At 65.4% G+C, this 50,534-nt stretch carries 47 protein-coding genes (1 of these 47 cut by a window edge); 18 read left to right on the top strand and 29 right to left on the bottom strand.

The genetic code is table 11. From position 1 onward, the window contains the following. The first annotated feature begins 586 nt into the window (after window positions 1–586). The 3 genes from AC1Q7F_RS12420 (at window position 587) to AC1Q7F_RS12410 (ending at window position 3,658) form a co-directional block, all read left to right on the top strand. Window positions 587–2,602 (top strand): FAD-dependent oxidoreductase, encoded by a 2,016-nt coding sequence (locus AC1Q7F_RS12420; RefSeq protein WP_492507185.1) that lies wholly within the window; start codon window positions 587–589, stop codon window positions 2,600–2,602. A gap of 14 nt (window positions 2,603–2,616) precedes the next feature. After that, a complete protein-coding gene (locus AC1Q7F_RS12415) occupies window positions 2,617–3,054 on the top strand; it encodes a nuclear transport factor 2 family protein (protein WP_492507183.1) in 438 nt (145 codons plus the stop codon). A gap of 70 nt (window positions 3,055–3,124) precedes the next feature. Continuing rightward, window positions 3,125–3,658 (top strand): PadR family transcriptional regulator, encoded by a 534-nt coding sequence (locus AC1Q7F_RS12410; RefSeq protein WP_492507182.1) that lies wholly within the window; start codon window positions 3,125–3,127, stop codon window positions 3,656–3,658. Window positions 3,659–3,697: 39 nt separating this feature from the next. On the opposite strand, the gene AC1Q7F_RS12405 is transcribed toward AC1Q7F_RS12410, so the two are convergent. The 8 genes from AC1Q7F_RS12405 to AC1Q7F_RS12370 form a co-directional block, all read right to left on the bottom strand. Next, the gene (locus AC1Q7F_RS12405; protein WP_492507180.1) at window positions 3,698–5,320 is read right to left on the bottom strand and encodes a fumarate hydratase; all 1,623 of its coding nucleotides are present in this window, start codon (window positions 5,318–5,320) and stop codon (window positions 3,698–3,700) included. Window positions 5,321–5,433: 113 nt separating this feature from the next. Then, window positions 5,434–5,781, bottom strand: coding sequence for a RidA family protein (locus AC1Q7F_RS12400; RefSeq protein WP_492507178.1), 348 nt, complete (start codon window positions 5,779–5,781; stop codon window positions 5,434–5,436). 216 nt (window positions 5,782–5,997) lie between these two features. Beyond that, window positions 5,998–9,087 (bottom strand): efflux RND transporter permease subunit, encoded by a 3,090-nt coding sequence (locus AC1Q7F_RS12395; RefSeq protein ID WP_492507176.1) that lies wholly within the window; start codon window positions 9,085–9,087, stop codon window positions 5,998–6,000. A gap of 26 nt (window positions 9,088–9,113) precedes the next feature. Continuing rightward, window positions 9,114–10,397 carry an efflux RND transporter periplasmic adaptor subunit gene (locus AC1Q7F_RS12390; RefSeq protein WP_492507174.1) on the bottom strand — a complete coding sequence of 428 codons (1,284 nt, stop codon included), beginning with the start codon at window positions 10,395–10,397 and terminating at the stop codon, window positions 9,114–9,116. A 223-nt stretch (window positions 10,398–10,620) separates the two neighbouring features. Continuing rightward, on the bottom strand, window positions 10,621–11,559 hold the full coding sequence (locus tag AC1Q7F_RS12385; RefSeq protein WP_492507172.1) for an AEC family transporter: 939 nt from the start codon (window positions 11,557–11,559) through the stop codon (window positions 10,621–10,623). A 3-nt stretch (window positions 11,560–11,562) separates the two neighbouring features. Further along, the gene (locus AC1Q7F_RS12380) at window positions 11,563–12,777 is read right to left on the bottom strand and encodes an MFS transporter (RefSeq protein WP_492507170.1); all 1,215 of its coding nucleotides are present in this window, start codon (window positions 12,775–12,777) and stop codon (window positions 11,563–11,565) included. Further along, window positions 12,774–13,946 (bottom strand): formate-dependent phosphoribosylglycinamide formyltransferase, encoded by a 1,173-nt coding sequence (gene purT, locus AC1Q7F_RS12375; protein ID WP_492507168.1) that lies wholly within the window; start codon window positions 13,944–13,946, stop codon window positions 12,774–12,776. Before purT ends, AC1Q7F_RS12380 begins: the two co-directional genes overlap by 4 nt. Before the next feature lie 120 nt (window positions 13,947–14,066). After that, on the bottom strand, window positions 14,067–14,894 hold the full coding sequence (locus AC1Q7F_RS12370) for a helix-turn-helix domain-containing protein (RefSeq protein WP_492507166.1): 828 nt from the start codon (window positions 14,892–14,894) through the stop codon (window positions 14,067–14,069). A gap of 139 nt (window positions 14,895–15,033) precedes the next feature. Between AC1Q7F_RS12370 and AC1Q7F_RS12365 the strand changes: the two genes are divergently transcribed. Continuing rightward, a complete protein-coding gene (locus tag AC1Q7F_RS12365; RefSeq protein ID WP_492507164.1) occupies window positions 15,034–15,981 on the top strand; it encodes an alpha/beta fold hydrolase in 948 nt (315 codons plus the stop codon). Window positions 15,982–16,025: 44 nt separating this feature from the next. Beyond that, window positions 16,026–16,655: a TIGR02466 family protein gene (locus tag AC1Q7F_RS12360; protein ID WP_492507162.1), complete on the top strand. Its 630-nt coding sequence runs from the start codon at window positions 16,026–16,028 to the stop codon at window positions 16,653–16,655. 39 nt (window positions 16,656–16,694) lie between these two features. On the opposite strand, the gene AC1Q7F_RS12355 is transcribed toward AC1Q7F_RS12360, so the two are convergent. The 4 genes from AC1Q7F_RS12355 to AC1Q7F_RS12340 all read right to left on the bottom strand — a co-directional run bounded on the left by AC1Q7F_RS12355 (window position 16,695) and on the right by AC1Q7F_RS12340 (window position 19,555). Beyond that, entirely contained in the window at window positions 16,695–17,060 is a 366-nt protein-coding gene (locus AC1Q7F_RS12355; protein ID WP_492507160.1) for a hypothetical protein, read from the bottom strand. A gap of 104 nt (window positions 17,061–17,164) precedes the next feature. Beyond that, complete coding sequence (locus AC1Q7F_RS12350; protein ID WP_492507159.1) at window positions 17,165–18,274, bottom strand: aromatic ring-hydroxylating oxygenase subunit alpha; 1,110 nt, start codon at window positions 18,272–18,274, stop codon at window positions 17,165–17,167. Between the two features lie 77 nt (window positions 18,275–18,351). Then, on the bottom strand, window positions 18,352–18,909 hold the full coding sequence (locus AC1Q7F_RS12345; protein WP_492507157.1) for a hypothetical protein: 558 nt from the start codon (window positions 18,907–18,909) through the stop codon (window positions 18,352–18,354). An 82-nt stretch (window positions 18,910–18,991) separates the two neighbouring features. Further along, window positions 18,992–19,555: a cysteine hydrolase family protein gene (locus tag AC1Q7F_RS12340; protein WP_492507155.1), complete on the bottom strand. Its 564-nt coding sequence runs from the start codon at window positions 19,553–19,555 to the stop codon at window positions 18,992–18,994. A 167-nt stretch (window positions 19,556–19,722) separates the two neighbouring features. Here AC1Q7F_RS12340 and AC1Q7F_RS12335 point away from each other — a divergent pair, with 167 nt between their 5' ends. Further along, window positions 19,723–21,690, top strand: coding sequence for a S9 family peptidase (locus AC1Q7F_RS12335; RefSeq protein WP_492507153.1), 1,968 nt, complete (start codon window positions 19,723–19,725; stop codon window positions 21,688–21,690). Between the two features lie 68 nt (window positions 21,691–21,758). Here the strand turns inward: AC1Q7F_RS12335 and AC1Q7F_RS12330 are convergent, their stop codons facing one another. Continuing rightward, complete coding sequence (locus AC1Q7F_RS12330) at window positions 21,759–22,166, bottom strand: septal ring lytic transglycosylase RlpA family protein (RefSeq protein ID WP_492507152.1); 408 nt, start codon at window positions 22,164–22,166, stop codon at window positions 21,759–21,761. Window positions 22,167–22,472: 306 nt separating this feature from the next. Here AC1Q7F_RS12330 and pseI point away from each other — a divergent pair, with 306 nt between their 5' ends. Genes pseI through AC1Q7F_RS12285 form a run of 9 tightly spaced genes read left to right on the top strand, consistent with a single transcriptional unit; the run spans window position 22,473 to window position 28,748 of the window. After that, a complete protein-coding gene (pseI, locus tag AC1Q7F_RS12325; RefSeq protein ID WP_492507150.1) occupies window positions 22,473–23,519 on the top strand; it encodes a pseudaminic acid synthase in 1,047 nt (348 codons plus the stop codon). After that, a complete protein-coding gene (locus AC1Q7F_RS12320) occupies window positions 23,516–24,262 on the top strand; it encodes a cytidylyltransferase domain-containing protein (RefSeq protein WP_492507148.1) in 747 nt (248 codons plus the stop codon). The genes pseI and AC1Q7F_RS12320 overlap by 4 nt, the downstream gene beginning before the upstream one ends. A 16-nt stretch (window positions 24,263–24,278) precedes the next feature. Further along, window positions 24,279–24,509: an acyl carrier protein gene (locus tag AC1Q7F_RS12315; protein ID WP_492507146.1), complete on the top strand. Its 231-nt coding sequence runs from the start codon at window positions 24,279–24,281 to the stop codon at window positions 24,507–24,509. A gap of 1 nt (window position 24,510) precedes the next feature. After that, window positions 24,511–25,341 (top strand): alpha/beta fold hydrolase, encoded by an 831-nt coding sequence (locus AC1Q7F_RS12310; RefSeq protein ID WP_492507144.1) that lies wholly within the window; start codon window positions 24,511–24,513, stop codon window positions 25,339–25,341. Further along, window positions 25,338–25,589 (top strand): acyl carrier protein, encoded by a 252-nt coding sequence (locus tag AC1Q7F_RS12305; RefSeq protein WP_492507143.1) that lies wholly within the window; start codon window positions 25,338–25,340, stop codon window positions 25,587–25,589. The genes AC1Q7F_RS12310 and AC1Q7F_RS12305 overlap by 4 nt, the downstream gene beginning before the upstream one ends. A 4-nt stretch (window positions 25,590–25,593) precedes the next feature. Further along, window positions 25,594–25,773, top strand: a complete 180-nt coding sequence (locus AC1Q7F_RS12300) for a hypothetical protein (protein ID WP_492507141.1) — start codon at window positions 25,594–25,596, stop codon at window positions 25,771–25,773. 41 nt (window positions 25,774–25,814) lie between these two features. Then, a complete protein-coding gene (locus AC1Q7F_RS12295) occupies window positions 25,815–26,969 on the top strand; it encodes an AMP-binding protein (RefSeq protein ID WP_492507139.1) in 1,155 nt (384 codons plus the stop codon). Then, complete coding sequence (locus AC1Q7F_RS12290; RefSeq protein ID WP_492507137.1) at window positions 26,966–27,694, top strand: SDR family NAD(P)-dependent oxidoreductase; 729 nt, start codon at window positions 26,966–26,968, stop codon at window positions 27,692–27,694. The genes AC1Q7F_RS12295 and AC1Q7F_RS12290 overlap by 4 nt, the downstream gene beginning before the upstream one ends. A gap of 16 nt (window positions 27,695–27,710) precedes the next feature. Beyond that, entirely contained in the window at window positions 27,711–28,748 is a 1,038-nt protein-coding gene (locus tag AC1Q7F_RS12285) for a 3-oxoacyl-ACP synthase III family protein (RefSeq protein ID WP_492507136.1), read from the top strand. On the opposite strand, the gene AC1Q7F_RS12280 is transcribed toward AC1Q7F_RS12285, so the two are convergent. The 9 genes from AC1Q7F_RS12280 to AC1Q7F_RS12240 form a co-directional block, all read right to left on the bottom strand. Continuing rightward, on the bottom strand, window positions 28,732–29,193 hold the full coding sequence (locus AC1Q7F_RS12280) for a flagellar biosynthesis repressor FlbT (protein WP_492507134.1): 462 nt from the start codon (window positions 29,191–29,193) through the stop codon (window positions 28,732–28,734). The two genes, AC1Q7F_RS12285 and AC1Q7F_RS12280, sit on opposite strands and share 17 nt — an antisense overlap. A 224-nt stretch (window positions 29,194–29,417) precedes the next feature. Further along, entirely contained in the window at window positions 29,418–31,313 is a 1,896-nt protein-coding gene (locus AC1Q7F_RS12275; protein ID WP_492507132.1) for a flagellin N-terminal helical domain-containing protein, read from the bottom strand. Between the two features lie 283 nt (window positions 31,314–31,596). Beyond that, window positions 31,597–31,917 carry a hypothetical protein gene (locus AC1Q7F_RS12270; protein WP_492507130.1) on the bottom strand — a complete coding sequence of 107 codons (321 nt, stop codon included), beginning with the start codon at window positions 31,915–31,917 and terminating at the stop codon, window positions 31,597–31,599. 343 nt (window positions 31,918–32,260) lie between these two features. Continuing rightward, window positions 32,261–34,198 carry a glycosyltransferase family 9 protein gene (locus tag AC1Q7F_RS12265; protein ID WP_492507128.1) on the bottom strand — a complete coding sequence of 646 codons (1,938 nt, stop codon included), beginning with the start codon at window positions 34,196–34,198 and terminating at the stop codon, window positions 32,261–32,263. Between the two features lies 1 nt (window position 34,199). Beyond that, a complete protein-coding gene (locus AC1Q7F_RS12260; RefSeq protein ID WP_492507126.1) occupies window positions 34,200–34,490 on the bottom strand; it encodes a hypothetical protein in 291 nt (96 codons plus the stop codon). 38 nt (window positions 34,491–34,528) lie between these two features. Further along, window positions 34,529–35,218 (bottom strand): Crp/Fnr family transcriptional regulator, encoded by a 690-nt coding sequence (locus tag AC1Q7F_RS12255; protein WP_492507124.1) that lies wholly within the window; start codon window positions 35,216–35,218, stop codon window positions 34,529–34,531. A gap of 83 nt (window positions 35,219–35,301) precedes the next feature. Beyond that, window positions 35,302–36,051: a TfuA-like protein gene (locus tag AC1Q7F_RS12250; protein WP_492507122.1), complete on the bottom strand. Its 750-nt coding sequence runs from the start codon at window positions 36,049–36,051 to the stop codon at window positions 35,302–35,304. 14 nt (window positions 36,052–36,065) lie between these two features. Then, the gene (locus AC1Q7F_RS12245) at window positions 36,066–37,304 is read right to left on the bottom strand and encodes a YcaO-like family protein (RefSeq protein ID WP_492507120.1); all 1,239 of its coding nucleotides are present in this window, start codon (window positions 37,302–37,304) and stop codon (window positions 36,066–36,068) included. 87 nt (window positions 37,305–37,391) lie between these two features. Then, window positions 37,392–37,571, bottom strand: a complete 180-nt coding sequence (locus AC1Q7F_RS12240; RefSeq protein WP_492507119.1) for a hypothetical protein — start codon at window positions 37,569–37,571, stop codon at window positions 37,392–37,394. A 225-nt stretch (window positions 37,572–37,796) separates the two neighbouring features. Between AC1Q7F_RS12240 and AC1Q7F_RS12235 the strand changes: the two genes are divergently transcribed. Further along, window positions 37,797–38,135 carry a ribbon-helix-helix domain-containing protein gene (locus AC1Q7F_RS12235; RefSeq protein ID WP_492507117.1) on the top strand — a complete coding sequence of 113 codons (339 nt, stop codon included), beginning with the start codon at window positions 37,797–37,799 and terminating at the stop codon, window positions 38,133–38,135. 27 nt (window positions 38,136–38,162) lie between these two features. On the opposite strand, the gene AC1Q7F_RS12230 is transcribed toward AC1Q7F_RS12235, so the two are convergent. Together AC1Q7F_RS12230 and AC1Q7F_RS12225 are read right to left on the bottom strand one after the other, a co-directional pair. Then, window positions 38,163–40,991, bottom strand: coding sequence for an ATP-binding protein (locus tag AC1Q7F_RS12230; RefSeq protein ID WP_492507115.1), 2,829 nt, complete (start codon window positions 40,989–40,991; stop codon window positions 38,163–38,165). Window positions 40,992–41,230: 239 nt separating this feature from the next. Further along, window positions 41,231–43,240 carry a tetratricopeptide repeat protein gene (locus tag AC1Q7F_RS12225; protein ID WP_492507113.1) on the bottom strand — a complete coding sequence of 670 codons (2,010 nt, stop codon included), beginning with the start codon at window positions 43,238–43,240 and terminating at the stop codon, window positions 41,231–41,233. Window positions 43,241–43,379: 139 nt separating this feature from the next. Between AC1Q7F_RS12225 and AC1Q7F_RS12220 the strand changes: the two genes are divergently transcribed. Continuing rightward, the gene (locus AC1Q7F_RS12220) at window positions 43,380–43,844 is read left to right on the top strand and encodes a flagellar biosynthesis regulator FlaF (protein WP_492507112.1); all 465 of its coding nucleotides are present in this window, start codon (window positions 43,380–43,382) and stop codon (window positions 43,842–43,844) included. Window positions 43,845–43,956: 112 nt separating this feature from the next. Here the strand turns inward: AC1Q7F_RS12220 and AC1Q7F_RS12215 are convergent, their stop codons facing one another. Beyond that, the gene (locus AC1Q7F_RS12215; protein WP_492507110.1) at window positions 43,957–44,184 is read right to left on the bottom strand and encodes a hypothetical protein; all 228 of its coding nucleotides are present in this window, start codon (window positions 44,182–44,184) and stop codon (window positions 43,957–43,959) included. Between AC1Q7F_RS12215 and AC1Q7F_RS12210 the strand changes: the two genes are divergently transcribed. Continuing rightward, window positions 44,174–44,848: a hypothetical protein gene (locus AC1Q7F_RS12210; RefSeq protein WP_492507108.1), complete on the top strand. Its 675-nt coding sequence runs from the start codon at window positions 44,174–44,176 to the stop codon at window positions 44,846–44,848. The two genes, AC1Q7F_RS12215 and AC1Q7F_RS12210, sit on opposite strands and share 11 nt — an antisense overlap. 106 nt (window positions 44,849–44,954) lie before the next feature. On the opposite strand, the gene AC1Q7F_RS12205 is transcribed toward AC1Q7F_RS12210, so the two are convergent. The 4 genes from AC1Q7F_RS12205 to AC1Q7F_RS12190 form a co-directional block, all read right to left on the bottom strand. Then, the gene (locus tag AC1Q7F_RS12205; RefSeq protein WP_492507106.1) at window positions 44,955–45,551 is read right to left on the bottom strand and encodes a putative metalloprotease CJM1_0395 family protein; all 597 of its coding nucleotides are present in this window, start codon (window positions 45,549–45,551) and stop codon (window positions 44,955–44,957) included. A gap of 151 nt (window positions 45,552–45,702) precedes the next feature. Next, window positions 45,703–49,020 carry a flagellar hook-basal body complex protein gene (locus tag AC1Q7F_RS12200; protein ID WP_492507104.1) on the bottom strand — a complete coding sequence of 1,106 codons (3,318 nt, stop codon included), beginning with the start codon at window positions 49,018–49,020 and terminating at the stop codon, window positions 45,703–45,705. A gap of 264 nt (window positions 49,021–49,284) precedes the next feature. Next, window positions 49,285–49,572: a hypothetical protein gene (locus AC1Q7F_RS12195; protein WP_492507102.1), complete on the bottom strand. Its 288-nt coding sequence runs from the start codon at window positions 49,570–49,572 to the stop codon at window positions 49,285–49,287. A gap of 37 nt (window positions 49,573–49,609) precedes the next feature. Then, a protein-coding gene (locus AC1Q7F_RS12190) for a hypothetical protein (protein WP_492507100.1) crosses the window boundary here: on the bottom strand, window positions 49,610–50,534 show its 3' end. The gene runs 1,142 nt beyond the window's last position; only the last 925 of its 2,067 coding nucleotides appear in the window; its start codon lies beyond the right edge, outside the window; it ends in the stop codon at window positions 49,610–49,612.

Here is a 50,534-nt window from a genome sequence, read left to right as displayed (position 1 = left end):
ACGAACCAGACCCGCCAGCTCATCAAGATCCGCCGCCTGCGCATCCCTTCTCAACAGATTCACTTGTCAAAGAACCCAACGATACACTGTCACCCGGCTCTGAACCCGGGTCCTCAATAACCAACGCCTCAGCGCCAGCCATTTCAGGGATCGTTTCACCATCGCCGCCAGAGCGTGTCCGGCGCGTCGGTGGGGCGCTTTCTAGTCGCTCCACCAAACCCTGTCAACCGGTTTTTTCACCGCCCCATCTTTTTTCCAGACCCGCCGCACAACCGGCAAGTCCCAAAAGACAAAAGCAAAACCGACCAACAAAAGCGAACCAAAGCCCGCCTCACGATGATGTCTTAGTCCAACAATGTCAGTGGCTTAACAACCACCAAGAACCACCGCATCGCCTCAACCACCAGGGCCGCCTCGCTGCGGGAGCCGGGGTATAGGACAACCAATATCTCCGAAGCAACAGGAATCTGCTCTGAGATGACACTTTTCTGAAATGGCCTATCTAAAGCCTTTTTGAAACCCGTTGCATAAAGCTGCGCTCAATGGCATTTTTTATGCAACCAATTGTATAAGGAGGAGCCCGATCATGAATGCCTATCCGGAACTCTTGCGCCCGCTCGACCTGGGCTTCACCACGCTGCGCAACCGCGTCCTGATGGGGTCGATGCATGTCGGGTTGGAGGAGGCGCCGGGCGGGTTCGAGCGCATGGCCGCCTTCTATGCCGAACGCGCACGCGGCGAGGTCGGGCTGATCGTAACCGGCGGCATCGCCCCCAATGAGCGGGCCCGGCCGGCCCCGTTCGGCGCCATGCTGACCAATGAGGAAGAGGCTGAGCATCACCGCATCGTCACCGAGGCGGTTCATAGGGAAGGCGGCAAGATCGCGATGCAGATCCTGCATTTCGGCCGCTATTCCTATCAGCCGGAGTTGGTGGCGCCGTCGGCGCTGCAGGCCCCCATCAATCCCTTCGTGCCCCATGCCCTGACCGGCGATGAGGTCGAGGAAACCATTGCCGATTTTGTGCGCTGCGCCGCCCTGGCCCAGTTCGCGGGCTATGACGGCGTGGAGGTCATGGGATCGGAAGGCTATCTGATCAACGAGTTCATCGCAGCCCGCACCAACCGGCGCGAGGATGAATGGGGTGGGCCTTATGAGAACCGCATCCGCCTGCCCGTGGAGATCGTGCGGCGCATCCGGGCAAAGGTGGGGCCCAACTTCATCATCATCTATCGCCTGTCCATGCTGGACCTGGTGGAAGGCGGGTCGACGCTGGAGGAGGTGATCCAGCTGGGTCAGGCCATTGAGGCGGCGGGTGCGACCCTCCTGAATACCGGCATCGGCTGGCATGAGGCGCGCATTCCCACCATTGCCACCTCCGTACCGCGCGCCGCCTTCGGTTGGGTCACGCAGTTGCTGAAGGGCAAGGTGTCGATCCCGCTGATCGCCACCAACCGTATCAATACGCCGGAGGTGGCAGAGAAGCTGCTGGCCGAGGGGGCGTGCGACATGGTGTCGATGGCGCGGCCCTTCCTGGCCGATGCCTTTTTTGTGAAGAAGGCCCGCGAGGGACGGGCCGACGAGATCAATAGCTGCATCGCCTGCAACCAGGCCTGCCTGGACCATACGTTCAGCGGCAAGATCACCTCCTGCCTGGTCAATCCCCGCGCCTGCCATGAAACCAAGCTGGTCATCGCCCCGACACCAGCGCCCAAGAATCTTGCCGTGATCGGCGCCGGTCCCGCCGGTCTGTCCTTCGCGGTGACCGCCGCCGAACGCGGGCATAAGGTCACCTTGTTCGAGGCGTCGCCCGACATCGGCGGCCAGTTCAACATCGCCAAGAAGATCCCCGGCAAGGAGGAGTTCGCCGAGACCCTGCGCTATTTCAAGCGGCAGCTGGAACTGACCGGCGTCGATGTCCGCCTGAACATGCGGGCCGACGCCGGTATGCTGGCCGATGGCGGTTTCGACGAGATCGTCCTGGCCACCGGGGTGGTGCCGCGCCAGCCGGAGATCGAGGGTATCGACCATCCCAAGGTGCTGTCCTACCTGGACGTGCTGCGCGACGAGGTGCCGGTGGGCGCCAAGGTGGCGGTGATCGGGGCTGGCGGCATCGGATATGACACGTGTGAATATCTGGTGGAGAGCCATGAACCGCCGAGCGCCGAGCGCTTCTTCAAGCATTGGGGCGTCGACCCGACCTATGCGCGCGCGGGCGGCCTGGCCGAGCCGACGGTGGAGCGCAATGGCCGCCAGGTGATCATGATGCAGCGCTCCGCCGGCAAGCTGGGCGAGAAGCTGGGGCGGACCACGGGCTGGATCCATCGTGCCGCCTTGAAGGCCCACGGGGTGGGTACGGTCGGTGACGTCACCTATCGGCGGATCGACGATGAGGGGCTGCATGTCACCATCGCCGGCAAGGACCAGATCTTGGCGGTCGACCATGTCGTGATCTGTGCGGGACAGGAGCCGTTGCGGGAGCTGCAGGCGGCCCTGGAGGCCAAGGGACGCACGGTCCACCTGATCGGCGGGGCGGACGTTGCCGCCGAACTGGACGCCAAGCGCGCCATCAATCAGGGCACCCGCCTGGCAGCAAGCATTTAAGGAGAACCCCCAAGATGACCAACCACCCCACCCTGCACCCCAATGTCGCCGCCTCTCTGGACACATGGCACACCATGGTGGTCAGCCGCGAGCTGTCTGCCCTGCGGTCCATCACCCACCCGGACGCGATCTTCCGTTCCCCGGTGGCCTTCACCGCCTATCGCGGGGCCGATGCGTTGATCCTGGCCATCAGCACGGTGATCCAGGTGTTCCAGGACTTCACCTATCACCGCACGGCCGTCAGCGAAGAGGGGCTGAATGTGGTGTTGGAGTTCAGTGCCAATGTCGAGGGCAAGGCGCTGAAGGGCATCGATTTCATCCGCTTCGACGATAGTGGCCGGATTCTGGAGTTCGAGGTGATGGTCCGACCGCTGAACGGCCTGCAGGCCCTGGCCGCCGAGATGGGGCGTCGCGTCGGCCAGGAGATTTCGGCTTTCAAGGCGGCGCCCTGAGGTATGGCGCTTTGCGGCCCATACAGCTAAGACCGGGCCGCAACTCCCTATGATATGAGCGAACGTCCGCATGTCCCTGCCGCACGCCCTGCTGACCGCCCTGATCGAACGACCCGGTTCCGGCCTTGAGCTGGCGGGGCGGTTCGACCGGTCGATCGGCTATTTCTGGCAAGCCACCCACCAGCAGATCTATCGCGAACTGGCCCGCCTGGAGGTTGCAGGCTGGATTGAGGGAGTGCCGGTGGAGGGGGCCAAGGGGCGCAAGCGGACCTACCACGTCCTGCCAGCGGGGCGGCAGGAACTGGCCCGCTGGACCATTGCCGGCCAGGAGCCGGTGCCCATCCGCGATGAAATGATGGTGCGGCTGCGGGCCGAGGCGGTGATCGGCCCCACCGCCCTGGCCGATGAACTGGCCAAGCTGGCCGCCCATCATCGCGAGCGGCTGGAGACCTATCGCACAATCGAGGCCAAAGGATTCACGCCACCGCCCGGCAACCGCGCGCAGAAGCTTCAGCATCTCGTGCTGAAGGCCGGCATCGAGTATGAGCGGCTGCGCGCCGCCTTCTGTGAAGAGGCCATCGCCCTGCTGCGGAATTCAGACTGAAAATGGCGCTCCACCGATGAGATGGAGCGCCATTTTCGGTCACTTGGCACCGTCGAAGAAGTCGTTGCCCTTGTCATCGGTGATGATGAAGGCGGGGAAATCCTCCACCTCGATGCGCCAGATCGCCTCCATCCCCAGTTCGGGATAGGCGATGCACTCAACCTTCTTGATGCAGTCCTGGGCCAGACGGGCTGCGGCACCACCGATGGAACCCAGATAGAAGCCGCCATGCTTCTGGCAGGCCTCTTTCACCACGGGCGAGCGATTGCCCTTCGCCAGCATCACGAAGGAGCCGCCCGCTGCCTGGAACTGATCCACGAAACTGTCCATGCGGCCGGCCGTGGTTGGGCCGAAGGAGCCCGACGCGTAACCTTCCGGCGTCTTGGCCGGCCCGGCATAATAGATCGGGTGGTTCTTGAAATAGTCGGGCAGCGGTTGGCCCGCCTCCAATGCGGCGCGCAGCTTGGCATGCGCACTGTCGCGCGCCACGATCAGCGGACCGGTCAGGGACACGCGGGTGCGGATCGGGTGCTGGCTCAGCAGCTTGCGGATCGCGTCCATGGGCTGGGTCAGGTCGATCTTCACCACGTCGCCAGACAGGGCCCCCTCCTCCACCTCCGGCAGGAAGCGGGCGGGATCGGTCTCCAGCTGCTCCAGATAGATGCCGTCCTTGGTGATCTTGGCCAGGGCCTGGCGGTCGGCGGAGCAGGAGACGCCGATGCCGATGGGCAGCGAGGCGCCGTGGCGCGGCAGGCGGATGACGCGGACATCATGGCAGAAATACTTGCCGCCGAACTGCGCACCGATACCCAGGCCTTGCGCTGCCTGGAACAGGGCCTGTTCCATCTCCAGGTCGCGATAGGCGTGACCGGATTCGGACCCCTGGGTGGGCAGGCTGTCATAATAGCGGGCCGAGGCCAGCTTCACCGTCTTCAGGTTCTGTTCCGCCGACAGGCCGCCGATGACCACCGACAGGTGATAGGGCGGGCAGGCGCTGGTGCCCAGCGACGCCATCTTCTCCTTGATGAAGGGGATCAGGCGGTCGGGTGCCAGCACCGACGGGGTGGCCTGGAACAGGAAGGTCTTGTTGGCCGACCCGCCGCCCTTGGCCATGAACAGGAACTTGTAGGCGTCTTCGCCTTCCGAATAGATCTCGATCTGGCCGGGCAGATTGGTGCGGGTGTTCTTTTCCTCATACATGGACAAGGGTGCGACCTGGCTGTAGCGCAGGTTGCGCTTCAGATAGGCATCGCGCACGCCATCGGACAGGGACGCCTCGTCGGCCCCCTTGGTCCAGACCTTGCGGCCCTTCTTGCCCATGATGATGGCGGTGCCGGTATCCTGGCACATGGGCAGGATGCCGCCGGCCGCGATCGACGCGTTCTTCAGCAGGTCAAGCGCCACGAACCGGTCGTTGGGCGAGGCTTCCGGATCTTCCAGGATGGCGCGCAACTGGCCCAGATGCCCAGGGCGCAGGAAATGGTTGATGTCCATGAAGGCGGCTTCGGCCAGCAGGCGCAGCCCCTCGGGCTCCACCTTCAGCACGGTCTCGCCATCGAATTCGACGGTGGAGACATAATCGCTGGTCAGCTTGCGATAGGGCGTGGTGTCCGCACCCAGGGGGAACAGGCTGAAGCTGTGCTTCACAACATCGTCGGGCATTTCTGGCTCCGGGTCTTTTCGGGGGCGGCGGGCCGGGGTCCGCCGTTGATGGCCGTTCAGATAGCGCAGCCAACGACCCACCGCCAGGGGGCCGTTGGTCGCGTCGGGATAGATCAGACGGCAGCGATGCAGACGATCTCGACCAGATAGCCGGGGGCGGCCATGCGGGCCTCCACCGTGGCACGGGCCGGCGGGTTGGACTGGTCGACCCAGGCGTCCCACACCTCGTTCATGGCGGCGAAATTGCCGATGGAGGAGAGGTAGATGGTGGTGGACAGAATCTTGGACTTGGAGGAACCGGCCTCGGCCAGCAGCTTGTCGATGGCGGCCAGAACCTGGGCCGTCTGCCCCTTGATGTCGGCGCCGGTGTCTTCGGCCACCTGGCCGGCCAGATAGATTGTGCCGTTATGGATGGCGGCTTCGCTCATGCGGCGGCCGGGATGCAGGCGGGTGATGCTCACCGAACAGGTCCTTTGCGATTGCGGGCCGCGCACGGGTGGCAGCCGGTACCAAGCGGGATAAGGGGCAAGCCCCTCGCCTGCAAGGGGCCCCGGCAAATGCCAGTCATGCACCCCGTGCCGGTTATTACAAAACAGCCGGCACGATCGGTAAAAAGATTACGCCCGGACGGCAGGGCCATCCGGGCGTTCTCGACGTTACTGCTTTGCCGACCCGGCTTATTCGCCATCCACCGGACGGGGCCGCAGCGGCATTTCCGCTTCCTTCGGGGTCAGCATCCGGCCCATCTTCGGCCCGATCCATTTCTGGATATCATCCATCAGCGTGAACATGGTGGGCACGAACACCAGCGACAGCAGGGTGGAGGTGATCAGGCCACCAATCACGGCCACCGCCATGGGCTGGCGGAACTCGGTATCCGCCCCCCAGCCGGCGGCGATGGGGATCATGCCCGCCACCATGGCGATGGTGGTCATGATGATGGGGCGCGCACGCTTGGCACCGGCGTCCAGCAAGGCCGCACGCCGGCTCATCCCATGGTCGCGCATGGCCACGATGGCATACTCGACCAGCAGGATGGAGTTCTTGGTGACGATGCCCATCAGCATCAGGATGCCGATCAAGGCGGGCATGGACAGCGCCATATTGCCCAGCAGCAGCCCCGCCACCGCCCCGCCCAGCGACAAGGGCAGTGCGGTCATGATGGTGACCGGCTGGAAGAAATTGTGGAACAGCAGGATCAGCACCGCGATGATCAGCAGGAACGCCGTGCCCAGCGCCACCGCGAAGCCCATCATCATGATTTCCATCTGCTCGCCGCCGCCATAAGCCGGCTTGGAGATGCCGGCCGGCAGGTGGGCCATGGAAGGCAGCGCATTGACGGCCTTCATCGCCTCGCCCAGCTCCGCACCGTTCAGGTCGGCCTGGACGGAGATACGGCGGGCACGGTCGAACCGATCGATCTGCACCGCGCCGGAGCCCATTTCCAGCGTAGCCACGGCCGACAGGGGCACGGTGGCGCCGCTGCTGGTGCGGACCCGCAGGTTGGCGATGGTATCCAAATCGCCGCGAGCGACATTGTCCAGCTGCACGCGGATCGGCACCAGACGGTCGCCCAGGTTGAACTTGGCGGAATTGGTATCGATCTCGCCCAGCGTCGCAACCTTGGCCACCTGGCCGATGGAGATCACCGACACGCCCTGTTCGGCGGCCCGTTCGAACATCGGCTTGATCTGGATCTCCGGACGCTGCAGGGCGGCGGTGGAGGTGACGTTCTTCAGGATCGGCAGACTCTGCATTTCCGCCAGCACCTTGTTGGCGTGGGCATCCAGCAGCGGGCCATTTTCCGAGGTCAGCATGATCGAAACGTCACGGTTGCCGAAGCCGCCCGTGGAATTGAAGGAGAAGCGCACGCCGGCGATCTTCTGCAATTCCGGCAGGACCCGGGTCTCGAAATCCTTCTGGTGAATGCGGTCGCCACGCGGCTTCAGCAGCACGATGATCGACCCGCGGCGCACCTGCCCGCCACGACCGGCCCGCGCCCAGGTGGTTTCCACCTCCGGCTGGGCCTTCAGCACGTTGGCGGCGCGCTGCACGGCGGCGTCCATCTGCTCCAGGTTCACGCCGGGCGCCATCTCCATCTGCAGGTTGGAAAAGCCGATATCCTGCGAGGGCATGAAGCCCGATGGCAGCATGGTGGCAAGACCGACCGAGGCGAAGAAGAAGAAGGTGCCGGCGGCGATGGTCTTCCAGCGATGAACCAGACACCAGTCCAGCAGCTTCAGGTACCGGTGGGTCCAGGGGCCTTCCTTATGCTCATCATCCTGTGACGGCTTCAGGAAATATGCGGCCATCAGCGGCGTCAGCAGGCGGGCGACCAGCAGCGAGAACAGCACGGCCACCGCGACCGTGACGCCGAACGACTTGAAGAACTGCCCCGCGATGCCCGGCATGAAGGAGACGGGCAGGAACACGACGACGATGGTCATGGTGGTGGCCACCACGGCCAGACCGATCTCATCCGCCGCCTCCAGCGCCGCGGCGAAGGGCCGCTTGCCCTGCCGGATATGGCGGACGATATTCTCGATCTCCACGATGGCATCATCGACCAGGATTCCGACCACCAGGGCCAGGGCCAGCATGGTGACGCCGTTCAGCGTGAAGCCGAACCAGTCCATGACCAGGAATGTGGGGATGGTGGACAGCGGCATGGCCAAAGCCGAGATCAGCGTGGCCCGCATGTCGCGCAGGAACCACCAGACCACACCCACGGCCAGCAGGGCACCGACCAGCAGCGCCTCGATGGAGGCGATGTAGCTGTCCACCGTGTATTTCACGTTGGAGATGATCAGCGTGAAGGTAAGGTCGGGATAGTCCTTCTTCAGCTGCTCGATGACCTTGTCCACGCCCTTGGCGATGGTCACTTCCGAGGAATTGGGCGAGCGGCTGATGGCGAAGCCCACGGTGGGCACACCGTCCAGGCGCGACACGCCGCGCAGTTCCGACGTACCGTCCACGACATCGGCGATGTCGAGCAGGCGGACCTTGCGGCCGCCCGACACCGCGATCTCGACATTGCGCAGTTCATCCACGCTCTGGGCGCGGCCCAGGGTGCGGATGGATTGTTCGGCGGCACCGATGGTGCCGCGCCCGCCCGGCATGTCGACATTCAGGCCCATCAACTGCTGATTGACCTCACCGGCCGTGACGCCCAGCGCCATCATGCGGGCAGGATCCAGGTTGACGCGGATCTCGCGGTTCTGGCCGCCCAGCCGTTCCACCTCCCCCACACCATCCACCCGCTTCAGCGAGCGGGCCAGGTCGCTGTCGATCAGCCAGGAAAGCTGTTCGACGCTGCGGTGGGTCGAGGTGACGGCATAATAAAGGATGGCGTCACCGGTAACGTCCAGCCGCTGAACCTGCGGTTCATAGATATCCTGCGGCAGGTCGGAGCGGATGCGGCTGACGGCGTCGCGCACGTCGTTGACGGCGCGGTCGGTGTCATAGCCGATCTTGAACTCGATCGTGGTGTTGGAATAACCATCGGTGATGTTGGAAGAGACGTGGTCGATGCCCGTGATGTTGGACACCGCATCCTCGACCTTCTTCGTCACCTCCTGTTCCAGTTCCGACGGGGCGGCACCCGGACGCGATACACCGACATTGACGACGGGGAAGTCGATGTCCGGATTGCCGGTGATGTCCATCTTCATGAAGGACACCAGACCGGCCAGGGTCAGGATGATGAACAGGACGATGGGAGGTACGGGGTGGCGGATGGCGACCGCCGAAATATTGCCACGGCTCATGTCCGTTGCCCTTTCTTGAGCGGTCGTCAGTTGGCGGGAAGCGGGTTGACTTTGTCCTTGGGCGTCTCGGTGATGATCACCTTGTCACCCGTCTTCAGATAGCCGGCACCGGTCAGCACCACCTGCTCACCCGGCTTCACGCCGGACAGGATGGACAGACGGTGGCCGTCGCGCGGCCCGGTCTGCACCTCGCGCGCCGTGACGGTGTGATTGCCCTTGTCATCCTTGGCGGCGTTCACCACCACAGCCCAACTCCTGGCATCGCGATAGACCACGGCCTCCTCCGGCAGGATGGGTGCGCTCTGCGTGCCCGTGCGCACCTTGGCCGTCAGGAACATGCCGGGGCGCAGGCCGGGATCGTGCGGCACCTCGATCTTCACCGTGCCGATGCGGGTCTTGACGTCCACGACAGGGGAAATGATACGGACGGCGCCGACGAAGGGTTTGCCATTGATATCGACTGCCGACAATTCCGCCATCTGGCCGACGGCCAGCTGACCCAGATCGATCTCCGGCACCTCGGCCAGCAGTTCGACGCGGTCGTCGCGGATGATGCGGAACAGTTCCGTGCCACCGGCCGACATCACGGCGCCCAGGCGGGCATTGCGCCGGGCGACCGTACCGTCGGTGGGGCTGCGCACCTCCGTCTGGGCCAGACGCGCGGCGGCCTGCACCTTGGCAGCCTCGGCCACGCCGACGCGGGCCTTGGTGGTCAGCGCGGTGGAGCGGCGGGCATCCAGGTCGCGGGTGGAGATGGCACCGGTACGGGCCAGTTCCTCCGCACGGCGGATATTGGCATCGGCTTCGTTGGCCAGGGCTTGGGCCTCGCGCAGCGAAGCCTCCTTCGACAGCAGGTCGGCGCGCAGCACCTTGTCATCGAACCGGGCCAGCAGCTGGCCGGCCTTGACCTTGTCACCCTCATCCACCAGCACCTCGGTGATGGCCAGGCCGGAGGTCTGGGTGCCGATGGGCAGCTCGTCCCAGGCGGCGAGCGAACCGGTGACCAGCAGCTGGCGCGGCACGTCGCCGGCAACGGCGGTCACCGTGGTCACGGACAGGATGCTGGAGCTGTCCTTGTCGCCATCGGCGGCAGCGGCGGCGGCGGGCTTGCCGTCGGCCGCAGGCTTGGGCTTCAACGCCACATAGAGGCCGGCGCCGGCCACGGCCACGATTACCGTGCCCAGCAGGATCCATTTCAGCTTGGAGGAGCGGCGGCCACCCGGCGGGGTCCAGCGCTGGCCACCCGTAAGGTTGGGCCGGGCGTCATTGCCATCATGGCCAGGGCGGGAATGGAGAGGCTGCACCGTCATGTCGTTCACCATCGTCGGGCCGCGACAACGGGCGCGGCTTCCGGGCGAGGGCAATCACTCGCGGATACCGCCCCCTGCGGTGACCCACGTTCCCCCCGTCCTGTTTGCGGACATTACATGCGGAAATTTATGGCGGAAAGTCACACATGGTTTCACGGATGTAACGAATCATTTCGAACCACATCCAGCACATGCGCTGGTTTTAGTTACAAAGGCAGCCATTTCACGGACGCAAGACATCAATGATGAAGCCGGTGGTCAGCGCGGAGAACAGTGTCGTCAGCATAGTCGAACTGGCCGTCCGCGCCACATGGGTCTCATAGCGCTGGGCAAAAAGGAAGGCGTTCATGCCGCTGGGCATGCTGGCCGTGGTGACCGCCACGGCCAGGGTCAGTGGCGGCAGGTCGAACAGATAACGGCCCGAAACAAACACCGCCGCCGGCAGCACGAACAGCTTCACCAGGGTCATGAACAGGGTGCGTCCCACCAGGTCGGTGACGGTCAGCCCCACCAGGCTGGCCCCCAGTGCGAACAGCGAACAGGGCACCGCCGCGTCGCCCAGCATGCGCATGGCCGCGTCGATGGGGCCGGGCATGGACAGGCCGGCGGCACCGAAGGCCAGACCGGCCAGGATGGCGACGATGACCGGATTCTTCACCAGCGCCACCAGCGTCTGGCCCAGGATGCGCAGGACGCCCCCGCCCTGGCCGGCCCTGGAGGCTTCGGCCAGGATGGTGGCGATGCCGATCAGCCAGGCGGCATGGCCGGTGACCAGCAGCAGCATCTGCTGCAGCCCCGGCTGGCCGAAGGCGGCCAGCATCAGCGGTACACCGACCAGCACGGTGTTGGAAAAGCACGACCCCAGCATCAGCGTCGCTGCCCCGCCCAGCGTCTCCTTATAGACCCAGCTTGCATAAAGAAAGCTGGCGATCATGATCAGGGTCAGCGCCAGATAGTAGGAGGCCACCAGGTTCATCTCATCCCCGTGCGGCAGGCCTCTGGACGCCATCGACCGGAACAGCAGGCAGGGCAGCGCCAGGTAGAAGATGAAGTTCGACAGCGACTTGGCGAAATCGGCGGGGAACAGGGGCGGCCGCCCCACGAAGAAGCCGATGGCCACCAGGCCGAAGACGGGCAGGATAATGTTGAGGATCGTATCCATGCCCTACCCTTTACGCGCCAGCAGGCCGATGGCGGCCAGCGACAGGACCAGCATGGCGCCCACCACCGCCACCAGCCCGCCCCAGCCCAGGGCCGCCCACACGACGCCGCCCGCAGCGCCCACCAGACTGGACCCCATGTAATAGCCGAACAGATAGAGGGAGGAGGATTGGGCCTTGCCACCGGTCGGCGCCAGGGTGCTGACCCAGCCGCTAGCCACCGAATGCGCCCCGAAAAAGCCGAAGGTCATCAGCCCGATGCCCGGCACGACGGCGTAAAGGCTGTTCGACAGGGTCAGCGCAATGCCCAGCCCCATAACCAGCACGGCCGCCGCCATGGTGCGCGGCCGTCCCCACAGGGCCGTCAGCCGCCCGATACTGGATGACGACCCCATGCCCAGCAGATAGGCGCTGAAGATCAGGGCCACCACCGACTGCGGCAGATCGAACGGTGGCAACAGCAGGCGGAAACCCATGTAATTGAAGATGGTGATGAAGGCGCCCATCAGCAGGAAACCCTGGATGAACAGCAGGCGCAGGCGTCCATCGGCCAGCGGTGCCGCCAATGCGCGCAGCATCATGCCCGGTCGCGCCGACCGTCGCACAAATCCAGCCGACGCGGGCAGCGACCGCCACACCGCGACGGAAGCGGCCAGACCCAGCAGGCCAGCCCCCACCGTCGCCGCCTGCCAGGGCAGGAAATCCACGGCGACCCCGGTGACCAGCCGCCCCGCCATGCCGCCCATGGCCGCCCCGGCGACATAAAGGCCCATGGCGCGGTCGAGGGCGGCGGGATGCATCTCCTCCCCCAGATAGGCCATGGCCACGGCCGGCAATCCCGCCAGCGTCACCCCGAACAGGGCGCGGGCCAGCAGCAGCCCGTGCCAGGAGGGAATGATGGCCGTGACCAGGGTCAGCAAGGCGGAGATGGCCAGTGAGGCCACCATCACCGGCTTGCGCCCGAATATGTCGGCCAGGGCACCCGACAGCAGCAAGGACACCGATAGGAAACCGGTGGCAAGCGACAGCGCCAATGCCGCCTCCGCCGGCGCCACATGGAAGGCGTCGGCCAGCAGCGGCAGCAAGGGCTGCACGTAATAAAGCAGGGCGAAGGTGGAAAAGCCCGCCGCGAACAGCGCCAGGGAAACCCGGCGGGCCTCCGGCGTGCCCGTGCGGATGCCGGACATGGCACTGTAGGGCGGCGGGCCTTCCGGCATCATTGATAATCGATGCGGATGCGTGACGCCGCTTCATGCGCGGTGGCCCGCGCCTCATCCGTGTCCGTGCCGCGCGCCAGCGCCACCCCCATGCGACGATAGGGGCGGGTGGTCGGCTTGCCGAACAGGCGCACATCCACCGCCTGGTCAGGCCGACCCGTGAACAGGGCATTGGCCAGGCCGGAGAAGGCGAATGCACTGGCATCCCGGTCGGCCAGGATCACCGCACTGGCCGACGGGCCGTACAGTTCCACTGCCGGGATCGGCAGGCCCAGGATGGCACGGGCATGCAGGTCGAATTCCGACAGGTTCTGCGACGTAAGGGTCACCATGCCCGTATCATGCGGGCGGGGCGACAGTTCGGAAAAGACGACCTCGTCCTTCGTCACGAAGAACTCCACCCCGAAAATGCCATGGCCGCCCAGATCGTTGACCACCTTGGCCGCCATGTCCTGCGCGGCCGCCAGCAGATCGGGGCGCATATACATCGGCTGCCAGCTTTCCTGGTAATCGCCGCGTTCCTGGCGATGGCCGATGGGCGGGCAGAAGACGATGCCCTCCTTGGTGCGCACGGTCAGCAAAGTGATCTCATACTCGAAGGGGATGAATTCCTCGACGATCACCTTGGCCCGGTCGCCGCGCATGTTGGCGACGGCATAGTTCCAGGCGGTCTCAAGTGCCGCCTTTTCCTTCACCGTGCTCTGACCCTTGCCGGACGAGGACATGACCGGCTTGATGACGCAGGGCAGGCCGGTATGGGAAACCGCCGCCTTCACCTCCTCGAAGCTTTCGGCATAGCGGTATTTGCTGGTGCGCAGGCCCAGATCGACGGCCGCCAGCTCACGGATGCGGTCGCGGTTCATGGTCATCTGCGTGGCGCGGGCCGACGGCACCACCGTGAAGCCTTCGCCTTCCAGCTCGGCCAGCATCTCGGTGCGGATGGCCTCCACCTCCGGCACGATGAAGTCGGGCCGGTGCTTCTCCACGGCGGCGCGCAGCCTGTCGCCATCCAGCATGGGAAACACTTCCCGCCCGTCGGCCACCTGCATGGCCGGCGCATTGTCATAGGCATCGCAGGCGATGACCTGCGCGCCCAGGCGCTTGGCGGAAATGACGAACTCGCGGCCCAGCTCACCGGAGCCGAGCAAAAGGATCTTCGCCGTGAAAGGCATATGGCCCACCCCATGTCTTCCGGGCGGCCCGTCCAAAGGCGCCCCCTTGGGTCCTGACCCTATGGCGAAGGGGCATGACGCGCAACGGGCGCCGGGCGCGCGGGTGGCATGCCGCAGGGATCAGTCCCGCAGCGACCGGCACAATGCCGCCGTGCCCTCATCCAACGGAAAGCAGCACTCGATCCGCAGCTCGTCCAGCGTCACGTCATAAGGTGTGGCGAAGCTGGTGATGGTGGAGAAGAAGCGGAAATGCCCGCCATCGGGATGACGCAACATTGTCGTGATCATCGGCGACGGTCCGGCCGACAGGTCGCGGAAGCGCCAGCTGGCCGGCACGTCGGGGAAGCGCAGGCATTCATCCAGCAGCGCCTTGGCCGCCCGATCGGCCGGGTTCATCGCCACTTCTTGGTAGAGATGGCGCAGCAGGTCGCCGGCGATCTCGTGCCAGTTCTCCACCGCATCCCGGAACGGGCCGGGCGCGAACAGCAGGCGGATCATGTTGTCATGTTCCGGCAAGACGCCGCGCATCACGCATTGGTTGACCCGTGCCGCCGCCGCATTGGCCTGCACGATGTTCCAGCGCCGGTCCAGCACGAAGGCCGGATAGGGTTCCTGCTGGGCCAGGATGGCCTCGATCGCCTGTTTCATGCCCACCAGCTTGGGCGTGCCCAAACCCGTTTCCCGGAAGATAGGGGCGAATCCGCCGGCCACCAGCAAGGCGTTGCGCTCCCGCAGCGGCATTTCCAGCGCATCGGCCAGCCGCATCAGCACCTCGCGCGAGGGCTGGGCCTTGCCAGTCTCGATATAGGAGAGGTGACGGGCCGATATCTCCGCATCCAGGGCCAGATCCAGCTGGCTGAGCCGCCTTGCCGCCCGCCATTCGCGCAGCATGACGCCCAGGCTGGCGCCGGAGAGAGAGAGTGCGGACAGGGGCTGCGGCTTGCTCATGGGAACCAAGCGTAAGCGGCCACGGGTACCCAAGACAATAACCTCCCAGGTCATATCGCCATGACCGGGCGCGTCATTGAGGCGATGACCGGGTGGCGGCACCCTCCAGCCAATCCCACCCTCAACCGGAGCCGCCCCCATGAACCGGCGCATTTTTGCCCTTTCCGGCCTCGGCCTTCTGGCCGCTACCACCCTGCCCGTCCGTGCCGGGGTAAACGGTGGGATACTGAATGCAAAGGCGTTCCACGCCGCCCGTCGCTTCCTGTCCACATCCTTCGGCGACATCGCCTATGTGGAGCGGGGCGAGGGCCCGGCCGCCCTGTTCCTGCATGGCTTCCCCCTGAACGGGTTCCAGTGGCGCGGACAGCTGGAGCGGCTGTCGCCCTGGCGCCGCTGTCTGGCACCCGACTTCATGGGCCTGGGCTATACAAGGCCGCGGGCCGGCCAGGATCTGGCGCCGGCCGTGCAGGCCGACATGCTGGCTGCCTTCCTGGACAGGCTGGGAGAGCGCTATGTCGACCTGGTCGCCAACGATAGCGGCACGGCCGTGGCCCAGCTGTTCCTGCTGAAATATCCCGACCGGGTACGCAGCCTGCTGCTGACCAATGGCGATACGGAGATCGACTGCCCGCCGCCGGCCCTGCTGCCGGTGATCGCGCTGGGCAAGAAGGGCGCCTTCGCGCGGGAATGGCTGGCCCCCTGGCTGGCCGATCCCGACCTGGCCCGGTCGAAGGAAGGGCTGGGCGGCCTCACCTTCACCCATCCCGACAGGCTGTCGGATGAAGCCATCGACATGTACCTGGCCCCGCTGGTCGCCAACCAGGCCCTGACCAATGGCTATGCTGTAGCGCTGGAGGCCAATGCCCTGGCCGGCACAGCCGCGGCGCTGCGGGAGAAGGGCCAGCCCGTGCGCATCGTCTGGGGCTTGGCCGACCCCACCTTCTCCGCCCAGGGGCCCGGCTATCTCGACGCCCTGTTCCCCAATTCCGGCGGCGTACGGGAGGTGCCGGATGGCATGTTGTTCTTCCCGGAAGAATTCCCCGACCTGATCGCGGAGGAGGCGAAGAAGCTCTGGGGTGTGGGCTGAGCCATTGACGGCCCCCGCCCTCCCACCGTAAAGCCTGGGCCATCATGACCGAGCCCAGCGCCCCCCAGATCGAAACCCTGTTCGCAACCCGCCTCTACCGTGCCGACCTGGACGGGGTGGAGGCATTGAACGATGAGTTGGCCGCCTGCTGCCGATCGGCGGCGGAGGACGACGTGGCCGGCCAGAAATGGTCGGCCAAGAACCTCTATACGGGCTACACATCCTATTCGTCGCTGGATGACCTGCCCTGGCGCTTTCCAGCCGTGAAGACGCTGAAGGCGCATCTGGACCGCCATGCCAAGGCCTTCGCCAAGGTCCAGGAATGGAACCTGGGTGACAAGAAGCTGGAACTGGACAGCCTGTGGATCAATGTTCTGGACCCGGGCGGCTTCCACGGTTCGCACATCCATCCCAACAGCGTGATCAGCGGCACCTATTATGTGGAGATTCCGGACGGTGCATCCTCCATCCGATTCGAGGATCCGCGCCTGGCCCTGATGATGGCCGCCCCGCCGCGCAAGCCCAAGGCGGCGCGCGAGCTGCAATCCAGCATCCCCGTGGCGCCCAAGGCCGGAACCTTGATGATGTGGGAAAGCTGGCTGCGGCACGAGGTGGTGCTGAACCAAGCGGAGAGCGAGCGCATCTCCATCAGTTTCAACTACGCCTGGCGATAGACCCGGATATCCGCGCCCGGCGATTGCGAAAACGCGGCATCAACCCCGCCGAATCATCTTCTTTTTGGATGAAGTGGTCGCATTCTCGACATCGTCCAGATAGACGATGAGGTTCAGCGCACCGCCGATGACCTCCACGAACTTGTTGGACATCGAGGGCAGACGGATCTTGCGGTCGATGCAATAATTGACCAGCGATGCCGCCAGTTCCGCCGCCGAGCGGGGGATGCTGGTGCGCTTGCCGTCCATGTCTTCGATGATCAGCTGGGCGCTGACCGGGTCCTCGCACAGGTCCAGGCCCATGATCTGCCCCACCGGCAGTTCCAGGCGCTGCTTGCGCATCAGGTCGACGATGGCCTGAACGGCCTCACGTTCCGTGAAGCCCAGGGTACGCATCTCCTTCAAAGGGAAGCCCTTCCATGTCGCGACGATCCTTGGCGCAACATTACGCTGAAACGCAACCCCCAGGTCAACCCGGCGAATGTCTCCAGGGGGATAGGGGTGCCAAATCAGGGAATGGCGCCCACCATCCGCTCCTGGATGATGTCATGGAAATGGCGGATGCGATCCTCGTTCACCCCCAGCAGCGCCGCCCCGTGGGCATGGGTCAGGCCCGCCCCGACAGCGGCGCAGACGGCCCTGTCCTCCGCCAGAAGCTGGCTGTTCAGCGCCGCCAGATGGGTGGTGACGGCGGCCAACGCCGCCTTGCTGGCGCCATCGCGTGCGTTGGCCAGACACAGACGGTAGCGCAGGGTGAAGCTGTCCGGTCCCATCGGTTCCAGCGTCTGCACGCTCATCATCCGGCCGGCCGTGACGCCGATGGCCAGGTTGGGGAAGATCAGCAGGTGGACATAGCCCTCCACATCCGCCACCGCCTCAACCGGTATCAGGCCCAGGCGCTTGCCCGCCCCTTCCCACCAGCGCTGCGCCTCCGGCCTTATCCCGGCATACCCGATGGAATGCGGACCGGACGGCACGACGCGCCAGGTGCCGTCCACCACGGTGCGGAAACTCTCGGGATGCACGGCATCAACGTGATAGACCTCCAGCACATTCTCCACCCCGACCTTCCAGTTGGCTTGCCACGGCTGGGCCTCTTGGGCGAAGGGGGCGGACATGCCGGCTGACAGGGCCGCCAGCAGGCCGGCATGCGGGCCCAGCCAGTCGGCCAGCGATAGGCCGCCGGCTTCAACCCGCACAAACAGGAACCGGCCCACCCGGTCCAGCTCATAGCGCTTCAAGGCCAGTGCCCGCTTGCCCTCCCGGTCCAGGCCGAAACATTCCTTGTTGCCGGGAATGCCCACGGGCACGCCATCACGGTCATAGGTCCAGCCATGATAGGGGCAGCGCAGGGGACCAGCTTCCACACCCGCCTCCCCCGCCCGCAGCCGGGCGAAGCGGTGGGAGCAGACATTGCGCAGGGCCCGCAACTCCCCGTCGAAATCCTGGATAAGCACCGGTTCTCCCGCAATCTCCCGCACCAGCCAGGCGCCAGGGCTGGCCACTTCGTCGGTGAAGCCCACGAACTGCCAGTGGCGGGCAAACAGCCGCCGCTCCGCCTCGAAACGGGCGGGATCGCGGTAGTCGGCGGCGGTCAAGGTGGCAGGACGGGCCAGCATGCGGGGGTTCCGAAACGACGGTGCCATGACAGCCTGCACCGGCCAGCACCCTCGCGGCAAGGCGGCATTGCAGCCGATCAGGCCGCCAGCCAGCGTGTCATCTGGGGAAAGGGCGGCAGACCGTTGGATTGCAACATCGCCATGACGCCACACGGGCCGGTCATGCCCAACATGGCCAGATGGGCGATGCCGAAATTATTGCCGCTTTCCAGCAGGGACATAAACCGTACCTGCTGTTCGGCATCCATGTGATAGCCGCCAGCGAAAAATATCGTATCGGGCGGCAGGTCCAGCGCGCGCAGTGCTGCGTAGGACCAGGCCAGCGCCATCACCTCCGTCTGATCCCTGGCCGTGCGCAGCAAGGGATCGGGGTCGTCGCCGACCAGCTCCCGCAGGCTGGTCTCCAGATTATTGCCCAGGCGGGCCCGCAACCGGGCCGGCACCGTGGCCATGTGCCCGGCTTCGTGCAGCAGGTCGCCGGAGACGTAGAGATGTTCCGGGTCCACCCGCAGGCCGCCATTGGCAATCGTCACACCAGGCAGGAACCCGTCCGGACCAAAAGGCCCGACCTCCACCGGCAGACCGATGCCGCGCAGGAATTCCACGATCCGGTCGAAATGCTCTGCCGCCAGCATGGCGCCCCTCAGGGTTGCCTTGATACCTGAGACATTAAACCATCACTTGATGGCTTTCTATGCTGGCGACAGGGTGGAAACGTCACAGGGCTTCGGCGGCCGGCTTCAGCGTGACCTTGTGCGTGGCGGTGCCAAACCAGCCCAGCACCGTGTTGTGATGGGCGATGATCTGTTCGAAGGTCAGGCCGCCCATGTCGCAGGTGGTGTGCCCGTCCGACACCAGGGTCACGTCGAAGCCATGGGCGATGGCGCTACGCACGCTGGTATCGATGCAGAACGGCGTCATGCAGCCGCCGACAACCAGATGCTTGATCCCGCCCTCCAGCAATGCCTGTTTCAGGCCGGTATCCAGGAAACTGTCGCAGGTGGTCTTGTGCACCACCAGCTCGCCCGGCGCCGGGGTCAGCTCGCGGCGGATTTGCCAGCCGGGCGTGCCCTTGGCCAGGCGGTGATCGTCCTGCGCATCATGCTGCACATGGATCAGGGTGGCCCCGGCGGCGCGCGCGCGGGCCTGCAGATCGGCCAGGCGGGAAACCACCCCGTCCAGGGCCTGGGCGGCGGCATCGAAGCGGGGGCCTTCGCCTTCCGGCAGGATGCCTTCCTGCACATCGATGACGATGATGGCGGTTTCTTTGGCGGCGGGCATTGTTCTCACTCCCTGCTTTGGCGTCGGAATCTGGAAACCTCTAACCGAGATTTGTATCTGAATCATTTCAGCAGGTGGTGCGACCCTTGCGGCGGGCGGGGGATGCGCTACGCTGGCCGCGCAATCCAAAGGCCCTTGACGGGCACAAGAAACAAGGAGCGGACAAGGTGCGGATCATCGGACATATCGCCCGCGGCAGCGCGCTGGCCCTGGTTCTGGCCCTGGCGGCCGTCACCACCCAGGCGCAGACGGCACCCACCAAGGTGGAGCGGATCCAGAACGGCAATATCGCTACGGAGAACATCCCTTCCGTCAATGCGGCGCTGGGCGAGAAGCTGTCGGCCTATCTGTCGGCCCGTTCCGCCGCGATGCTGGATTGGACGCCCGACGGCAAGGGCATCCTGATCACCACCCGCTTCGGGGAGACCTCCCAGCTGCATCTCGTCGCCGGCCCGATGATGGATCGCCAGCAGCTGACCTTCGCGGCGGAGCCCATCACATCCGCCGCCTTCAGCCCGGCCAAGGGCTCAACCGATCTGGTCTATGTCTGGGATAAGGGCGGGTCGGAGAATTTCCAGTTCTTCCACCTGGACATCGCCACCGGCAAGACGGCCCTGGTCACCGATGGCAAATCGCGCAACCAGGGTCTGGTCTGGAACCACAAGGGCGACCGCTTCGCCTTCTCCAGCACACGCCGCGATGGCAAGAACACCGATATCTATGTCGGCGGGCTGAGGGATGCCGCCACCGTGGCGCCGCTGGTGGCGCAGACCGGTTCCTGGGGGGCGGTTGCCTTCTCCCAGGACGACAGGAAGCTGCTGGTCGGCCAGTATATCGCTATCACCAAATCCTACCTGTCGGTGGTGGACGTCGCCTCTGGCCAACTGACCCGCATCAAGCCGGACAAGGACACCATCGCCCTGACCGGCATCGGCTTCTCCCCGGACGGCAAGGGCGTGTTCCTGACGTCGGACGAGGAAGGGGAGTTCAAGCGTCTGGGCCTTTATGACCTTGCCTCGGGCAAGACCAGCTGGATCACCGCCGACGACCCCTGGGACGTGGAAGAGGCGGTACTGTCGCAGGACGGCACGCGTCTGGCCTATGTGCTGAACGAGGGCGGCTGGTCCACGCTGCGTGTCATCGACACCAAGACGCTGAAGCCCGTCAAGCTGCCGGCCTTGCCCAAGGGCATCATCGGTGGCATCACCTTCAACCCCGACGGCAAGCGCCTGGGCCTGTCGCTGGTCACCCCCACAGCCCCCGCCGACGTGCATGTCGTGGACCTGGGCAAGGGCAGCGTGGAACAATGGACCAAGAGTGAGGTCGGCGGTCTGAACACCAGCCTGTTCGCCGATGCCAGCCTGATCCAGTTCCCCACCTTCGACCAGCGCCAGATCCCCAGCTTCGTGTTCAAGCCGAAGAATGCCACGGGCAAGCTGCCCGTCATCATCCTGGCCCATGGCGGGCCGGAGGGACAGAGCCGCCCGAATTTCAGCGCCACGGTGCAGTTCTGGGCCAATGAGTTGGGGGCCGCCGTGCTGCTGCCCAACATCCGCGGCTCCGAGGGCTATGGGAAGACCTATCTGGGCCTGGATAACGGCTTCAAGCGCGAGGACAGCATCAAGGATATCGGCGCCCTGATCGACTGGATCGCGACTCAACCCGACCTGGACAAGGACAAGGTGGTCATCGCCGGCGGGTCCTATGGTGGCTATGTCACCCTGGCCGCCATGACGCATTATAATGACAAGCTGGCGGGCGGGGCCAACACGGTCGGCATCTCCAACTTCATCACCTTCCTGGAGGCGACGGCCGAGTACCGCCGCGACCTGCGCCGCCCGGAATATGGTGACGAGCGTGATCCGGAGATGCGCACCTTCCTGCAGAAGATCTCGCCCCTGACCAACGTGGCGAAGATCACCAAGCCCATGCTGGTGATCCAGGGCTACAATGATCCGCGCGTGCCGGTGGGCGAGGCAGAGCAGATGGTGACCGCCATCCGCAAGAATGGCGGCGATGTCGGCTATGTCCTGGCCATGGACGAAGGCCATGGCTTTAAGAAGAAGTCGAACCAGTTCGTGGCGATGATGGCCCAGGCCCAGTTCTTCCAGAAGGTGTTCGGACAGAAGCAGTGAACAAGACGGCGGGAGGGGGCATCCCCCTCCCGCTGCTCGGTTCAACGACGGCACATCCACCCGTTCGATCATGGGCACAGGCATGGCCGCTCCGCCGGGCAGACGCCGTGTGGTGCGATCCGCGTCACTCTCACTTTCCCCACGCCCCGTACCGACAGGCCGACATGGGCGGCGGCGGCTTCGGACAGGTCAAGGCTGCGACCCGGCTTGAACGGGCCGCGGTCATTGATGCGCACCCGGACGCTGCGCCCCGTGCGGGGCTCCACCACATCCAGGATGGTGCCAAATGGCAGGCAAGGATGGGCCGCGGTGAAGCCGTTGCGGTCGAACCGCTCACCATTGGCGGTGGAACGGCCGTGATGGCCGGGCCCGTACCAGGAGGCGGTCATTTCCACCGGCTGTTCGGTCAGGCAGGCTGCGGCCGGTAGGGCGGACAGCAGGCACAGGCCCACGATGCCGGAAACCAGCAAACGCATGTGAAATACTCCCACAATCATGCAGGCGCAGCAGGCGGAGGCGATGCCCATTCAACGATCGAGCCTGTTGCGCCGGCAGAAGGTGCGGGTCCGGTGGGTGCACATCAAATAAAAAGCCGTTTATGGGCACACCAAACCGGCCCGGATAAAGGGAATTTTACTCAATCCGGCCCGGTTCCAAATGGAGGCCTTATGCCACCCGGCCTGACGGGTGTTGCGACGACGCAACCGGAAGCAGGGGCCGCTTCCGCTCCGGCCATCGGCGATGCTACCATCACCCCATCGCCATCCCATACGGCATCAGGCATGACCCGCTTTCCAGACCGTTTCCAGACCGGCCAGCCACCCTTCCTGATCGCGGAGATGTCGGGCAACCATAATGGCGACATCGACCGCGCCCGCCGCCTGATCGATGCCGCCCGCGATGCCGGGGCGGACGCGGTCAAGATCCAGACCTATACGGCAGACACCATCACCATGGATGTCGACCGGCCGGAATTCCGGCTGGAGGGCGGGCTGTGGGCCGGCAAGACGCTGTATGAGCTGTACCAGGAGGCGCACACCCCCTGGGATTGGCACGCTTCCCTGTTCGCTCATGCAAGACAGGCCGGCATCGCCCTGTTCAGCAGCCCGTTCGATCCCACCGCCATCGACCTGCTGGAAAGCCTGGACACACCCGCCTACAAGATCGCCAGTTTTGAGCTGATCGACCTGCCTTTGATCGCCAAGGCGGCGGCCACGGGTAAGCCGCTGATCATGTCCACCGGCATGGCGTCGCTGGGGGAGATTGCCGACGCCGTGGCCGCGGCACGCGAGGCGGGGAACGACAATATCGCCCTGCTGCACTGTGTCTCCGGCTATCCCACCCCGGTGGCGGATTGCGACCTGCGCACCATCCCCCACATGGCGCAGGCGTTTAATCTTCCCGTCGGACTGTCGGACCATACGATGGGCGTGGCCGTGCCCGTGGCCGCCGTGGCCCTGGGCGCCATCATCATCGAGAAGCATTTTACGCTGGCCCGTGCCGATGGCGGCCCCGATGCCGCCTTTTCCCTGGAACCAGCGGAGTTCAAGGTTATGGCCGACGCCTGCCGTGTGGCGCATGCGGCCCTGGGCGACATCACCTATGCCCTGAAACCGTCGGAGGCCGGGGGACGCACCTTCCGTCGTTCGCTCTATGTCGATCGCGACGTGGCGGCGGGAACGGTCCTGACCGACGCGCATGTCCGCTCCATCCGCCCCGGCCTGGGCCTGGCGCCCAAGCACCTGCCTGAGGTTCTGGGCCGCAGCGCTGCCCGCGACCTGAAGCGCGGGGAACCGGTGGATTGGACCATGCTGGGCAAGGCACCGTGACGGGACCACGCATCGTTGGCATCATCCAGGCCCGCATGGGTTCCACCCGCCTGCCCGGCAAGGTGATGATGACGGTGGCGGGCAAAAGCCTGATCGCCCACCAGATCGACCGCCTGCGCCGCTCCCGCCACCTCTCGGCCCTGTGCGTGGCCACCAGCGACAAGGCCGGCGATGATGTTTTGGCCGCGCATGTGGAGGGGCTGTGCGTGCCCGTCTTCCGGGGCAGTGAAACCGATGTGCTGGATCGTTTCTACCGGGCAGCACGTGCCCAGCAGGCGGACATCGTCGTGCGCTTCACGGGCGACTGTCCCCTGATCGACCCGATGCTGGTCGATGCCCTGATCGACATGTACAAAACCGCCGACCCGCCGCTCGCCTACGCCGCCATCGACGTCGCCCGCTATCCACGCGGGCTGGACGCGGAAATCGTCGGGATGGCGGATTTGCGCACCGCATGGGAGGAGGCGCGGGCGGATTTCGAGCGTGAGCATGTCATGCCCTTCCTCTGGCACCGGCCTGAGCGGTTCCGCCTGGGATACCTGAGCGATGCAACATTGGAGACGCCCTGGCGCTGGTGCATCGACACCCAACAGGATTTCATCCTGGTACGGCACTTGCTTGAAACGCTTTTGCCCGCTATGCCGGCATTCGGCTGGCGGGACGCGGATGGCGCCATGCGCGCCCATCCCGACTGGGCGCTGATCAACCGGGATGTGGTGCAGAAGCCCCTTCCCCCGACCTGATATGAGGAGAGTTGCCATGACGCGCGCTGAATTCCTGGCCGCCCTGGAAGAGATGCTGGAGCTGGACGCTGGCACCCTGTCGCCCGATATCGCGCTGGACAGCCTGGACAGCTGGGACAGCCTGGCCGTCATCAGCTTCATCGCCCTGGTCGATGAGCATTTCGACCATGTCGTGGCCGGTGAGGATCTGGCCAAGGCCAAGAGCATCGGCGACCTGCTGGCCCTGACGGGCGCCGATCCCGCCTGACATGTCCGCCCTGCCCCGCCCCGCCATCCCCATCGGCCGCACCAGGCGGCAGGTGATCCAGCTTGCCGGTCGTCCCGCCGCCTGGATCAATGGTGGCCGCCTGGGCATCGGCGAGGGGGAATTGCGGCCGCTGGTCCTGCTGCATGGCCTGGCCGGCGACGCCCTGACCTGGCAGTTCAACCTGACGGCCCTGGGTGCCGACCGGGCCGTGCTGGCACCGGACCTGCCCGGCCACGGGTCCAGCACGCTGGAGGTCGGCCCCGGCCATGTTGATGATCTGGCCCGGTGGGTGGGTGACCTGATCGATGCCTGGGGCCTGCCCCAGGTCGATCTGGTGGGCCATTCGCTGGGGGCCCGCGTCGCCCTGTCGCTGGCGCATCAGCGGCCTTGCATCGTCGGCCGCGCCACCCTGATCGCCTGCGCCGGACTGGGTAGCGATCTCGATCATCTTTTCCTGGACCGGCTGGCCGAGGCGTCGGACCTGGCGCAGTCCCGGCTGGCCGCTGCCAAACTGTTCGCCGAACCGGGGCCCCTGGTGGAGCCCATGGCCCGCGCCCTGACGCTGCGCCAGTCGGTGCCGGAGAACCGCGCGGCCATCAAGGCCCTGCTGGATGCCAATCGGGCGGAGCTGTCGGAACGGCTGGTCAGGCGCGACTGGGTACCGCCAGTACCGGTGCAACTGATCTGGGGCGAGGGTGACACGATCGTGCCGCCACCGCCCGCCGACCTGATCCCCGCCGACATTCCCTTCCATCTTCTGCCCGGCGCCGGCCACATGCCGCATGTGGAGGCGGCCAGCCGCGTCAACACCCTGATCGGGAGCTTCCATTGACCGACACGCACGCCATGCTGGACCTGATCGCGGCAGAGACGGCCCGCATTCTGGCCGAGAAGGGGGAGGCCGCCGCCCCCGTGACCGCCGACACCGCCTTTCTGGACGGCCCCCTGCCATTTGACAGCCTGGATCTGGCCACCCTGATCGTGGCGCTGGAGGGCGCGACGGGCAAGGACCCGTTCCGCCAGGGCTTCCGCCAGTTCACCACGGCCGGCGAACTGGCAGCCCTGTACGCGGCGGCGTGACCTCATGCCCTCCACCTGGGAATGGATCGGCGGCTTCGTCATGCTTTATCTGCTGCTGCTGGCCCGCAGCGCGTGGAAGCAGGGGGAGTTCAAGCAATTTCTCTGGGGTCTGGGCATCGTCGCCGGCCTGCTGGGCTTCATCGGTGGCGTCATCTGGGTCTGGATCACCCTCAAGGGTGGCTGAAGTCCTTGGATTGCCGCCCCCCGCTGGCGCATGATGGCGCCATGCACAGCCCCCCCGCCCCGCCCTGGATCAACCCGTCCTTCCGCCTGATCATCGGCGGCCAGGAATGGGCATGGCCGGCATTGGCGGCGAAGGCGGCGGCATTGCCGGACGGGCCCCTGGTTGCCGACGGCCATGACCTGCCCAAACTGGTGGCCTCACTGGTGGCCGGATGGGAACGGCAAAGGCCCGTCACCCTGCTGCGCGGCGGACTGCCAGCACCGGAGAATATCGCGGAGACAGGCCGCCTGCTGCTGCTGGAGACCTCCGGCACCACCGGCACGCCAAAGCGTATCGCCCGACCTTTCGCGGATGTTCTCGCCGGGATCGAGGCGCCACGCGGCGGTAACGGCGGGCGCTGGCTGCTGACCTATGATGCCTGCGGATTCGCCGGTTTGCAGGTGCTGCTGACGATCCTGGCCGGTGGCGGGACGCTGCTGGCCGATCCGGCGGTGGACGCGGGCGGACTCGTCCGGCTGGCGGTGCAGGACCGCGTCACCCACATCAGCGCCACGCCCAGCTTCTGGCGCCTCCTGCTGCTATCCGGGGCCAGCCCGCCCCTGGCCCGCATCACCCTGGGTGGCGAGGCCGTGGATCAGGCGTTGCTGGACGCGCTGGCCACCCGCTTTCCCGGCGTGCCCATCCGCTGCATCTATGCCAGCACGGAGTTGGGAAGGCTGTTCACCGTTTCGGATGGGCGGGAGGGCTTTCCTGCAGGATGGCTATCAGCGCCTCCTGGCAAGTACTCATTCCGGATATGGAACGATATGCTTCAGGCTCGGTTGACCGATGACTGGCAGGATACTGGTGATCTGGTGGAGATCGTTGGGGATCGTACTCTGTTCCGTGGCCGGAATGACTTTGTCGTCAATGTCGGCGGCACTAAGGTGAACCCGGCCCTGACCGAAGGCCGGCTGCTGTCCCTGCCCGGCATCATCGACGTCGTCGTCTACGGCATCCCAAGCCCCATCACCGGCGCCCTTTTGGCCGCCGATATCGTCGCGCCGGACTGGCAGGGCGACGGGGGCTGGCGGGCACAGGTGAACCACGCCCTGGCAGACCTGCCGCCCGCCTCCAGGCCGCGGCGGCTGCGGCTGGTTGAAGCCCTGCCCTTGTCGGCGGCCGGCAAGAAACGTCGTATCGCGGAGGAAGCATGAGCCGTCTCGTCATCGTCACCGGCGGCAGCCGTGGCCTGGGCCTTGCCATCGCCCGCGCGCTGCTGGAGGCCGGTTACAGCGTGTCGACCTGCAGCCGCAGCCTGGGCGATGCGCTGCCGGTCTTGCTGGAGGCCCATTCCGATCGGTTGTTCTGGCAGCAGACGGATATCGGCGATGCCGCCTCCACGCAGTCCTTCATCGACGCCACGGTGCAACGCTTCGGCGCCCCTTGGGGCCTGGTCAATAATGCCGGCATCGCGCGCGAGGGCATCCTGGCCACGCTGCCATTGGTGGAGGTGGACAGCCTGATCCACACCAACCTGACCGGTGCCATCCAGATGGCACGCGGAGCGCTGCGCCATATGTTGTCGCGGCCCGGCGGCGGGCGGATCATCAACATCTCCTCCATCATCGGGCAGCGCGGCTATACCGGCCTGGCCGCCTATGCCGCCACCAAGGCCGGGCTGGATGGCCTGACCCGCGCCCTGGCCCGGGAGGTGGGGCGGCGACAGATCACGGTGAACAGCGTGGCACCGGGCTATCTGGACACGGAAATGTCGGGCACACTGTCGGCCGGGCAGCGCGACCAGATCGTGCGGCGCACACCCCTGGGACGGCTGGGCACGGCCGTTGACGTGGTGCCGGCGATCCTGTTCCTGCTGGGCGAGGGTGGCGCTTACATCACCGGACAGACCCTGACCATCGATGGCGGCATCACCTGCTGACCGAAAGGCACCGCGCATGGCCCAGGCCCGCATCAACGGCATTGCCCTTCGCGGCATCGTTTCCGCCCTGCCGACGGGCGTGGAAGATGTGTCGCACCTGGCCACGCGGTTCGGGGCCGATCAGGCCGAGCGGATCGCCAACGCTACCGGCATCCGCCGCCGCCATATCGCTACCGCCGGCCAATGCATGTCCGATCTGGCCCAACCGGCGGCGCGCGAACTGCTGGACGGGTTGGGTTGGCAGGGCGACCAGGTCGATCTGCTGATCTGTGTCACCCAGACCCCGGATCATCCTCTGCCCGCCACCGCCTGCCTTCTGCAAAACCGTCTGAGCCTGGGCCGGCAATGCGCCGCCTTCGATGTCGGGCTGGGCTGCTCCGGCTATGTCTATGGATTGTGGCTGGCGGCGTCGCTGCTGGCCGGCATGGGGCGGGGGCGGGCCCTGCTGGTGGCCGGCGACACGACCAGCCGAACGCTGGACCCGCAGGACCGGTCCGTGGCGCCCCTGTTCGGTGATGCCGGCACGGTGACGGCGCTGGAATTTGACAGGGATGCCGGCCCCTTGACCATCGATGTCGGCACGGACGGGGCCGGCGGGCCCTATCTGATCCAGCCCGGCGGCGGTGCACGCCAGCCGGACGGGCCGCTGCTGTTCATGGATGGCACCCAGGTCTTCGCCTTCACCCTGCGCGAAGTGCCGAAGGCCATCGCCGCCACCCTGGCGGCGGCAGGCACGGACATCGCCGCCATCGACCATGTCGTGCTGCATCAGGCGAATGAGATGATGTTACGCCGGCTGGGCGCCAAGATCGGCACACGCCAGGATCAGCTGGTCCTGGCACTCGCCGACCGGGGCAATACCAGCTCCGCCACCATCCCCCTGGCCTTGACGGACGCGCTGGCCCCATCGCTGACGGCCGGGGAACGAACCCTGCTGCTCTGCGGCTTTGGCGTCGGCTGGTCGTGGGGAACCGCCATATGGCGGACAGGCCCGGCACGCATCTGCCGGACCATTTTGGTGGATCCCGACGGAAAAACTACTCTGGCTGGTTGAGCATCGGACGGCGGCGAACCTTGGTCACCACCACGGGCGTCCGGGTCGGCTTCTCCACAGCATCCGTTGCTGGGGCCGGCGTCTCGGCCGGAAACAGCTTCCGGCAGATTTTCAGCGCGCGATAATAGTTACCGCTCTGGACCAGCGTCTGGACATCGTCGAACAACGTCACCTCCCCCGGATGGGACAGGCGTGCCTCCTCCAGGATGATCCCGAACTTGATCAGGTTCAGTTCGGCATCCTCGGGGAAGATGTAGATCAGCTGGATGATGAAATAGAGTTTCTTTTCAATGGTATCGCAATTCTCCTCCTTCAGGATTTCCCGGCCACGCAGGAAATTCACCTTGTTGTAGAAGAACAGCGAGACCGGATGATCGCCGACGCCCAGAACGGCACCGTTCACGATCAGCTTTTCCCCTGGTCGCAGGACAAGTTTCAAAGGCACGGCAGCATTCCCGTTTCAATATGCCCAGACACGGCTTCGGGCCGCCCCAGGGCAGAACAAGGAAGTAAGCCACCCACCCCCCGCCGGTCACGAAAAAACGAACGCGGGCACCATAACTTTTTGACCCGGGCTCGGTTGGACCATGGCGAGAAACAGGGGAGAGGCCGGAATCAGGAACGGCGGGCTTTTGGCCCGCCGTTCCTTTTGCCTTACGGCCCTGAGGCTTAGAACAGCCGCAGGATCGACTGCTGGGCCTGATTGGCCAGGGAGAGGGAGATGGTGCCCAGCTGCTGGCGGGTCTGCAACAGCAGCAGGTTCGCACCTTCCTCGTTCTGGTCGGCCTGGACCAGCTTGTTGGAACCTTCAACCAGCACGTTGGAGAACTCGTTGGTGAAGCTCTCACGAGTCTGGATGACGTTCAGGTTGGTGGACAGGGCCTGCGACGCGCTACGCAGCGTCGAGGTCGCAAAGTCCAGGCTGGCCACGGCCTTGTCGATGTCCGAACGATCCAGGAAATCGTTCTGGGCATAATCGACGCGCAGACCCTGGCCACCCGTCGTCACGTTACGGCTGACGACCTGGATGTTTGAGGTATTGTCCGCGTTGAACTGCACGGCCAGATCATTTTCCGTGTTGGCGTCGGTACGCTGCACCGTCGTCAGGTTGGCGGAATCATTGATCGAGGCCGTCGCTTTGATCGTCTGGCTGTCGACCGTGACACGAACCGTGCCGCTGTCGAAGTTCAGCGAGTTCTCGCCATCGGCCAGCTTGGCAGCGCCGCGGGCATTGTTGCCCGAGCGTTCGACCGTCACGCCGTTCAGGTTGGTGGCCGACAGGGTGATGTCGACATTCTTCTCGATCGTGGAAGCGCCATTGGCCGAGGTGCCCAAGGCTTCCAGCTGCGCACGGTCAACCGTGAAGGAGATCGTGGTGCCCGACGAGAAGGTGATCGACACGGCCTTGCTGGCCGTGTTGGTGCTGGTGGCACCGATCGAGAAGCCGGTACCCGTACCGGAAGTGTCGTTCGAAGTGATGGTGAAACCATCATCGGTGCCGTCACCGTCGGCATCGTCGTTGGCGATGGTGAAGCGGTTGGTACCGCCCGCACCGACAGCCAGGTCAACGGCATTCTGCAGACCGAGGGCGATCGCTTCACGACGCTCGACCGGATCGGCGTAGGACGCGTCCTGAGCCGACGCCTTGTAGGTGATGGCCTGACCATTCACGGTCGCCGTGAAGGTGTCGCCTTCCTCAATGGCACCGCTGATCGTGATCTTCGAAACCTGCGACACGCCCGAGACGCCACCGCCGCCCGGCTTGGCAGCCGTCACGGTGCTGGCGGTTGCCGCCTGGGTGTTGTCGAAGAACTTGACGGTACGCGACTCGCCATTCTCGGTGATAACCGCAGTGCGCTCACGACCGCTGTTGCCGCGCATCTCGATCTTGATGTCGGCGAAGTTGCCGGCGGTGGCGGACAGGGTGCCGGACACTTTCAGCGAGGTGATGCCGCGGCTATCTTCGGCCTTGGCGATATCCTCCAGGTCGGCGCTGATGGCACCGGTGCCGGAAACGCTGACCGAATAGGTGTCGGCGCTGACCACGTTGGTCACGCGGCTGTTGGACAGACCGCCCAGGGCATTCACGCTGGCGCGGCTGTCGGAGGTGCTGTCCAGCGTCAGGCCGTTGCCCGACAGCAGGTTCTTGCCCTGGTAGCCGCTATCGCCAGCGATCTTGTCGATCTGCTCCTTGATGCGGTTGAACTGCTCGGCCAGCGACTTACGGGTCGCGATCGAGGCGGCATCATTACCCAGGTTTGAATAGGCGGTGGTGGTCAGACCCTTGGCCTGCTCGACCAGATCCTCGATCGCGGTGATACCCTTATCACCAGCCTGGATCGTGCTGATCGCCTGGCCCATCGCCTCCTTGAGGTTCGACAGATCGCCGGCGCGGGTATTCAGACCCTTCGCCGCGAAGAAGGAGGTGGGGCCGTCAAGGGCGCTGTTGACCTTGTTGCCCGTTGCCAGACGGGACTGGATCGACTCAACCTGCTTGTTCGTCTTCTGCAGGAGGAGGAGGTTATTCCGCATACCAGCGGTAAGGCTGACGTCACTCGTAGACATAGTGTCTCTCCTTTGGAGGTATGATCTACCCGAATTTTTCGGGTTAAGAGCAGGGAACACTCTTATCCGGAAAGAGTCAAGCCGTTTAAATCAGGCTTTCCGCCCAACTATCCGTAGGGTCAGGTCAACCAGACCTGGGATGGCTTCATTCCCCGCGTCCCACCGCCGGGCGCCAAATAATTCCCCTCCGCATGCCAGAACAGTTCCGGACTACAATTAAATAAAATGCCGGAGACCGTCATGGCACTCCGGCACCGGAATATTCGGCACTGAAGAGTCTGGATCAGGCGACGAAGTTGACCGTGCTGAACACCGTACCGCCACCACCGATGGCGACAACAGGCGAAGCCGCCACGGTGGGCGATGTGCCCGCGCTCGACGAAACACCGAAGCCTGGTGTGCCGCTGGTCGAAACCACGCCAAAACTGCCGCGCGCCAGGGAAAGGAGGCGATTATCGGCCGCCGATTCCCCGCCACGCTCCTCCCCCGCATCGGGGACAAGACCCTCACGGCCGCGCAGCTGATATTCGCGCACGACCCTCTTGGATGGGTACTGATTCTCCACATCACCGCTGCCGCCATCGCGGAACAACAGAACCGCCACGGCGGCGTCGCTGTCATATTGCAGGACGGGGCTGATATACGGGAGATTGTTGGCACGGGTGGCTTGGGGCGGAGTCGACTCCTCTACCGCCGCGGCGCTACTGGGCGTTACCGCGGTTACGATAGGTGGTGCTACACTCCGGATCCCCTCAATCTGCATGGCCGTGAGCCTTCTTATCCAGACGATTACATTAACCCAGTTCCCAGAGACGCGCAAACGGATTCTTTAGCGCCGCCAAGTAGGCTGAATCATAAGGGAGTCACGGGGCTGTTCCGGATGTCAGCAGCCGGGCGGTTTCATTTTGCCGGTCCCAGAGAATCCGGAATTTTCATTTTAGATTCTGTCATTTGACTTCAATTGCACTTTCGGATGTATGTTTCGCCAACGCATCAGCCAATCCGGCGATTGCCGGCCGCCAATCGCCCCACACGGCTTGTCGAAAAAGGCGCAGTTCGCGGTACCATGGGTTGTCCTGACGATCGCGCAACCAGCGCCAGCAGCCATCGAAGCGGGATAGGACCCAGGTCGGCCGGCCCAGCGCAGCGGCCAGATGAATGACCGCCGTATCGACACCGATGACCAGATCCAGTTCCGCGACCAGAGCGGCGGTATCGGCGAAATCCGACAGTTCGGCCGTCCAGTCGGCGATGGCGAACGGGGCATCGGCTATCTGCGCGCCCTTGGGGCCCTTCTGCAGGCTGACCCAGCTGATGCCCGGCACATCCCGCAGTGCGGCCAACTGGGGCAGCGACAGGCTGCGGCGGCGGTCGGTGGCGGCGGCGCGCGGATCACCGCTGCGCCCGTCGCCGGCCCAGACCAGTCCCACGCGCAACCCCGGCAAACTCCGCAGCCGCGCCTGCCATGGCGCTCGCCGCCCCTCCGGCGCATGCAGATAGGGGATGTCGGCCGGAATGTCGGCCAGACTGCCTGTCCCCAGACGCAATGGCAGGCCCAGCAGCGGACAAATGCAGGCAAAGCCATCGGGCACGCGATCACCCAGTGTTCCCACGGCGATATCGCCGGGCAGGCTGTCGCGGAACAACCGCACCAGGGCCGGCTGGACCTGAACATGCAGATCCAGGCCGCGGGCGCGCAATCGCGGGACATAACGGATGAATTGCAGGCTGTCGCCATGCCCCTGCTCGGCATGGACCAGCAGACGACCACCCGGCGGGTCCGTGACACCGTCCCACACGGGCAGGCCGCGCAACGGCGCCGGCAGCCCAAAGCCCGGCATATGCCAGCGCCATTCATATTCGCGCCAGCCTTCGGTCAGGTCACCGGCCCGCAGACGGGCCTGGGCCCTTTGCCAGTGGGCGACGGGCAGGTCCGGGGAAATCTCCAGAACACGGCGATAACATTCCTCCGCGCCGTCCGCGTCGCCCTGATCCTCCCGCACATTGCCCAGGTTCAGCAGGGCCGCGACATGGGCCGGATCGATCGCCAGCACACGGCGCAGCCGTTCGGCGGCGTCGCCAAGGGCGCCCAGCCCATGCAACGCCACCGCCCCGGCCACCAGCGGCCCTATTGCATCGGGCGGCAGCGCGGCAGCGGCGGCGGCGGCCACGTCCCGCGCCTCCTCAAACCGGCCCAGCACGGACAGCGCATCGGAACGGGCCAGCAGCAGTTCAACCCCGCCGCCGCCCAGCGCCAGGGCCGCATCGAACGCCTCCAGGGCGGCGGCCGGCTGTTCGGCGCGCAGATAGGCCAGCCCCAGCCGCTGCCAGAGCGCCACCCGGTCCGGCGTCAGGCGCGCGGCTTCAGCCAGGCTGGACGCCGCATCGGCACGGTCCAGGCCGCCCATATCGGCAAAGCGGTTGTAAAGCACGGCAGAAAGATTGGCCCTGGCACCGGCATGCATGGGCGCCAGGGACAGCGCCTGACGCAGCGCCCGTTCCGCCCCCACCCCATCGTCGCGGGACGCCAGCAGGGCGCCGCCTTCGGCCAGGGCGTCCGCCCGACGCGCCGGTTCATCTCCAAAACGCTCGGCGGCGGCAATGAAAGCCTCCAGCGCCGCACCGCCATCACCGGCTTGACGCAGGGCGGCGCCCAGATTGAACCACCATTCCCCGGGACCGGGCTTCAGGCGCAGGGCCGTGCGCAGGGTCTTCACGGCGGCGGGCGCCTTCCCCTGACCCAGCTGCGCCATGCCCAGCAGATAATGGATATCGGCCATGCCGGGCACCGCCACCAGGATATCGCGGTAAAGCCGTTCCGCTTCGGCCAGGTCACCATTCTGGTGCAGCGCGATGGCCCGGTCGATCGTCGTGTTCACATCCATGTCAGGTGCCGGTGCCGGTCGGCTTGGGCGGGGGCGGCGTCAATGGGGTGGGCCTGGCCGGATTGGCGGGCCCAGCCTTGGTGGCAGGGGCGGCGGGCGGGGGCACCGGCGCGGGCGCTGGCACCACCACAGCGGGTGGCGGCGCGGCCGTTACCGGGGGGGCGGGCTCGGGCGGGCGCGACGGTACATACATGTAATTGTCGTTCACCTGCCCCTCATGGCTGGCACAGGCGGCCAATCCCGCCGCAAGGACCAGGAGAAGAAGGGATGAAGCGATCCGATTGCTGTCCACGCCACCGCCTTGCCGATCACAAGAGGCGTAGACTACGCCTAGCGCGAAATCTGATCCAGGAAGCTTTCATCCTGGAGCACGATATAGCCGTTGCGATAGGTGATGGCGCCCGACGCCTGGAAGCTTTTCAGGGTCTTGTTCACGATCTCGCGCGACACGCCCAACATGTTGGCCAGATCCTCCTGGCTGACGAAGGTGGCGATGCGGATGCCGGTATCCGTCTGCCGTCCGTAATTCTGCGCCAGCATCAAGATGCGCTTGGCCAGCCGGCGGGTGACGTTCAGGAAGACCGTGTCCTCGATGATGGCACTGGTCCAGCGCACCCGCTCACACAGCACGCCCATCAGACGGATGCACAGGTCGGCACGTTGCGACAGGAAGGGCAGGAAATCCCTGCGGTCAATGCGCAGCAGGTCCGTCGGCTCCTGTGCCACGATGGTCGCGGTGCGTTCGCCACCGTCCAGCATGGCGATTTCCCCAAACACCGCACCGGTATCCAGGATGTTCAGCAGCATGACCTTGGCATCCTGCGACTCGGTCTGAACCGCGACACGACCGCGCAGGATGACATAGAGACTGTCACCGGGATCACCCTTGGCGAATATCCGCTCCTCCGCCGCCGCGCGGCGGAGCTTCGCAAAACCCAGCACAGCCTCCATCTCCGCCTCCTCCAGGACGCCGAACAAGCTGTTACGGCGCAGCAGGCCAGGATCGATGATAGGCGCCACGGCAATCTCCCCGTCATCCGCGTGGCCTCGGCGGTAACCGGGGCCATCGCCTCAGGATTGATTCCGTGATCGAAAAATGCAAGTCAGACGAGCGCCCGCAGGACCGGACGTGCCACCTGTTCCCACATGGTCGTATGCTCGAATGTATAAAGCGGCCGCACGCCCAGGGTGCCCGCGGTCACCCGGTCGCGAACGCGCGTCAGCAGACACAGCGCGTCCTCACGCTTCTGGTCGGCGCGGCCGATGGGCAGCCAGTCGCGGAAAGCCTTGATCTCCGCCGGATCGACCTCGCCATCATCCTCCGCCTCACGCAGGATGCGGCCATAGTTGCGGTCGCGATAGCACAGATCCTTGGCAATGTCCTGCAGGCGGCGTCGGGCCGGGACCGACAGGATGCCGGCGCCATGGGCGTCCGACAGGGTGCGGCGGATATTGACCATCGCCTCCGACAGGGACGGATAGCCCAGCTCGGCGGGACCATGGGTCACCGCCACCTCGTCATCATCCTCCAGTCGTCCATCGGCATAGGCGTCGAAGATGGCACCGGCCCCTTCCATACCGAAGGGCGCCAACTCGGCGGCGCGCAGGGCGCCCATGCTGGCGGCGCCCAGCACTGGGATGCCCTGCGACATGGCGTACAGGATCTCCTTGTGCCAGACGGCGGGCACATTCTCGAAATAGCCGTCGATGATGGCGATGGCCGCCGGCCGGTCCATGATGGCGCGCAGCACGTCGCCCTGGGCAACGGGGGGGCGATAGTCGGCCGTCAGCACGCGACGGGCGGCAGAAACGGGCAGCGTCGGGCCCAGGAAGACGATGACGGGATTGCTCATGGCATTGTCCTCTCTCAGGCCAAGCCGGCGGCACGGCGGCCGCGGGCCCCAAGGCTGTAATTCGGGCTGTTGTCCACCCCTTCCAGGCCCGGCACGACGACGCGGACCACGGGGATGCCGATCTCGGCGCGGGTCAGGTCGACGACCACCACATCCTCGATCCCGACATTGGCCAGACGCTGGCGGAGTTCACCTAGATCGCCACGCAGGGAATGGCCCTTCCAGCCCTTGACCTCATTGAAGTCGCGCACCGTGGCGCCCAGGCGGATGCGGTTCAACCACAGCGCCTGCTGTTCCTCCGCCAGGAAATGATCGTACTCCTCGCGCCGCATGTCGTCGCGGGCACCGGAAATAAAGGTGAGACGGCTCTGCGCCGCTTCCGTCAGGGCCCGGGACAGGGCAATCTCCGGCATCAGATGCGTGCCATAGCCGCTGGCCGGGCGCACCGTGGTGCCGACGCCGGCATCGGCCTGGACGATGCGCGCCAGGAAGGTGGGCACGCCGACATCGGACGTCATGTCCCACACGCCCACCGCCACGCCGGCATGGGCGAAACGGGCGAGCAGCGCACGGCAGGTCGGATCGGCAATGGTTTCCAGATCGACCCGCGTCTCGTCCTGTCCCTCTTCCGGCAACAGGTTCCACAAGGTGCGCGCATCGCGCTCGATCACTTCCGACAGGCCATGCAGCACGGCCTCGATCCAGTGGTTGCCCGACGCCAACCCGTTGGACGTGGCCTGGAAGCAGCCATGGCCCGTGGGCAGCGGCAGGGTATAGTTGGTGTGAACCATCTCATAGGGGATCCACAGGCTGTTCCCGTCGCGCAGATTGGTGCCTTCCGCCCACAGCATCTGATGATACGGGGAATAGGCACTGTCGACATTGCCGGGCAGCCGGTCTGGATCGACCACCGGTAGCGAATAGCGCAGATCCTCGTAAGATCCGATGCGCAGCGACAGATGGGTGCAGCGCTCGGCATGCCAGCTTTCGATGGATTCCATGACCGCCGATGCCTTGGCGGCAGCCAGGGTCACGCCCTTGCCCTGCGACACGGCCAGCGCCCGCGAATTGGGCCGGTTCACCATAACGACCGGTATGCCGATCGTGTCCAGGCCCGTGACATTGGCCACGCGCGTGATGCCGAATACGGGGAATAACGGCTTCACCCGGTCCAGTGTTTCCTCCGCGGAGATCAACCGGCGCCATTGCGGCATCTCAAGATTGTCCCAGTCGGTCAAACGGACCTGATCCATCTCCGTTCCCCTATCACGCTGTTCGCTTTGCTTTTTGGGCGTATGGGGCCGTTCCGAAGCGAAACCCCGGAACGGCATCCCATGGCGTCACATCTTCGCGGAGAAGATTTCCGCGCTGGAGGAGAAAATCTCCGCACTGGCGCCGGCATCCATCGAGCCGCGGGCCGCGATCCGAGTCATGCTCTGGTTCTGGGCCTCTTCAGCAACGACGACAGCCCCGTTCGGGCCAACACGATACAGGCGACCATCCGCACCACGGGTCAACATATTGCGTTCTCCATATCTAAGGTTACTTCTGTATTCCGAAGACCGACCTGGTGAGGTCTCCTCGTCTTCGCCACCAACGGTAATGCGGATGGTCGGTTTTGCCGTGTGAAGTGCTTCACAGCGACGTATGCAGAAGGAACGCTATGGTGTGTCTACCAAGCGCGGCCTGCCGAACGGTATCCGCGACAGGCCGGAAATTGATACTGAGGGAAGGCGAGGTCGCCGATGAACGCTCCGCAATCCAAGAATGACATCACTGTCTACGAGCCGCATGACCTGGAGGTCGATGGCCAGTTGATCAGTCACAATGTCTGGGTCGACGGTCACCGCACCAGCGTGCGCCTGGAAGCTGTGATGTGGCAGGCCCTGCATGAGATCGCCGAGCGCGAGAATCTCAGCATCCATCAGGTGATCACGATCGTGTCGCGCCGCCAGCATCAGAATGCGTCGCTGACGGCCACGATCCGGGCTTTCCTGGTCGCCTATTACCGCGCCGTCTCGCGGGGTGTCTCCACGCTGCTGCTGCGTGATGTCATCGACCTGCCGGCCGACATGAAGCTCTGATACCGGCGTCCGGATTTGACCAGGACGTCAGCGGATCGAGAGCAGGTTCAGGTTGGAACGGGACTGCGCTGCCATCTCGGTCAGTTCGGTCAGGCTGGGCAGTTGCCTGGCCAGCAGGCGATAGCCGCGTTCATCTGCCAGCATGGCCGCCAGCGCACGCTCCTGCTGCGCGGCCTGGGACTGGCCGATCAGGGCCAGGGCAACGGCGCGACACTGCCGGACCTTGGCGATATGTAAAGCCGCGCCACGGGCGATGGCGATGCCCAGTCCCTGGTCAATGTCCGTCAGGCCGGCGATCCCCCGTCCCATATAGGACAGGGCCAGACCGCGCCGGGCCAGATTGACCGCATCGAACAACGTGGCCCCCGTCGACCGGGACAAGGACAGGCTTTCCGAACTATAGGCCAACACCTCCCCGAACCGGCGTTGGCGAAGCCGGATTTCGGCGACATCCGCGCGCACGAAGACCCGATTGAAGGGGAACTGGTCCTCTTCGGCCAGCCGCAACGCCTCCTCGACCAGCGGCTCGGCCTCGTTCTGCCGCCCCACCAGGGCAAGGCAGCGGGCCTTTTTGACACCGACCATCATGGCGACGTTCAGCATCGTATAGCGGCCGGCCGCGTGCCGTTCCCGCGTGGCAGGACGCTCGGCGATGTCCAGCAGGCGCAAGGCGCTGTCCGGCTCGTCATTCTCGATATGGCAGGCTGCTGCAATGATCAGCAGCTCCGGATGTGCGGCTTCCTCGCCACCGGAATGGCCGATGGCGGAATCGGCCAGCATCAATGCCTGATCCAGGCGACCATAGACCCATTCATAATTGATCTGCTGGACCAAACCGACCATGGCACGGGACTCGTCGCCGACCCGCCGGGCCAGGCCGACGGCCTTGTCCAGTTCCGCCATTGCCCGCTCGCCCATGCCGGCGGGCATGGCAGCCTTTGCCAAAGCCAGACGAAGGTCGATCCCGGCCTCCATATTATCCTGGCTGGTCGGCAGCATCTCGTTCGCCTGGACGGCGATGGTCAGCAACGATACCGCCTCCACCGCCAGCGACCGGGCCAGCGCTTCCTTCCCGGCCGCCAGACCGGACCGCACGGCCAACGGCCACAGCGTACCCGCCGAGGCGTGGCGCGCCTGGGCGGCAAGCCGGCCCGTCAGGTCGGAAAATTCGTCCCGGTTCAGCAGTTCGGCCAGCCGCCCATGCAGATGCTGGCGATCACGCCGCGTCACGCCCGAATAAACCGCCTCATGCATCAGCGCATGATGGAAAGAATATTCCTGACGGGGCAGCAGGCGCGTCTCGTCGATGAAGCCCAGCCTGATCAGATCGGGCAGTCGCCGGACCGCGACGTCTTTGTCCGTCAGGCTGGACAACAGGCCGGCATCGAATGTCTGGCCAACGACGGCGGCGGCGCGCAACAGCCGGCGCGCCTCCTCGTCCAGCATGTCGATCCGCACGCACAGCAGGGTCTGCACCGTGTCCGGCAAGGGGAAGGCCGGCATCTCGCCAGGACGCATGTCCCCAACTTCGCCGATCAGCGAGCCGTTCATCATCAGCACGCGCACGCATTCGACCAGGAAGAACGGATTGCCCCGCGCGCGGCGCGCCAGATCCAGCTTGATCGTGTCCAGGCCCGGGAAGCTGCCCATCCACATGTCCAGCAGGCGCGACGCCTCCGCCACGCCCAGCGGCCCCAGCTTGTGCTGGCGCACGGTCTGATGGGTGGCAAGGGCGATGTTCAACCCCTCCTCGCGACTGGTCAGGATCAGCATCAGGCGCGTGGCCGCCGGCAAATCCAGCAGGGCGCACAACACGGCCTGCACGGCCGTATCCGCCCAATGCGCATCCTCCACCAGCAGCAATATCGGCCGCCGTTCGGAGGCCGCGCGGGCCAGTGCCGCCAGCGCCATGGCTGCCAGTGACAACACGGCGGGCGCGCCGCGTTCGCGCCTACCCTCCTGGGCGGGCCACAGGATCAAGGACAAGGCCTCAGCCGCCTCCGGCTGCGCGCCGGCGGCCCGCAGCATCGCCGATACGCCGTCCAGCGTGCGCGGCAGCGGCCCGTCCAGCAGTTCGGTCACCAGTTGGCACAGGGGACTGGGCGCACCCACCGGCTCCATCACCGGCACCTGCCATTCGATCACCCGCAGGCCGCGCTCCCGCGCCGTTCCGGCCAGGGACCGCATCAGGCGGGTCTTACCCAGGCCGGGGGCGGCCTGGATCAGATGTGCGGCGAACGTCCCGTCCGTCACCATGCTGTCAAGGCCGGTCAAAAGATAGTTACGGATATTCTCCCGCCCGACCATGGGCAGTTCATCGTCGCATTGCCGGCGACGGCCGCGAATGCCCAGCAGCGAATAGGTCTGCAGCGGTCCGTCTCCCCCCAGGACGACCAGCGACCCTTCCTGCGTTTCCACCCAGTCGGCGGCCAGACGGGCCGTGGTATCCGCCATCAGAGCGTGGCCACCCGGTGCCAGCTGCTGAAGCTTGGCGGCGACATGCACCGTGCCGCCCGTGGCAGGATTGCAGGATTGGCGGCCGGCGGCGTCATGGTCCCACAGCACCTCTCCCGATGCCATGCCGACACGCACCTTGTGGCCGCTGCGCGCCACCTCGCGCAGGATGGCCTCTGCCGCAAAGCAGGCGCGGACGGCATGGTTCTCCTGCGCCACTGGTGCGCCGAACACCGCATAGACCCCATCGCCCAAGGTCTGGCACAACGTGCCACCAAAGGCCGCCACATGGCGGCGCATGATGTCGATCAGGCCGGACAGCTGGTCATAGGCGTCCTCGGGATCCTGCGGAATGACCATCAGGCTCGAATTGACGATGTCGCAGAAAAAGGCCGTGACCATACGCCGGTCGGCACGGGCAAGTCCCGTGCGACCGCCGGAGGTTACGGCATGAATGCCATCGTGTGCGTCGTTTGACCGACTTTCACCCGCCACCGACATGATCTCTGCCCGCCGAAGCCAAATGATGGTTTCGAAAATCACCATCCGTCGAAATCCGGAGTCCCCCAACTCTTGGTCTCGACCTTCCGGCATACGATAGCATCACGTTGCGCCCATGGAAACTGGGCACCGACAAAATGTCAGCCATGCAATTGCGAATTATACCTGAGAATATGGATGACTTCGTTGATGCCCTCGGCGACGCCGCCTGCATGTGCAATCATGCGCATCGACGCGAACCAAGGCCGTGTCGCCGCACCAAGGGTTGACCAGTCGCCACCACCTTGAACGCGCCAGACCGGCGTGCCCAAGGCCCCCGCCATCTCGCCCACCGCCGTGGGGGCTGTGACCACCAGGTCCAGGGTCGATATCAGGCCGGCAAGCCCTTCCAGATCGTCTGTCAGGTCCAGGCCGGGCATGACGTGCAACCGGTGCCCCGTCGCCTCCAGCCGGGCGATCTCCGCCGGGCCGGCACCATATTGCAAATTCACCACCTGCACCGACGGCTGCGCCAACAGCGGCGCCCAATGCTCCAGCGCTGCATAGTTCGCGCGGCGGCGCGTGGTGATCAGCCGGGAGCGCCAGCAGATGCCCACGCGCAGCCCGGCCGGCAACCCGTCCAGCCAGGTCCGCGCCTGCGCCACCCTGCGGCGGTCCGCCACCAGGAAAGGCGTACCGATGAAGGATGACAGCGCCGGTCGCAGCAGGGGAACCAGCCCGCCGGCGGGGATATGCGCATCCATGTCGGGCCGTTCGGGCGCATCCGATCCGACGGGCGGCAGGGACTGCGCGCGCACATTGGCTGCGGGGAAGCTGCGGGTGAACAGGCCAAGCAGGCGCGGATCGCACTCGATGGTCACACCGCCGGGCGGCTGTCCGGCCCGCGCGATCGCCTCCTTATATAGACTGGCGAACATCAGTTCGTCGCCCAACCCCTGTTCCCGCCAGATCAGCAGGCGTCCACGGGGCAGGACCTGTCCCTGCCATTGCGGAATGGCGAAGCGGCGGTCGGGCAATGCCTCCCCCGCGGCGAAGCGCCAGGCATAATCGGCCCAGCCGCCGCCCAGGTCCCCCGCCTCCAGCCGCATCAGCGCGCGCGAAACACGCGCACGGCCCAGCTCGGGGTCCAGTTCCAGCGCCCGGTCCAGGGCCTGGCGCGCCCGTATCCGGTCGCCCTGCGCCAAGCGGCAGAGTCCCAGATTGCCCCACACCGCCGCCGACCCGGAATCCAGGGCCAGGGCCTGCGACAGCACAGTTTCGGCCTCCCGCAAGTGGCCCGCCAATTCCAGCGCGGCACCCAGGTTGGACAGGCCCTGGATATTGCCTGGATCAAGGCGAAGCCCTTCGCGATAGGCGGTGATGGCAGCGTCCAGCTCGTCCAGTTCCTGCAGCGCCACGCCCAGGAAGATGCGCGCCTCTGCGCTGTCGGGTGCGGCGGCGACGGCGGCAAGATGGCATTCCAGCCCTTCACCCAGCCGGCCACGCTCCACCAGCACATTGCCCAGGTTGGACAGGGTCTCGGCATGACCGGGCCGGGCGGCCAGGGACCGCCGGTAAGCGTCCTCCGCCCCCGCCAGTTCCCCCTGCAACCCCAGGACCGCACCCAGATTGTTCCAGGCCTGGGCGTGGCCCGGCTGCCCCCTCAGCAGGGCTACATAGCCCGCCTTCGCCCCGGTCAGGTCGCCCAGCGCGCGCTGGCTGTTGGCCAGATTGAACATGGCGCCGGCATGGCCGGGCCGCCGCGACAGGGATTTCTGGTAGGCATCGACCGCCTGGCGGTGCGCGCCCATGGCGGCCAGCGCATTGCCCAGATTGAAAAGATAGGGCGCATGATCGGGCTTCAGGCGCAGCGCCTTGCGATGGGCTTCCACCGCCGGGGCGGGACTGCCGGCAGCGCGCAGCGCGCTGCCCAGATTGTCATGATAGTCGGCGGCCGTGGGCTGGCGCCGGACGGCGTCGGTCAGCAGCGCCACCGCGTCGGCCGGATCGCCCAGTTGCAGGCTCGCCACCCCCAGCAGGTTCAGCAACTGGGCATTGCGCGGGTCGGCGGCCAGCAGCGCCCGATAGGCCGCCGCGGCACCGGCCACGTCACCGGCCTGATGCAGACGCACCGCCTGCTCCGCGGTGACATAAGCTCCCCCCGCCGCCATTCGTTCCCCCGTCCTATACCGATGCACCGGCACCGGCCCGCCCGCCTCGGCTCATTCTAGGCCATTGTCCTTGTCGGGCGTAACCCGATGTGGAATAATGCTTCCATGGTTTTACCGTTCAAAGGGCACGGCGACCGTTATGAAGCCTGCGACGGGTTATAGCAATCGTCCCACATCCGATGACCCCCGCGACGTCGAGGCCTGGGGCCTCACGGAAGCGGCGCGCCGTCTGATCCATGCCCGCCAGGCGCCGGAGAATCCGGATCTCCTGCGGCAGGCATTGTCGCTTAACCAGCGGCTCTGGACCATATTCCAGACTTCGATGGTCGATCCGGAATGTCCGCTTCCCCGGGACATCCGCGACAATGTTCTGGCCCTGTCCATCATCGTGGATCGCCAGACCTTCGACCGGCTGATCGATCTGGATGTGAACAAACTGGATCGGCTGATCGACATCAATCGTGCCGTGGCCACGGGCCTGTCGCAGCGCCCGCCGGCCGGTGCCGCGCCGGCACCGGGTCAGGCCGCAACCGCGGTGCCGCCCGTGCCCAAGCCACCGGCCCCGCCGGCGGGCGGCCCAGGTAAGCTCAGCATTTCCATCTGACCGGGGATAGTACCCCCGATCAGGGTCGATGGCATGTATTCCAGCCGTATTTTCCTTGAGGAATCCCTGAGGAAAACCGGCTGGAATAGATTGCATTTTATCGAAATGGCCGTTAGAGTGGCTGTTGGAAGGGGCTTTTGGTGACCGCATCCAGACTCCGGATGCCATAAGTAAGGAGGCTTGTCATGGTCTCGTCCGTTAGCGGGTCGAGTTCGGTTCTCACGTCCAGCAGCTCGTCGCTGTTGGGGACATCCACGACAGCCTCTAGCGTCACCACAGCAACCGGTACTGCCAGCGCGTCCAGCGTCCTTTCGAGCACGACCAAGAAAATGTCGGACATCGAGAAGCAGCTGGCCGAATTCGCAGAAGCTACCGCCAAGTCCAGTAAGAAGGCCGAGGCGCAGTCCAAGATCCAGGTCCAGACCTTCGAGAAGGAGGTCCGCAAGTCGCCCTACGCCACCAATGGCGCGGCCACCGACATCGGCACCCTGGTGAAGGACAGCACGCGCCTCAATGTCTACAGCGCCATCAAGAAGGACGACAAGGGCGACGTCTTCAAATTCCGCGTCCAGAATTCGGGCGAGGCGCAGATGGGCCTGCTGGGTGATCCGGGTCTGCGGGTCCAGGTCATGTCCCGCTTCGGCGCCGTCGTCGCCGACAGCAAGGCAGGCCTGGGCTCCACCAGCGACAATTACGCGAAGTTGCAAAAGGGCGAGTTGAAGCTGACCTCGGGTGATTACTACGTCAAGATCACCAATGACGGCAACACCGCGACCAAGGACAGCAAGGGCGCCACCGTCTCCTCCAAGAATTACGCGATTCAGCTGTCGATGGGCGTCTATCGCAAGGATTACGACACCGTTGCACAGCAGCCCAAGGCGGGTGACGGCATGCCGCAGCAATCGGCGGCGTCGCTGGAGCTGCAGAACATGCTGACCGCGGCTCAGAGCTTCGATACCGGCCTGTCCGGTACCGCCAAGCTGAACAACGCCCTGTTCGGCTAAGCTATTCGTGTTCCCCCACGCGCCGGGCTCCGTCATCCGGTGGCTTGGCTCGATAGCGCACGGGCAAACGGGCAAAGCCGTTGCCAGCCTGGGGCCGCAGTTTCACTCAAGCAGAAATGGCGAAATTGAAACCGGGCTGCGTCGTCACCGACGCGGCCCGATTGTAGCTTTCGGCGGCTTGGCGCGCGGCGCGGCGACCGTTGGCCTCGCTTTCCTCTCCGCCTTCCGATCCCTCCCCGTTGCGCGATTGGCGCAGCTCCGTCTGGGCCTGCGCCTTGGTGGCGTCGGCCTGGGCGGCGACGGCGCGGTCCTGCGGGGATGGGTCCTGCGGGGCCAGCGCCGCGCGCTTCACCACCTCCATCTTGGTGATGGTGGCTTCCGGATTGCCGCGCACGGGTGAAACATCGATCGGCACCTCACCGGCGGTGGCGTAGCGCCGCCCGTCGGGTCCCGTCGTGTATTCCAGCTGGATACTGCCGGCATAGGGACCGCCGACCGTCTTGTGCGCCTGCTCGTGGGTACGCACCTCGACATCGGTCTGTTTAAGCTCACGCAGCTGCGTCTGCTGCTCCGCCGTCAGATCCTTTTCCGCCGCCGGTGTGCCGGGCGGGGACGAAGCCGCCTGCCCCCCACCGCCACGCGCCGCCTTCGCGCCACCGGGCACGGCAAACAGGGTGGAGGTTATGCCGGAAATGGCGGTCATGACATTGTTGCTGTGGGAATGGGCCAAGCTGGATGGTACCGCCGCCGGTGCGATCGCCAAACCCCAAAATGCGAAATCCCGGCCCCACGGGAGGGGGGCCGGGATCGACACGCCATGCAGCTGGGGTAAGGGGCCGCTGCCGCCCGTCAGTTTACCGCTTCAGGTTGATCGTCTCCGTCAGCATTTCGTCGGTGGTCGTGATCACGCGGGTATTGGCGGTGTAGGAACGCTGCGCCACGATCAGCTTGGTGAATTCCTGCGCGATATCGACATTGGACCCCTCGATGGAGCTGGCGGCGATCACCCCGGCGCCGTTGACGCCGGTAGAGGTGAAGCGGGCGCGGCCGCTATCCGCCGTCTCCGTGAAGGTACCGCCCGTCTCGCGGCCCAGCGCGTTGGCATTGTTGAACAGCACCAGCGGCACCTGGGCGATCACGCGGCGGCGACCATTGTCGTAATTGGCCACGACATCGCCGTTCTCGCGGATTTCCACGTCGCGGAAGGTGCCCTGCGGGCTGCCATCCTGGAGCAGCGAGGTAACGTTGATGGCGTTGCCCTCGTACTCCGTCAGGCCGGTGGCCTCGCCGAAGGTACCCAGATCCAGGGTGATGCGCTGCGGCCCATCGCCATAATCGACGGTGAAGCTGACCTGTGCCGGCTGGCCCCCTTCGGTCACGGCGCTGACCGTGGCATTGCCGGTGCCGACATTGGCCGATGACAGGCTGGACAGCGTGCCCGCCTTGGCCGCGTCGCCGTTCGGCAGGGTTCCGCCGAAATTCAGCGTGATGTGCGGCGGGGTCGTGCCGATGTTGGAGCTGGGCTCACCCAGGAAGGCGATGCCGTCCTGGTTGCTGGTCATGGTGATGACGCCGCCCACCGACGTGGCCTGGACGGGAATGCCGCTTTCCTGGTTGACCTTCAGCGCCAGGTTGGCCGCGATCTCGTCCAGCGACACCTCATCGCCGGTCGTTGTGTAGGTAATGGTGCGGTTGAAATTCGGCGCCACTTCCTGGGCACCGTCCAGCTGGATGCTGCTGTCCTTGGCGGTCAGCAGGATGCCGGTGGTGGTGCCGTCATTCTTCACCGCCGATGCGGTGAAGGGCGCGCCGAAATCATTGCCGATCTTGGTGACGATGCTGTCCAGCACACTGGCCGGCGTCTGGAAATCGCCGATATTCTGCTCCGTGATCTGCACCGCATAGGTGGTGCCGTTCATGGTGACCGCATAGCGGTTGCCGACGACCGGGGCCGCCGTGGTGGAGGAGAAGTCGAAGAATTGCGACGCGGGATCGGTCACCATCTCATCGGTGCCCGTGACGCGGAACGGCGTGTTCACCGCCGCCCCCGTCAGCACGATCTTGTTCTCGCCGACCGGCACCGTGGCCGTAACGTCGGCGCTGGTGATCTGCGGCAGGAACAGGGTGGTCAGGGCATCGGTCTGCGTCGGCGGCTGGACCGGCAAACCATCCAGATCGGCCTGGGTCAGCGGTCCGTAATTGTAGGTCGCACCGTTGATGGTGACGCTATAGACGTCGCCGACCTTCGGGGCCGTGTTGGGGTAGGACACTTCCGTGACCTGGGCCGCCGTGGTCGAGGGCTGGGTCGTCGTCGTGCCTTCCAGGGCGATGGGATCGACCTGATTGGTCGTCGGGCTGCGCAGCGTTACCGAATAGGTGGCGCCGACATCGCCCGGCACGCCGGTGATGGAGATGCGCTGCGTCTGGCGCGAACCGGTGATATTGCCCTGGACCGAGCTGACGAAAGTCGTGTTGTCGGCCGGCGGGGCGTTATCGACAGCCGCCTGCATGAAGCGGTCGCGGCCGCTGACCGTGAAGGCCGTATTGGTGGTATCCGCCGTCAGAACCAGACGGGTGCCGGAGACGGTGGCCGTCACGCCCAGGCCCAGGCCGTTGACCTCATTGGCGAATTCATTCAGTTCCGTCGCCATGTCATTGCCGGCGACAGGGGTATAGCTGATGATCGTGCCGTTGATCGTTACGGACATGTCGTCTTCGTCCGTACCGATGTCGCGGTTCGGATAGCTCAGCTCCGTCACCTGGCTGGCGGTGGATGAGGCGACGGTCACCGTCGTACCAGCCTGTTCACCCACGCTGAAGCTGTCGCCCACCGTCGTGCCGCGCAGGGTCAGGGTATTGCCCGTGACCGAGGCGATGACCTTCTCGGTGGAGGAATTGGCGTTCACCTGCGCGGCCAGCGCCGTGACGACCCCGTTCAGGTCCTTCAGCTGGCCGATATTGGCGGCCGTCACCTCGACGGTGTAGGTCTGGGTCGTGGTGTTGTCCACGTTCAGCGTGAAGGTGTCGCCGACATCGACGGAACTGCCGGCGAAGGTGATGACCGACTGCTGCTGTTGTGTCGCCGTGGCCGGCGTGGTCACCGGCGTATTGGCCGTGTTGATGGTCGGCGTGGCGTTGTTCACGCCCGTCGTCAGGGTGAAATCATCGCCCGACGTGGTGGCGGAGATGCGCAGGCGGCCGTTGGACACGGTGGCCGTCACGCCGACAGGCGGCACGGCACCGTTGATCTTGTCGGCCAGCGACTGGGCCACGCCCGTCAGGTTGGACAGCTGCGAGGCGTTGGTGGTGGTCACGCTCTCGGTGAATTCCACACCGTTCACACTGACGCGATAGGTGTCGCCGATCTTGAAGGCACCATCGCCGTTGGGCGAGGTGAACTGCACTTCCTCGATCTGCTTGCGGGGGGCGACGCCCTGGGTCATCGACGTGGACTGGGCCGAGACGGGGAAACCGTCCAGGCTGCCGGACAAGGGCAGGCTGCCCAAAGCACCCGGCGTATCGACGGACAGGCGCCAGGCGCCATCCACCTGGCCCGGACGCCAGCCCAGCGTGATGTCACGCGGCTTGCCGGTGCTATCAAAGATCTGGATGGTGGTCGGCTGGATCGGCTGGCCCGGTGTCGGGTCGGTCGGCAGGTTGGCGCGCAGCTCGATGGACTTGGTGGGCACCGGGCTGTCGATATCGGCCGTCACCTGGATCGGCGTGGCCGAGGTCGAGAAGGAATTCGTCGCCTCACTATAGATATAGCCGTTCAGCGCGAAGCCGGAGCGGTTGACCAGGATGCGCTCGTCGTTCAGCTCGAAGGAGCCGTCACGGGTGTAATAGCGCTCGCCGGTCGGGACCGAGGCCCCGTTGACTTCCGTCAGACGGCTGACATTGAAGAAGCCCTGTCCGCGGATGGCCAGGTTGGTCGTGCGATCCACCGTCTCGATATTGCCGGCCACGCTGTTGGCATAGCTGGGACGGGCGACGACGCCACCGGGATTGTGGACGCGGGAGTTGGATTGCAGCACCAGGTTGGTGAAAGCGGTATCGACGCGCTTGTAGCCGGTGGTGCGGGCGTTGGCGATATTGTCCGAGATATGACCCAGCGCGGCTGCCTGGGCCTGAAGGCCGGAGATGCCGGTGGTCAAGGATCCGAAGATGCTCATGGAAAGGCTCCCGTAGGAATGATGGCGTGTCGCAGCTTATTGAGCAAGTTCAATGCCAACTGCCGATATCATCGTAAGTAATTGATTTTAAATATAATCATGATTCCAGCCGTCCCGGCATTCCCTGCCCCCCACACCCTGCACCAGGCCCGGTCGGCGGATTTTGCCGGGCGCCGGGTGGCTTTTGCCGGTGGCGGACATGGAAAGGGCCGGACAGCCATTCAGGCGATCCGGCCCTTTTCGGGTGGGGGGTTGGTCCACCGCTTAATTGGGGCGCGGCGGCACGGCGAACATGCCGGTACGCACGTCATTGGCCATGCCCTCCAGGAACTCGGCCGTCGTGCCGACGCCATGCTTGGCCAGCAGCCCATAGATGGCCGCCGTCACTGACATGGTGCCGATCATGTCATAGGGCACACCCTCGCGCGCCGCGTTCACCCAGAAGGTGTTGAACTGGTCGAACAGACGGGTACGGATGGCCTCGTCACTGCCCGGTGCGCTGGTGGGGGCCGGGGCGGCGGCAAAGCCGTTGGGGGGCGAAAAGGCGTTCATTTCGGTTTCTCCTTCGTGATGGGATTTTGGGTCGGGGTCAGGCAAGGAAGTTGATCAGGGACAGGGACTGGACTCTACCGGTGATGGTGTAGCTGGCCTGCTGAGTGGACAAAGCCGCCTGCAGGCGGACGGCGACCTCGTTCTGGTCAACCCCTTCGATGCCAGCCAACTCGTTCTGGGCCTTGGCGACGGCGTCCTGGTGGCGGCTCTGGGTGTTGTCCATGGTGGCCGCCGCGTTCACGACGCGGGAATGCACCCCGCGCAGCTCGTTCTGCGCATCGATCAGCAGGTTCTTGCCCTCATTCATCAGCTCCGAATAGTCGCCGGGGCGGGAGACGGCGGCCGTCAGGCGGCGCAGGCCGCTGACCAGCTTCTGGATGGCCGGGTCATTGCTGCTGACCCCGTATTTCACGGTCAGGTTATCGTCGACCTGCAGCTGGGCAATGTCGTAGGAGGCGGACACTTCCTGCGTCGTCTGATATTGCGTGTCATAGAAGGGCAGGCCGGGCGGGCTGACGATGCCTTCGAACGTGTCCTGCTCGGCCAGCGGCGGGATCTCGTTGGTGATCAGCTTGGTCTGGTTGCCGGAATTGTTGATATCGGCCGTCGTCTGGAACTGGCTGTTGGGTTCCTTCGCCGTCAGGACGATATTGGTCTCGTCGGCGGGATCGACGCTGGCCACGACGGTGGCGGCCGGGTCGGCGTTGATCTGCCCCGTCAGCTTCTGCGCCACCCAGCCCGACATGGACAGCTGGGCATTCGCCGGCTGGGTGGCGTTATGGGCCTTCAGCTCGTCGAAATCCTTGGCGCCGACGACATAGCTGTAATTGGTCGGCCCGGCGATGATCACCTGCGGCGGCGCGTTCTCGTTCTGTACGATGGTGCGCGCACCGATCGACATGTTGAACACGTCGCCGACATCGGCGTCATTGCCGTGCAGCTTCACATTGTCGATCTGCTGC

The sequence above is a fragment of the Niveispirillum sp. GW835-FHT14G11 genome (genome assembly GCF_058793615.1).
This window is presented reverse-complemented; position numbering and strand designations above follow the sequence as displayed.

Coding starts and splice junctions, on each gene's coding strand:
- AC1Q7F_RS12290 (WP_492507137.1), top strand. CDS start 26,966: ATGAGCCGTCTCGTCATCGTCACCGGCGGCAGCCGTGGCCTGGGCCTT.
- AC1Q7F_RS12330 (WP_492507152.1), bottom strand. CDS start 22,166: ATGCGTTTGCTGGTTTCCGGCATCGTGGGCCTGTGCCTGCTGTCCGCC.
- AC1Q7F_RS12210 (WP_492507108.1), top strand. CDS start 44,174: ATGTCGGACATCGAGAAGCAGCTGGCCGAATTCGCAGAAGCTACCGCC.
- AC1Q7F_RS12220 (WP_492507112.1), top strand. CDS start 43,380: ATGAAGCCTGCGACGGGTTATAGCAATCGTCCCACATCCGATGACCCC.
- AC1Q7F_RS12195 (WP_492507102.1), bottom strand. CDS start 49,572: ATGAACGCCTTTTCGCCCCCCAACGGCTTTGCCGCCGCCCCGGCCCCC.
- AC1Q7F_RS12365 (WP_492507164.1), top strand. CDS start 15,034: ATGAACCGGCGCATTTTTGCCCTTTCCGGCCTCGGCCTTCTGGCCGCT.
- AC1Q7F_RS12240 (WP_492507119.1), bottom strand. CDS start 37,571: ATGTTGACCCGTGGTGCGGATGGTCGCCTGTATCGTGTTGGCCCGAAC.
- AC1Q7F_RS12395 (WP_492507176.1), bottom strand. CDS start 9,087: ATGAGCCGTGGCAATATTTCGGCGGTCGCCATCCGCCACCCCGTACCT.
- AC1Q7F_RS12285 (WP_492507136.1), top strand. CDS start 27,711: ATGGCCCAGGCCCGCATCAACGGCATTGCCCTTCGCGGCATCGTTTCC.
- AC1Q7F_RS12410 (WP_492507182.1), top strand. CDS start 3,125: ATGTCCCTGCCGCACGCCCTGCTGACCGCCCTGATCGAACGACCCGGT.
- AC1Q7F_RS12295 (WP_492507139.1), top strand. CDS start 25,815: ATGCACAGCCCCCCCGCCCCGCCCTGGATCAACCCGTCCTTCCGCCTG.
- AC1Q7F_RS12310 (WP_492507144.1), top strand. CDS start 24,511: ATGTCCGCCCTGCCCCGCCCCGCCATCCCCATCGGCCGCACCAGGCGG.
- AC1Q7F_RS12205 (WP_492507106.1), bottom strand. CDS start 45,551: ATGACCGCCATTTCCGGCATAACCTCCACCCTGTTTGCCGTGCCCGGT.
- AC1Q7F_RS12415 (WP_492507183.1), top strand. CDS start 2,617: ATGACCAACCACCCCACCCTGCACCCCAATGTCGCCGCCTCTCTGGAC.
- AC1Q7F_RS12245 (WP_492507120.1), bottom strand. CDS start 37,304: ATGGATCAGGTCCGTTTGACCGACTGGGACAATCTTGAGATGCCGCAA.
- AC1Q7F_RS12200 (WP_492507104.1), bottom strand. CDS start 49,020: ATGAGCATCTTCGGATCCTTGACCACCGGCATCTCCGGCCTTCAGGCC.
- AC1Q7F_RS12405 (WP_492507180.1), bottom strand. CDS start 5,320: ATGCCCGACGATGTTGTGAAGCACAGCTTCAGCCTGTTCCCCCTGGGT.
- AC1Q7F_RS12235 (WP_492507117.1), top strand. CDS start 37,797: ATGAACGCTCCGCAATCCAAGAATGACATCACTGTCTACGAGCCGCAT.
- AC1Q7F_RS12315 (WP_492507146.1), top strand. CDS start 24,279: ATGACGCGCGCTGAATTCCTGGCCGCCCTGGAAGAGATGCTGGAGCTG.
- AC1Q7F_RS12230 (WP_492507115.1), bottom strand. CDS start 40,991: ATGGTCACGGCCTTTTTCTGCGACATCGTCAATTCGAGCCTGATGGTC.
- AC1Q7F_RS12275 (WP_492507132.1), bottom strand. CDS start 31,313: ATGTCTACGAGTGACGTCAGCCTTACCGCTGGTATGCGGAATAACCTC.
- AC1Q7F_RS12360 (WP_492507162.1), top strand. CDS start 16,026: ATGACCGAGCCCAGCGCCCCCCAGATCGAAACCCTGTTCGCAACCCGC.
- AC1Q7F_RS12225 (WP_492507113.1), bottom strand. CDS start 43,240: ATGGCGGCGGGGGGAGCTTATGTCACCGCGGAGCAGGCGGTGCGTCTG.
- AC1Q7F_RS12250 (WP_492507122.1), bottom strand. CDS start 36,051: ATGAGCAATCCCGTCATCGTCTTCCTGGGCCCGACGCTGCCCGTTTCT.
- AC1Q7F_RS12385 (WP_492507172.1), bottom strand. CDS start 11,559: ATGGATACGATCCTCAACATTATCCTGCCCGTCTTCGGCCTGGTGGCC.
- AC1Q7F_RS12345 (WP_492507157.1), bottom strand. CDS start 18,909: ATGCTGGCGGCAGAGCATTTCGACCGGATCGTGGAATTCCTGCGCGGC.
- AC1Q7F_RS12350 (WP_492507159.1), bottom strand. CDS start 18,274: ATGCTGGCCCGTCCTGCCACCTTGACCGCCGCCGACTACCGCGATCCC.
- pseI (WP_492507150.1), top strand. CDS start 22,473: ATGACCCGCTTTCCAGACCGTTTCCAGACCGGCCAGCCACCCTTCCTG.
- AC1Q7F_RS12215 (WP_492507110.1), bottom strand. CDS start 44,184: ATGTCCGACATTTTCTTGGTCGTGCTCGAAAGGACGCTGGACGCGCTG.
- AC1Q7F_RS12370 (WP_492507166.1), bottom strand. CDS start 14,894: ATGAGCAAGCCGCAGCCCCTGTCCGCACTCTCTCTCTCCGGCGCCAGC.
- purT (WP_492507168.1), bottom strand. CDS start 13,946: ATGCCTTTCACGGCGAAGATCCTTTTGCTCGGCTCCGGTGAGCTGGGC.
- AC1Q7F_RS12390 (WP_492507174.1), bottom strand. CDS start 10,397: ATGACGGTGCAGCCTCTCCATTCCCGCCCTGGCCATGATGGCAATGAC.
- AC1Q7F_RS12340 (WP_492507155.1), bottom strand. CDS start 19,555: ATGCCCGCCGCCAAAGAAACCGCCATCATCGTCATCGATGTGCAGGAA.
- AC1Q7F_RS12300 (WP_492507141.1), top strand. CDS start 25,594: ATGCCCTCCACCTGGGAATGGATCGGCGGCTTCGTCATGCTTTATCTG.
- AC1Q7F_RS12380 (WP_492507170.1), bottom strand. CDS start 12,777: ATGATGCCGGAAGGCCCGCCGCCCTACAGTGCCATGTCCGGCATCCGC.
- AC1Q7F_RS12420 (WP_492507185.1), top strand. CDS start 587: ATGAATGCCTATCCGGAACTCTTGCGCCCGCTCGACCTGGGCTTCACC.
- AC1Q7F_RS12265 (WP_492507128.1), bottom strand. CDS start 34,198: ATGGATGTGAACACGACGATCGACCGGGCCATCGCGCTGCACCAGAAT.